The following is a 55,237-nucleotide window of genomic DNA, read 5'->3' on the forward strand; positions in this document are numbered from 1 at the left end:
GGGGTACGAAAGCTCGAACTCGGTTTCGAACAGGTCGGCGGCGCTCAAGAACGGGTCTGCCGGTGCGCCCCCGACGACTCGGAGGTCCATTCGACTTGAGAAATGTTATCAATCAACATGACTCTTACGCCGAGTGGGCGACGAGATCCGCGTCCGGCGGACAGTCTCGCCTATCGTGACAAAAATGCTCATACCCCGGCGGTAGGGCGGCTGAAAATGGGAAATCCGCTCGGCAAAAACACTACTCTTTTGACCCTCCTGCCGGTAGACCCCTGTATAATGGGCCGACGAAAGAAGATCGTCCAGGAATGTGAGAAACTGATGGACAAGCCGGAGCAGATCCGGAACATCGCCATCGCCGCTCACGTCGACCACGGTAAGACGACCCTCTCCGACAACCTCCTCGCGGGTGCGGGCATGATCTCTGACGAGACTGCCGGCCAGCAGCTCGCGATGGACACGAAGGAAGACGAACAGGAACGCGGCATCACCATCGACGCCGCAAACGTCTCGATGACCCACGAATGGGAAGGCGAGAACCACCTCATCAACCTCATCGACACGCCGGGCCACGTCGACTTCGGTGGCGACGTGACGCGCGCGATGCGCGCCGTCGACGGTGCGCTCGTCGTCGTCGACGCCGTCGAGGGTGCCATGCCGCAGACCGAGACGGTCCTGCGTCAGGCGCTCCGCGAGGGCGTCAAGCCGGCGCTTTTCATCAACAAGGTCGACCGCCTCATCAACGAGCTGCAGGAAGGTCCCGAGGAGATGCAGAAGCGCCTCGTCGACGTCATCTCTGACGTCAACGAGCTCATCCGCGGGATGACCGAGGAGAAGGACTACGACTGGACGGTCTCCGTCGAAGACGGGACTGTCGCCTTCGGGTCCGCCCTCTACAAGTGGGGTGTCTCCATGCCGTCGATGGAGGAGACCGGTATCTCCTTCGGCGACATCATGGAACTCGAGCGCGGTGGCGACCGTCAGGAACTCCACGAGCGCACGCCGCTTTCGGACGTCGTTCTCGACATGGTCGCGGAGCACTTCCCCGACCCCCTCGACGCCCAGCCCCGTCGTATCCCGACGGTCTGGCGCGGTGACTCCGAGTCCGACCTCGCGCGCCAGATGCGCGAAGTCGACGACGACGGCGAAGTCGTCTTCATGGCGACCGACATCTCGATGGACCCCCACGCGGGCGAAATCGCGACGGGTCGCCTCTTCTCCGGTACCATCCGCAAGGGTCAGGAGCTCTACGTCTCCGGGACCGCGGGCAAGAACCGCGTCCAGTCCGTCGGTGTCTTCATGGGCGGCGAGCGCGAGGAACTCGACCGCGGTGTCCCCGCAGGGAACATCGCGGCCGTCACGGGTCTCCGTGACGCCATCGCCGGTTCCACCGTCTCCTCCGTCGAGATGACGCCGTTCGAGTCCATCGAGCACATCTCCGAGCCTGTCATCACGAAGTCCGTCGAGGCAGAGCGCATGGACGACCTGCCGAAGCTCATCCAGACGCTCCAGCAGGTCGCGAAGGAAGACCCGACCATCCGCATCGAGATTAACGAGGACACGGGCGAGCACCTCATCTCCGGTCAGGGCGAGCTCCACCTCGAAGTCATCACCCAGCGCATCCGCGACAACCAGGGCATCCCGGTCCGCACCGGTGAGCCGATTGTCGTCTACCGCGAGCAGGTCCAGGGCAAGTCCCACGAGGTCGAGGGCGTCTCCCCGAACCGCCACAACAAGTTCTACATCACGGCGGAACCCCTCTCGCAGGACATCGTCGACTCCATCAAGCTCGGCGAAATCTCGATGGACATGCCCGAACTGGAGCGCCGCGAGGCCCTCCAGGAAGCCGGCATGGACAAGGACACGTCCCAGAACGTCGAACACATCCACGGGACGAACATCCTCATCGACGACACGAAGGGTATCCAGCACCTCAACGAGACGATGGAACTCGTCATCGAGGGTCTCGAAGAGGCGCTCGACGACGGTCCGCTCGCCGCGGAGCCCGTTCAGGGAACGCTCCTACGCCTCCACGACGCGCGACTCCACGAGGACACCATCCACCGCGGTCCCGCCCAGGTCATCCCTGCGACGCGTGACGCGGTCCACCGCTCGCTCATCGCGGGTCAGGTGAAGCTCCTCGAACCCATCCAGAACGTCCGCATCGACGTCGCCTCCGAATACATGGGCTCGGCCTCCGGCGAGATTCAGGGTCGCCGCGGCCGCGTCGACGACATGTACCAGGAAGGTGACCTCATGGTCATCGAGGGCATCGCGCCCGTCGAAGAGATGATCGGCTTCTCGTCGGACATCCGTTCGGCCACGGAAGGTCGCGCCTCCTGGAACACGGAGAACGCCGGCTTCCGCGTGCTCTCGGACAACCTCCAGCGCGAGAAGATCATGGAGATCCGCGAGCGCAAGGGCATGAAGCTCGAGCTCTCGCAGGCTATCGACTACATCTAAGCGCGAGCCTTCGCGCCTTCTTTCGTTTTTTCACCCGGGCAGCGATGGCCCCGGTCCGTCGGCCCGCCGCCGTGCCGCGCCCGACGGCCTTCCCGCGTCGTCCTCCGGTGGCCGAGACCGTCTCCGAGCGCTCTGTCGCGGTCGACCTCCCCGTGACACATGCCAGCACGCTGTCGACGTCGGCAAACCGTGTCGGCTGCGAAGGCTTATACCACGTGGCCGAATCACGGATACGTATGCGTAAGGGTACGTCTCTCGACTCCTGGCGCGACGACGCGAAACCACGACCGAACCGCGCGTCGCGGACAACAGCGTCGGGACGGCCCACGGGGGTGGGGCGATGAGCGCACAGGACCTCGACGGCGGGAGCGACGCCGAGACCGACGGGAGCGGCGAGATGCCGAAACCGCACACGATTCGGCTCGAACTCGTCGACGAGCCCGGACAGCTTTTGGCCGCGCTCAAGCCCATCTCCGACAACGGCGGTAACTTGCTTTCCATCTTCCACGAGCGCGGGAGCCTGACTCCTCGGGGGCACATCCCCGTGGAGGTCGACCTCGAGTGCCCGCCCGACCGCTTCGAGCGAATCGTCGAGGCGCTCCGCGACGCCGGCGTCAACGTCATCCGCGCCGGCGCGGAGCACTTCGGCGAGGAGGTAATGGTCATCCTCGTCGGCGACATCGTCGATTCCGACCTCTCGGACACGCTCCACCGCATCGAGTCCTCGGCGGACGCGACGTTACAGGACCTGTCGCTGTCCGCCCGCGAGGGGACTAACGAGGCGTCGAGCGCACGACTCCGGCTCGCGGTCCGCTCCGGCCGCGTCGACGAGACGCTGTCGGTCGTTCGCGACCTCGCCGCCGAGAAGGGACTGCACGTCGTCGAGCCGCTCGCGGAGGGGTCCCAATGAGCCTCAGACTCGCCGTGCTCGGTGCGGGCGCGGTCGGTGGCTCGGTTCTCGACCTCGCGGGCGACTACGGCCACGACGTCGTCGCGTTCGCGGACTCGTCTTCCTCCGCGGTCGACCCCGCCGGACTCGACCCGAGCGCGGTCCACGACCGCAAGGAACGCGACGGCGTGGTCGGGGAAGCGGACCCCGGTGCGGTGTTCGACGCCGACTACGACGTGTTGGTGGAGGCGACGCCGACGACGCTGGGCGACGCCGAGCCCGGGTTCTCGCACGTCGAGCGGGCGCTGGCCGACGACCGGCACGTCGTGCTCGCGAACAAAGGGCCCGTGGCTGAACGGTACGCCGACCTGCGCGCGCTCGAAGCCGAAAGCGAGGGAACCGTCCAGTTCGAGGCCGCCGTCGGCGGCGCGATTCCCGTCCTCTCGACCATCTCGGACCTCGGCGCGCCCCACGTGACCGCCGCTCGCGGCGTGCTGAACGGGACGGCGAACTTCATCCTCTCGCGGATGGCCGCCGAGGGACTCGACTACGAGCACGTGCTCGCGGAGGCCCAGGACCTCGGCGTCGCCGAGGCGGACCCGACGTTCGACGTCGACGGCATCGACGCCGCGCTGAAGTTCGTCATCCTCGCGAACGTCCTCTCCGACGGCGAGACCGAGTACGCGCTCGACGACGCCGAGGTCGAGGGCATCCGCAACGTTCCGGGGACGGCGCTCGACCTCGCCGCCGAGGACGGTCGGACAGTCCGCCTCATCGGCGAGGCGACCGCCGACGGGGTCCGCGTCGCCCCGCGGCTGATTCCGCAAGGCTCCGCGCTGTCGGTCACGGGCACGCAGAATATCGTCCAGTTGGAGACCAAACACGCGGGCCAACTGAATATCAGCGGCCGCGGGGCGGGCGGTCCGGAAACGGCGACCGCCGTCCTGTCCGACGTTTCACGCCTCGAATAGCGGCACAGGCGGCCCCTATCCCTGTTTCTTTCGACTGTCGGTATCTACCGGATACGCCGTTTCCGGGACCGTGGTATGGTTCCGCAAATCGCAGTACGGCGGTTAGACGGCTCGTAGCGCGTATCGAAATCGTTTTAGGGGTTTCAGCAAAAACATTCCCCACAGAGCGCCTTAGCGCGTGAACACACCAATGAGCGACAAACCCCACCAGAATCTGGCCATCATCGGCCACGTCGACCACGGTAAGAGTACGCTCGTCGGCCGACTCCTGTTCGAGACCGGCTCCGTCCCGGAGCACGTCATCGAGCAGCACCGAGAGGAAGCCGAGGAGAAGGGCAAGGGCGGATTCGAATTCGCCTACGTCATGGACAACCTCGCCGAAGAGCGCGAGCGCGGTGTCACCATCGACATCGCCCACCAGGAGTTCGACACGGACGAGTTCTACTTCACCATCGTCGACTGTCCTGGCCACCGCGACTTCGTCAAGAACATGATCACCGGTGCCTCGCAGGCTGACAACGCGGTCCTCGTCGTCGCCGCCGACGACGGTGTCGCGCCTCAGACCCGCGAGCACGTCTTCCTCGCCCGCACCCTGGGCATCGGCGAACTCATCATCGCGGTCAACAAGATGGACGTCGTCGACTACAGCGAAGACAAGTACAAGGACGTCAAGGAGCAGGTCAACAAGCTCCTCAAGCAGGTCCGCTTCAACTCCGACGACGCGACCTACGTCCCGATTTCGGCCTTCGAGGGCGACAACATCGCCGAGCGCTCCGACAACACGTCGTGGTACGACGGCGACATCCTCCTCGAAGCGCTCAACAACCTGCCGGCACCGCAGCCGCCGACGGACGCGCCGCTGCGCCTGCCCATCCAGGACGTCTACACCATCTCCGGCATCGGTACGGTCCCGGTCGGCCGTATCGAGACGGGTACCCTCAACCCCGGCGACAACGTGAGCTTCCAGCCCTCTGACGTCGGCGGCGAGGTCAAGACCGTCGAGATGCACCACGAGGAAGTCGACCAGGCCGGACCTGGCGACAACGTTGGTTTCAACGTTCGTGGCGTCGGCAAGGACGACATCCGCCGCGGCGACGTCTGTGGCCCGGCTGACGACCCGCCGAAGGTCGCCGAGACGTTCAAGGCGCAGGTCGTCGTCATGCAGCACCCCTCGGTCATCACCGCTGGCTACACGCCGGTCTTCCACGCCCACACGGCGCAGGTCGCGTGTACCATCGAGTCGATCGACCAGAAGCTCGACCCCGCGTCGGGCGAGGTTGCTGAGGAGAACCCGGACTTCATCAAGTCCGGCGACGCCGCCATCGTGACCGTCCGTCCGCAGAAGCCGCTCAGCATCGAGCCGTCCTCCGAGATTCCGGAGCTCGGCAGCTTCGCTGTCCGTGACATGGGTCAGACCATCGCGGCCGGCAAAGTGCTCGAAGTCAACGAGCGATAACGATGCAACAGGCACGCGTTCGGCTCGCCGGCACGAGTCCGGAAGACCTCGACGATATCTGCGACGACGTCCGCGAGATCGCGAACAAGACGGGCGTCAACCTCAGCGGGCCGATCCCGCTGCCCACGAAGACGCTCGAAGTCCCCGCCCGCAAATCGCCTGACGGCGAGGGGACGGCAACGTGGGAGCACTGGGAGATGCGCGTCCACAAGCGTCTCATCGACCTCGACGCTGACGAACGCGCTCTGCGCCAGCTGATGCGCGTTCAGGTTCCGAACGACGTCAGCATCGAGATCGTCCTCGAAGACTAACGACGGCGCTGTCCGGACTTCCGGACCGCCCGTTCGTGACGGCCCGCCCGTCACACTCGCGGCTGTCGAGGCGCGCGTCCGGAGGACTCTGCCTCCGAGCTGACTTTCAGCGCTAAGGCGCGTGTCATCTCACTTCCGTTCGACACGCGAGCAGACGCCCGTAGAATCACCCGACGGAACGGGATGCTATCGCATGCCCGGCCGCGGACAAAACATAGGGTATAAGTGTATCCCACGACTCCGTGGGAATGAGGGCTCGTAGATCAGTGGCAGATCGCTTCCTTCGCAAGGAAGAGGCCCGGGGTTCAAATCCCCGCGAGTCCATCCACGTTTTCACAACGTTTCTAAGGCCCGCAAGACGCCTCTCTTGCGGTCTCACGCTGTAACGTTCATCGGCCAGCGGCTGAACAAAACACCGGTTTCATCGAGAGTTCCTACTCACTCCGAATCCACCCCGTTCACGTCGGGCGATTTTCGGGAGGGAATCCCGGCATGATACCCCTCGTAATACAGCTACGAGGCCGAACCCCCCGAACCGACTCCCCGTCCGCTCTGACACAAGAGTTTCACTAACTACGCGTCAAAAGCGACCAATGTTCGAGACACCGGCGTCGGTACAGGGGTATGGTCCGGTCGTCGCACTCTTCTGGGCCTACGTTCTCATCGCACTCGGGGTTACGCTGGGGATTCGTCAGCTCGGGCTCCCGGATGAAACGACGCTGTACGTCTTTCTCGGAGTCGGACTTGTCCTCCTCAAACCGTTCGTCCCGCTGTTCAAGCGGTACTCTCCGTAGCTATCGACTACCGAACGTTCACTTCCGCCGAATCCTACACTTTCACCCCGCTCATGGCGGACCCTCTTATCGTCTCGCTCCGAGGCCGTCGGTATGGAAACACGACGAGGCGAACCCCCGTCGGACCCGACGGCCCTCTTTCGAGCCATCGTCTCGAAGCTCCGCGAGACGCGCCGCGGAGTCCACCAGCATCGGATGGCGCAGGCGCTCCTTCAGAAGGACGCCAACGGCTCGCGGCTGGTCGGACTCGACGAGGACACCGAGCGGGCGGTCTTTTTCAACCCCGCGTCGCGGACGCTCGAACTGATACCGTTCGACCGTGAGGGGACTCACGAGGAGCGCGCGGCGGTGCTGTCGCGTCGGTTGAGCGACCCGTCGTCGTGGGTCGAGGCTAACGCCGCGGGGCTGTCGTGGGTCCACCCGCACTTCCGGTGGGCCTGCGGGTTGGACGACGCCGGAGGAAGATGAGCCACCACTCGTGCGTCGCGTCCGACCGTGACCGGTGTCCGACCGTGAAGAATTATACGCACGCCGCGCGCACAACACGTCCATGAACGACGAGGAACTCGACGAACTCCGGTCGTCGCTCACGCCCTACGAGTCGAGCGGCGGCGTCACCACCTACCAGAACACCGTCTCTATCGCCTGTCCGGCCTGTGAGAAACCGTTCGACGACTTGGTCGTCTGCGAAAACGACTACAACAGTCTCGAACTGAGCATGATGCTCGACCTCTGTGTGACTCAGCACGACGGCGACGTGCTCCTGTTCACGCACAAACAAGAGGAGTAACGCAGCCGGCGGCGGTGAGCGCCTTTCGGTCGCTTCGGCACATCGCTGACTGAGCCTATGGTCTCGCGTTCGCCTCGCCGGCCGCGGGCGGCGGGGTCGTCCGCCCGGTTATTCGCGCGGCGGGAGGCCGTTTTCGTCGATGACCTCGCCGTCGTCGTCGACGGTAACGATGCCGCGGTTGTTGACCGCGTAGGGGTCCAAGCCGACTTCTTGGAGGAACTGCTTGTAGAGCCGCTCGGCCGTCTCGGCGTCCTTCTGACGGTCGGAGGCGCGGTCGCAGAGCTCGACGAGGTCTTCGGGCACGTCGTTTTCGTGGACGATCCAGTGGTTGATGAGGTCCGACAGCCGCCGGATGGGCGAGGTGAAGTGGCCGTAGATGTCGAAGTTGAGCGCGTAGTGGCCGCCGAAGGGGTCGTTCATGTACTTCGCGCGGGGCATGACCTTCAGCACGGCGCGCTGAATCTTGTTGAGCGTGCGGGAGTTCGCGCTCTCTAAGGCGTCGTTGACGGCCTTCCGCGGCTCGTCCCACGACGTGGACTTGATGCTCACGCCGTCGAGTTCGGTGATTTCGCGGAGCGCCTTGTCCCACTGGTCGGGAGTCGGCTGCGGGTGGACGCGGTACATCGCCTCGACGCCGCGGTTCCACATGAGTTCGTGCGTGACGGCCTTGTTCGCCTTCAGCATGCACTCCTCGATGATGGTGTGGGCGCGGTCGCGGCTCGGGTTGAGAACGAGCGAGCCGTCTTCCTTGCGCTGTTCGTGGAGTTGGTCCGCGAGGTCGAAGACCAGCGCGTTCTCGTCGTGGAGGGGGAGGTCGGGGTCTTCCAGCCGGTTTTCACACTGCGTGTAGGTGAGCCGTTCGTTGGAGTGGATAACGGACTTGTAGATGTCGATAGACTCGAACGAGAGCGTGTCCTTCTTGATCTCCATCTCGACGGTGTGGGCGAGGCGGTCCTCTTCGGGGACGAGAGAACAGACCGTCTCGGCCAGCGCCGGCGGGAGCATGTGGATGGTGTAGGCGGGGAGGTAGACGGTGTTCCCGCGCTTGACGGCCTCGGCCCACATCTCCGAACCGGGGTGGACGTAGTGGGTCACGTCGGCGATGTGGACCCACAGCGTGTACGTCTCCTCGTTCTCGCGGATGCTCAGGGCGTCGTCGAAGTCCTGGGCGTCGACGGGGTCTGTCGTCCACGTCGTGAGGTCTCGGAGGTCCTTGCGGTGTTCGAGCTCGTCTTCGATCTCCTCGTGGACGCCGTCGGTGCGCGCACGCGCCTCCGAGAGGACTTCCGGCGGGAACTTGTCTCGAATCTCGAACTCCTCGAACAGGTCCTCGCGCTTGTTCTGGAGGTGTCGCGCGAGTTCGGCGTCTATCTCCACCGGTCCTTGCCCTTCGGCGGTCCCGGCGTACGCCTGCGCGTCGTCTGACATAGCCCCGACTAGACGGGGCAGGGAGAAATGAGTGTCGGGCACGAGCCGCGACGAGAGGGAAACGACGTCGCTCGTGAGCACGCTCGCGCGCGCCCCGGCGGCGGGCCAAGGAAAGCGACCTCAGCGACCGCGCTCGCCGGGGGATTCGTACCGCTCTTTGACCGCGTCGAAGTAGCGAAGCAGGAACTCCTCGTTGGTGATGCCGTGTTCTTCGATGTCGATGAGGAGGCCTTCGAGCTCCCCGCGGGGCTGGTGACAGAGCCCTCGATAACAGGACTTACAGAGGTGTTCGAACCGCTTGCCGTGCCGTTCCCAGCGGTTCCCCTCTTTGTCGTACTCGCGCGCCGCCGACCGGAGGACCGCGTCACCGCATGCGATGCACACGACACGTTTCCGGTCCCGGTTCGTCCGGGAGCGCCACATATCGTTGGAGTGGACCCAATCGTACTTAGCAGTTTATCCTGTCACAGTCTGACGCGCGTCAGACGCCGACGTGGTTCGGGTTGCTTCGGATTGCTTCGGGTTGGTTTTGGGTTAGCTCGGGTCGACTCGCGTTCGACCGGCCGCCGGGGTCGTCGCCGACCACTCGATGCGGAGCGGTCGATTTATCGGCCGTGAGCGTCCACGACCCGGTATGAAGGTCAAGTCTCGCCACCACCTCCGAAGCGACGAAATCGACGCCCTGTGTGATTCCATCGAATCGTCCCTCGGCGTCGCCCTCGACGGCGACGCGTTCGAGGCGGTCGAGTTCGCCGACGCCGACTACGAGGTCGTCCTCGTCGACGGCGAGCCGGCGGTCATGTACGTCGACGACCAGCCGTTTCTCACGGTCAAGGGCGCGAACCAGCTCCCGCCGACGACGAACGTCGTCACGGTCGACGCGGGCGCGGTCTCGTTCGTCTCCAGCGGGGCCGACGTGATGCGCCCCGGCATCACCGAGGCGGACGACACCATCGAGGCTGGCGACCTCGTCGTCATCGCCGAGGAGACCCACGGCAAGGTGCTCGCCGTGGGTCGCGCGCTCGAAGACGGGGCGGACCTCGTCGGCGACTCCGGCAAGGTCGTCGAGTCAATCCACCACGTCGGCGACGACCTCTTCGAGTTCTCCGTCTGAGCCGACTGTTTCTTTGCCCCGGCGCGCGCGGCTCTCGGCCACGTCGGCTACTCTTCGGCGTACTTCTCCAGCGCCGCCTCGTATCCCTCTCGCGCCATCGAAAACGTCTCCCGAAGGTCGCGAAGCGGCGTCTCCGTCGCGTCGACCCGGAGGTCGTTGTAGTACGGCTCCATCTCGCGGTCCTCGGTCGTGGTCACGACGACGGCCGCGCTCTGGACGTCGAGGTCGTCGCGCTTGTCGCCGCCCGCGGCGTGTCCCGCGCCGAGCGCGTCGATGAGTCGCTTCGCGAGCGGCTCGTCGCCGTCGACGCTTCGCTCGTAGGCGTCGGCGGCGGCTTCGACGACTTCCGCGCCCGTGAGCAGGTTGCCAGCGACGGTGTAGTCGTCGCCTTCGCGGTGGCCCGCCCAGCCGAGACAGTCGTCGCCGGTGAAGGCGAACGTCCCCTCGGAGCCGACGCCGTGGAGCTGTCGCTCCGACCGGCCGTCGTCGGCGTTCAACAGCGCCTGTAGGGCGTCGTCGACGGCGAGGCCGTCTTCGAGGTAGTCCATGCCCTTCTCCCCGAGTTCGACGTTCGTCAGCGCCTGTGTCGCGACCGCGCCGTGTTCACTTGCAAACGGACAGAGGGCCCCGACGCCCGGCAGGCGGGTCGTCACGGCGACGCCGAAGCGGTGCTGGTCGTCGCCGCCGTCGTCGACGTACGACTCGCGGACGCAGATGCTGAAGGTCATCGTGTTCGTCTGCTCCCGCGCGCCGCGAGGTAAAAACACCCGGCGAAACGACGCGGACGGCGCGCGCGTCGGACGTCCGCCGGCGTCGTCGCCTCCCGCGGCACCACCCTCCTGTGGCCGTACTGCCGTCGATTCGTCCCGCCTCAGCGCTCAGACATGTCTGAAGAGAGACAATCGTCTGACGTAAGAACTAACCCCGTTGTGGCCTCTCTACGTCCTATGGGTATCATGAGTAAGATTCTCGGTGGTGGTGGTTCCCGAACGACCGAGGACTACGTCGAACTCGACCTCGACGACTTCGACACCGCTCGCGGCGACGCCGGCCTCTCGGTTCACATCGCCGAAATCGGCGGCCAGCAGGACGTTATCGCCATCAAAGACGCCGTCTACGACGGCAATCTGGTCATCGCGGACATCCCCCGCCACACGACCTCCGACAACACGATGGAACACATCATCGACGACCTCCGGCAGGTCGCGCGCGAGGTAGACGGCGACATCGTCCAGAAGGGCGACGACCAAATCGTCATCACGCCGACGGGCATCTCCATCTCGCGGCAGAAGCTCAACGGCTGACGCCGGCGGACGACACCGCGCACGCTCCGATTTCTCCCGAGTCGCCGACGCGAGCGATGCGGCTCGAACGGCCCGAACCGATGCCTATTCGGTCCTCTCGTTCCTAGAGTCGTCCGAATGAGCAAGGACTACATCGAGGTTCGCGGTGCCGAAGAGCACAACCTCAAGAACCTCGACGTTCGCATCCCCCGCGAGACGTTTACCGTCGTCACCGGCCTGTCGGGGTCAGGCAAGTCCTCCCTCGCGTTCGACACCGTCTACGCGGAGGGTCAGCGGCGGTACATCGAGTCGCTTTCGGCCTACGCGCGGAACTTCCTCGGCCAGATGGACAAGCCGAAAGTCGAGGCCGTCGAGGGCCTCTCGCCCGCCATCTCCATCGACCAGAAGAACGGGGCCAACAACCCCCGGTCGACCGTCGGGACCGTCACCGAACTCCACGACTACCTCCGCCTCCTGTACGCCCGCGTCGGCACCCAGTACGACCCCATCACGGGCGAGAAGGTCGGCGAGCAGTCCGCACAGGACATGGTCGACCAGATTCTCGAACTCCCCGAGGGCACCCGAGCGAAGGTCGTCGCGCCGGTCGTCCGCGACCAGAAAGGCGAGTTCAAGGACCTGTTTTCGGACCTCGTCTCCGAGGGCTACGCCCGCGTCGAGGTCGACGGCGAGGAGTTCGACCTCTCGTTCGAGACGCCCGAACTCGACAAGAACTACGACCACACCATCGACGTGGTCGTCGACCGCGTGAAGGTCGCGCCCGAGGCGCGCTCGCGCATCGCCGACTCCGTCGAGACCGCGCTCGACGAGGCCGGCGGCGTCCTCAAACTCATCGTCCCCGACCCGCCCGAGGACCTCCCCTTCGCCTCCAACACCCGTTCGACCGGGTCGCTCGCGGGCGAGGGCGACGACCGCCTCGTCGTCGAGTTCTCCGAGGAACTCGGTAACCCGAACTCGTCGTTCCGTTTTTCGGAAATCGAGACGCGGTCGTTCTCGTTCAACAGCCCCCACGGGGCCTGCCCGGAGTGCGAGGGCCTCGGCAAGGCGAAGGAGGTCGACCCCGACCTCGTCGTCACCGAGCCGTCGAAGCCGCTCAAGCACGTCTTCGAGCCGTGGAGCTACAACCGGACGTACTACCGCCGCCAGCTCGACAACGTCGCCGACCACTTCGGCGTCAGCGTGGACACCCCGTTCGAGGAGCTTTCGGACGAGGTGCAGGACGCCTTCCTGTTCGGCACCACCGAGGACGTGGTGTTCGAGTGGACGACGAAAAACGGCACGCGCCACAAGGAACACCCCTTCGAGGGCGTCGTCGGCAACCTCGAACGCCGCCACGTCGAGACCGACTCCGACCGGACGCGGGACCACATCGAGGAGTTCATGGCCGTCACGACCTGCCCCGACTGCGACGGCTCGCGGCTCAAAGAGCAATCCCGCCACGTCCGCGTCGGCGGCACGACGCTCCCCGAGGTCAACCGCATGACCATCGCGGGCGCGCTCGAACACTTCGAGGGCCTCGAAGCCGACCTCTCGGAGCGCGACCGCACCATCGCACAGGAGATTCTCAAGGAGATTCGCGCCCGCCTCGGCTTCATGACCGAGGTCGGCCTCGAATACCTCACCTTGGACCGCGAGGCCGCCACGCTCTCGGGCGGCGAGTCCCAGCGTATCCGCCTCGCCACGCAGGTCGGCTCCGGCCTCGTGGGCGTTCTCTACGTCCTCGACGAGCCGTCTATCGGCCTCCACCAGCGCGACAACGACAAACTGCTCAACACGCTCGAAGGCCTCCGCGACCTCGGTAACACGCTCATCGTCGTCGAACACGACGAGGAGACGATGCGCCGGGCCGACGAAATCATCGACATGGGGCCCGGCCCGGGCAAGCGCGGCGGCGAGGTCGTCGCGCAGGGCGATTTCGACGATATCGTCGCGGCCGACGACTCCATCACGGCCGACTACCTCTCGGGCCGCAAGGACATCGACGTGCCCGACGCGCGGCGCGAGGGCGACGGCGAACTCGTCGTCCGCGGCGCGCGCCAACACAACCTCGACGACCTCGACGTGCCGCTTCCCCTCGGGACGTTCACCGCCATCACCGGCGTCTCGGGGTCGGGTAAGTCCACCCTGATGCACGAGATTCTCTACAAGGGACTCGCCCGGCGGATGAACGACAACACCTCCGTCGACCCCGGCGAGCACGACGCCATCGAGGGCTACGACGAAATCGAGACCGTCCGGCTCATCGACCAGTCGCCCATCGGTCGCACCCCGCGGTCGAACCCGGCGACGTACACCGGCGTCTTCGACTACGTCCGCGAACTGTTCGCCGAGACGAAGCTCTCGAAACAGCGCGGCTACGAGAAGGGCCGGTTCTCCTTCAACGTCAAGGGCGGCCGCTGTGAGGCCTGCAAGGGACAGGGCAACGTCAAAATCGAGATGAACTTCCTCTCCGACGTGTACGTGCCCTGCGAGGAGTGTAACGGCGCGCGCTACAACGCCGAGACGCTCGACGTGACGTACAAGGACAAGACCATCGCCGACGTGCTCGACATGGAGGTCGACGAGGCGCTCGACTTTTTCGAGGCGAACTCGCAGATTCGCCGCCGCCTCCAACTGCTCCACGACGTGGGCCTCGGCTACATGCAACTCGGCCAGCCGTCGACCACGCTCTCCGGCGGCGAGGCACAGCGCGTCAAACTCGCCGAGGAACTCGGCAAGAAGCAGACCGGCGACACGCTCTACCTGCTCGACGAGCCGACGACCGGTCTCCACAAGGAAGACGAGCGGAAGCTCATCGAGGTGCTCCAGCGCCTCGTCGACAACGGCAACACCGTCCTCGTGGTCGAACACGAACTCGACCTCGTGAAGAACGCCGACCACATCGTCGACCTCGGCCCCGAGGGCGGCGCGGGCGGCGGCACGGTCGTCGCCAGCGGCACCCCCGAGGAGGTCGCCGAGAACCCCGACTCCCACACGGGTCGGTACCTCCGCGACTACCTCCCCGACGTGGACGAGGAGGGGCCGCGCTCGGACCGCCGCAACCCCGCGAAAGTGGCGAACGACGACTGAACGCGCGCCGACTTTTCTTCAGCGCCGACGGTGCTCTCAGCGACGCTGATACCACCAGTAGCCGACGCCCGCGAGCGCGAGGACCACGACGAGCGCCGGGAAGAAGGGGAACGTCGTCGCCGGTTCGACCACCTCGACGGCGACCCGCTGGGTGCCCGTCGAGAGCTGTCTGCCGGCGTCGTCCTCGTAGCTCACGTCGACGCCGACGACCTGCGTCTTCGGGACGGCGTCGCCGCTCACTTCGAGGTCGAAGACGACGAGGCGCGTCTCGCCGGCGTCGAGTCGCGGGACGAACGCGACGGCGTCCTCGCTCGAAAGCGGCTCCTCGGCGACGAGCCTGACCGTCACGTCGGTCTGCGGCGTCGCCTCGGTGTTCGTCACCGCGAGGACGAGCCGGCCGGTCGAATCCACCTCGAACGTCGCGTTCCGCGGTTCGACCGCGACGGCGGGGTCGCCGGTGCTCACCGCCGCGAGCACGTCGGTCCGGTCGGCCGCGCGCAGTTCGTCGCCCGGCGGCCGGTACTCGACGACGAATGGGAGTCGACGCGTCCCCGGCGTCGTGCCCGCGGCGAGGCCGATGGCGTACTCGAACTCGGCGACCTCGCCGGGCGCGAGCGTGCCGACGGTCACGTCGAGGTCCGTCGGCGTCAGCGCCGGGTCGTCGGATTCGAGGCGGAGCACCACGTCTCGGGCCTCGCCCTCGCCGACGTTCTCGACGGTGCCGACGACGCGGCCGACACCGCCGACTCTGAGCGTGCTCTCTTCGACCGTCACGGCGAACGCCGGGCCGGCTCCGGGGTCGAGACCGGCGACCAGTGACTGGACCTTCCGGTCGCCGCCGGGGTTGCGGAACGAGACGGCCACGTCGAGCGAGTAGGGCCGGTCGAGCGCGTCGTCGGCGACGCGGGCGCGGAAGCTCACGCGCCTCGTCTCGCCGGGTTCCCACGCGCCGACGTAGGCCTCCGCGGCGGGCGCGCCGGCCCCGAACGTCACTTCGGAGTCGGCGGACGCCACGCCGACGGTCGTCGCCGAGGCGGTCGCGTCGCCGACGTTCACGAGTTCGAGCGTCAGCGTGCCGGTGTCGCCGACGGCGACCGCGGCGTCCACGTCCGCGAGTTCGAAGTCGGCCCCGCGGGTCGGGCGCACCCCGGCGACGAACGACCGCGAAGTCCGCGTTTGGCCGTCCTCGTCGCGGTAGGTCACGGTCAGGTCCACCGAGTAGTTGCGGACGATGGCGTCGTCGGCGACGCGGGCGCGGAAGCTCACGCGCTCTGTCGCGCCTTCCTCCCACTCGCCGACGAACGTCTCCGCGGAGGCGACGCCGCTTCCGAACGTTATCTCCGGGTCGGTCGAGGTGACCGTCACCGTCGCGTCCGCGGCCCCGACGGGCCCGACGTTCTCGATGTCGACCGCGACGGTCCCGCTGTCACCGACCGCGAGGGCGGCGTCGACCGTCCGGACCGCGAACGCGGGTCTGCGCTCGACGACCACTTCGAGGTCCCGCTTGATGGTCCGACTCCGGTGGGTCGTCCGGACCGTCTCGCCGTCCACGTACACCGAGGCGGTGTAGTCGTAGGTGAACGTGACGGGGAGTTCGTAGGTACCGGGCCGCGCGCCCTCGGCGACGCGGAGGCGGAGCGACGCCGGCCCGGAGACGCCCTCGGGGACGGTCCCGACGGGAATCTCACCGCTGACGACGGTGATGGGGCCGTTCGACTCGCCGCGGATGGTCAGCGCGCGGGCCGTCTGGACGAGCGCCTCGTACTCCTCGGGGCCGTCGTTGGTGACCGTCCCGCTGTTGACGACGAACACCTCGACCGCGGCCTCGGTACCGGCGACGAGTCGGTTCTCCGGCGCGATAATCGAGAGGTCGGGACTTCCGGTCACTCGGCTGGCGGCCGCGGCGCTCCCGGTTGCGCCGGCGAGGGCGGACAGGACCAGTAGCGTGGCGAGGAGCGCCGCGCTCGCCCGCCGGGTACGACGAGTCATGGTGAAGGGACCGGCGGGCGAGCCCGCTTCAGTCGCGCTAGATACGCGGCATGTAAGCTTAACAACACGCTCGGCTCTCAATCGGTGGTAACGTCACGCAAGGGATACGTCCGGAGCGCGCCTACGTGTGGGTATGTCCGTCCCCGCCATCGACATCGACGGCCTCACCAAGTTCTACGGGGACGTTCGCGGGGTCGAGGAGCTCTCGATTTCCGTCTCGGAGGGCGAGCTGTTCGGCTTCCTCGGCCCCAACGGCGCGGGGAAGTCAACGACGATTCGCCTGCTTCTCGGCCTGCTCAAACCGACCGACGGTACGGCGAGCATCCTCGGGTTTCCGGTGGACGACCGCGCGGCCTTCCTCGACGTGCTCTCGCGCGTCGGCCACATCCCCGGCGACCCGCGGTTCTACGACGACGTGACCGGCCGCAAGACCCTCGACTACTTCGCCGGACTCTCCGGCGACGCCCGCCGCGACGAACTCCTCGACCGCTTTCCGGTGCCGCTCGACCGGCCGGTCCGGGCCTACTCCCGCGGCAACCGGCAGAAACTCGCCATCGTGCAGGCGTTCATGCACGACCCGCGGGTGGTCGTGATGGACGAGCCGACCTCGGGGTTGGACCCGCTCGTCCAACAGGAGTTCTACGAGTTCCTCCGCGAGGAGCGCGCCCGCGGGGGGACGGTGTTCTTGTCGACGCACATCCTCGGGGAGGTCCGCGAGGTCTGCGACCGCGTCGCCATCATCCGAAACGGTCGGCTCGTCGCCGTCGAGGACATCGACGACCTGCTCGCCCGGAGCGGGAAGGTCGTCACGGTCCAGTCGCCCGACTCCATCGACCTCGCCGACTTCGACTTTCCGGAGACCATCGACGCCCGCATCGAGCCCGACGGCTCCCTCCGACTCGTCACCTCGGGCAACTACGACGCGCTCGTGGACGCCCTCGACGGCTACCGAATCGACGACCTCGAAGTCCGCGAGACGGCCATCGAGGACGTGTTCATGCACTTCTACGACGAGGGTGACGGCGGAGAAGACGGCGTTGACGTCGGCGACAGCGCCGCCACCGACGACGGGGGCGACGCCGAGGACCCGTCGCCCGCCGACGCCGAGGAGTCCGCGAATGCGTGAACTCGACATCGCGTCCTTCGAATTCGCCCGGCGACGGCGCGGGCTCGTCATCGTCTGCGTGCTCCTCGTAGCGACCGCGGGGCTCACCATCGCCGTCTTCCCGTCGTTCGGCGAGTCCGACATCGACTTCGCCGAACTGCTGGAGTCGTACCCCGAGGAGTTTCAGGCGGCCTTCGTCGGGAGCGTCACCGACTTCTCGTCGCTCGAAGGCTACCTCGTGGTCGAACTCTACCAACTCGTCTGGCTCCTCATCGTCGGGAGTTACTTCGCCTACGCCGCGGGGTCGCTCGTCGCCGGCGAGGTCGACCGACAGTCGGTCGAACTCGTCCTCGTCCGGCCCGTCTCGCGCACCCGGTTCGTCGTCGGTAAGTTCCTCGCGATGCTCCCGGCGGTCGCCGTCGTCGACCTCGCACTCCTCGCGGCCGTCGTCGTCGGCGCGGGCCTCATCGACGAGGAGATTCACCTCACTCGCCTCCTCGCGGTCCACGCCGTCGGCGGCCTCTACCTCGTCGCCTGCGTCGCGGTCGGCCTCCTCGCGTCGGCGTTCTTCGGGCGCGTCCGCCGGGCGCAGGGTGCGGCCATCGGCGTCGTCTTCGGGACGTTCCTCCTCGACTCCCTGACCGTCGACACCGACTACGAGTTCCTCGGAGCCCTGTCGCTCACGCGCTACCTCGACCCCGGCGAACTCCTCGTCGCCGGCGACGTGGACTGGGGTGGCATCGCCGTGCTCGTCGCCGTGACGTGCGTCCTCGTCGTCCTCGCGGCCGAGGTGTTCGAGCGTCGCGACCTGTCGTAATCGTCGTTCTGCTCTCGGTCACCCGCGGCCCGCGCGACCGGCGCGAGCCACGCCCCGCGCCCGCTTTTTCACCGTCGAGCCCCTCTGTCCCCCATGCACCTCTACGCCGCCGCGAACGGCGCGGTCCTCTCGGTCTCGGGGTCGCCCGACGACTCGACCGCCCGTCGGAGACTCGCCGACCACCGCATCGAGTGCGTCGCGGCCGACCCGCGCGCGCCGGACCGGGCGTTCTGCGGGACCTTCGACGCCGGCGTCTTCCGAACGACCGACGGCGGGGCGTCGTGGCACGCGGTCGGCACCGACGCGCTCCCCGAGTCGGTGACGAGCCTCGCCGTCTCGCCGGCCGACCCGGACGTGGTCTACGCCGGTACCGAGCCCTCGGCAGTCTTCCGTTCTCCCGACGGCGGCGACACGTGGGCCGAACTCGCGTCGCTTTCGGACCTCGATTCGGCGTCGTCGTGGGCGTTTCCGCCCCGCCCGCACACCCACCACGTCCGCTGGATAGAACCGGACCCGACCGACCCCGACCGGCTGTTCGTCGCGGTCGAAGCCGGGGCGCTCGTCCGCTCGCTCGACGGCGGGGAGACGTGGCAAGACCGCGTGCCGTCGAGCAAGCGAGACACGCACTCGATGGCGACGCACCCCGACCGACCGGGTCGCGTCTGGGTCGCCGCGGGCGACGGCTACGCCGAGACCGACGACGCGGGCGAGACGTGGACGACGCCGACCGCGGGGCTGGGCCACGGCTACTGCTGGAGCGTCGTCGTCGACCCCGCGGACCCGGACTCGGTGCTTCTGACGGCCGCCTCCGGGCCGATGCGCGCCCACCGGGTCGAGTCGGCGGCGGCGTACCTCTACCGCCGGGCGGACTCGTCGGAGGGCGGTGGTGAGTCGTGGGAACGCCTCGACGAGACCGGACTGCCGACCGGGCCGGGCGCGACGCGAGGGATTCTTGCCGCCGGTCTGTCCGGCGGCGAGTGCTACGCCGCGAACGACCGCGGCCTCTACCGGACGACCGACTTCGGCGACTCGTGGGACCGAATCGAGGTCCCGTGGGACGGGACACGACGGACTGCGGCGGGGCTGGCGGTCGTCGAGTAGCCGGGCGGTTTTTCCTCCGAGACGTCCCCTCGTCCGAAGCGAGAAGATTCATGGGTCGGCGCGGCAACGGCCAAGCATGTACGATTTCGCCGTCGTCGGCGTCGGTCCCGCCGGCGCGCGGTTCGCCCGCCGCGCGGCCGACGCGGGCTACGACGTGCTCGCGCTGGAGAAAGGCGAGGTCGGGACGCCCCTCGCGTGCTCCGGGCACGTCAGCACCGACATCTGGGAGTACGTCCCCGACGAGGCGCGCGACCGCCTGTTTCAGAACCGTATCTACGGGGCGAACTTCCGCGTCGGCGGCCCGAACTCCAAGGCATACCCGTTCTACAAGCAAAGCGAGGTCTCGAACGTCATCGACCGCGTCGAACTCGACCGCACCCTCGCCGACTGCGCCCGCGACGCCGGCGCTGACGTGCGCGAGGGCCACACCGTCACCGCCGTCGAGGAACTCGACGACCGGGTCCGACTGACCGTGAGCGTGGCCGGTGAGGCCGGTACCGTCCGGTTCGAGGCGAAGATGGTCGCCGGGTGCGACGGCCCGACCTCGCGGGTCCGCCGAGCGCTCGACCTCCCCGAACCGTCGGAGACGCTCCACGGCGTCCTCGCGTTCGACCCTGACCCGGACGACGGCGACTTCGTCGACGTGCACCTCACGGTCCCGCGCTTTTTCGCGTGGCGCATCCCCCGCGGCGACGCCGGCGTCGAGTACGGCCTCGCGGCCCCGCCGGGCGCTGAGGTCAACGAAATGTTCGACGCGCTCACGAACACCTACGACGTGGAGACGGAGCACTTCTGTTCGGGTGCCATCCCCATCGGCCCGCCGGACCGGACGACCACTCGTCGGGCGTTCCTCGTCGGGGACGCGGCCGCCCAGACCAAACCGTTCACCGGCGGCGGCATCCTCTACGGGATGACCGCGGCCGACATCGCCGCCGCGACCATCGACCCCGACGACCCCGAGACGCTGTCGGCCTACGAGGACACGTGGCGCGACGAACTCTCCCGGGAGATTCGGCTGGGCCACCTCGTGCGCCGGTGTTACTCTTTCCCCGAGTGGCTCCAGCGGGTCGGTCTCCGGTCGCTGTCGGGGGAAATCGGCGTCCACATGGACAAGCCGAGCTCGTTCTTCTCGCGCGAACACCTGAAGAAACTGCTCTGAAAGGGCCGGGAGCGCCGAAACGCTCCGCTCCTATTTCTCGCCCGGATACGTCGGGAGCCGCGCCGACACCGCGCTCCCCTCGACGAACGGGAGCGACTCGCGGGTCGCGCCGACGCGGTCGTCACCGACCGCGACTTCGAGGTCGTCGGCGTCGAGGCCGTAGTCCACGAGCGCGAAGCCGATGGGTGATTCGAGCATCGGGCTCTCGACGGCGCGGGTGACGGTCCCGACCGGGTCGCCGTCCGCGGAGACCTCGGCGCCCGCGTCGGGGAGGTCGTCGGCGCGGAAGCCGACGAGTCGGCGCGAGGGCCGCCCGCGGTTTTCGACCTTCGAGACGACCTCTTGGCCGACGAAACAGCCCTTGTCGAAGTCGAGCGCGTTGCGGACGCCGACGACGTTCGGGAGGTTGCCGCGGAGTTCCGACTCGAAGAGCGGCGTGCCGGCCTCGGCGGTGAGGCTGTCCCACGTCTGGTAGCCGACGGGGACCGAGGGGTTGCCGTAGAACAGCAGCGCGTCGAGCACGTCTTCGGCGTCCTTCGCGCGGCAGATGACGTCGTAGCCCTCCTCACCGGTCGGGTTGTCGGAGGCGACGACCGTGACGCCGAGTTCGCCGCCGATAGAGCCGCGGACGAAGGAGAGCTCCGGTTCGGGCGCGCCCGCCCCCGAGAGGATGCTCGCCACCTTCTCGGTGGACTGCGGGCCGTGGACGCCGAAGACGCCGAACTCGTCGGACGCGTCGCGGAGTTTGACGCGCTGGAGGAACGTCTTCGAGCGCCACTCTTCGACGAGCGGTTCGGCGCGGTCCCGCGGGGTGAAAATCAGCAGTCGCTCGCCCGCGTTGTAGACGTACATCTCCGTCTCGATGCGGCCGTCGGGGTCTAAAAGTAGGGCGTAGACGCCCTCGCCGTCCTCGTCCGGGACGGTGTTGGTCACCGCGTTGTCGACGTAATCGACCCGGTCTTCGCCCTCGACGACGACGACGCCGTAGCCGTGTTCGATGACGCCGACGCCGTTTCTGACGGCGCGGTGGGTCCGCTCGGGGCGGCCGTAGTGGCTCACGACCTCGATTCCGCCGCGCGTCTCGAACGTCGCACCGTGTGCCTCGTGGATGTCGGCGACGAGTGTCATTACCCCCCGTTTCGCCTTCGGCGCGTAAAACCCTCCCACTCCCGGACGACTCGCCCGGCTTTCGGTCGGCGGTCCGCCGGCGACGGCCGCGGGCGGACCGGACAGTCAAAACGAGTCCGTTCTCCGCGCTGGCTCGCTCAGAGCCCGAACCGCTCGCGGAGTCTCTCGAACAACGACGCGTCCTCTTCGACGGCTTCGCTCGGGTCCGGAACGACGCGCTCGTCGGCGTGGATGAGCACCCCCGTGTCGGCCTCCTCGACCACGATGAGGCCCTCGTCTTTCAGCGCCGACAGCGCCTCTTCGATGGTGTCGATGTCGGCGTCCACGGCGGCACGGAGTTCGAACACCGTCATCCCCTCGTCGTGGCGGTCGACGAGCGCGTCGAGCACCGCGACCTCGATGTCGCGGCGGTTCCGGAACTCCCGCCTCGCTCTCATAGCGGGTACATCGTTCGCCTCCTGTTTACTTGTACCGCCCGTCTGACGGACGTCCGACAGGCAGGGGGTACCTTTTTGTTTCCGAACCCCGGAATCCTCGCGTAATGGGACTTACTTGCCGTCTTCTCGGGCACTCCTACGGAGACCCCGAGACGGAACGGGAGCGAGAGGAACGCGGCGACGAGGTGGTCGTCTCGATTCGGGAGATACAGGTCTGTTCGCGGTGCGGACACGAACAGGTCATGAGCGAGAACAAGGAGGTCACGGCCATCCGAACGCCCGAGGAGGTCGGGATGACGGAGGGCGAAGTCGAGACCGCGGCCGCGGGGTTCGAACCGGCGAACCCGCAGCCCGGCGTCTCCGACAGCGAGGACGCCGCCATCGAGACGGCTCCGGACGCGGAGACGCAGGCCGAGGTCGACGACGCCGCTGCGGACGCCGACGCCGGCGCGGACCCCGCGGCGCAACAGCCGGCCGAGACCGCGAACGCCGCCGACGCCCAGCCCGCAGACGGGCCGGACGCGGCTGACGACGCCGGGAGCGTCGACGCCCCACCGGTGACCGACGACGGCATCATCCTCGACGACGACGAGGAGCAGTCGGCCACCCGCGACCGGACGCAGTGGCCCGACGAGGTCGACGAGGTCGAGACCGACGACCCGACGCCGCCGGCCGACGGCGACGACGCGGAGTTCATCGACGCGGACGCCGAGGCGGGCGTCGGAGCCGACGCCGAAGCGGAGCCCGAACAGGCACAGACCCGCGAACGCGGGGCGTGGCCCGACGCGCCGGGCGACGACGAGGGATGGAACGCTCAGCCCGACGACGGCGAGCCCGTCTCGGTCTCGTTCGGCGGCGGACTGGCCCCGGAGGGCAACAGCTCGCCGAGCCAGCAGTCGAACGGTCAGTACGTCGAGGCGGAGGAAGACGACTTCGTCCGCGCCGACGAGTCGAACGTCGGAAACGAGGCCCCCGACGACGCCGTCGAGTACTACTGTCCGAACTGCGGTCACGCCCGCGGCGCGTCCTCGTCGTCGATGCGGGCCGGCGACATCTGCCCCGAGTGTAAAAAGGGCTACATCGCCGAGCGGGAATCCTGACCGCGGCACGCCCTCGCAGGCGTCGCAGAGTCGCGAAACAGGTAAACCATCCCCTGTCGAAAAGGCGTCCATGAAGGAGTACAAGATGCGTCGTGGGGAGACGCTCGAAGAGCGAATTCCGGACATGAAAGCGACGGTCGAAGACTACTTCGGCCCCATCACGGACACCGAGGAGTTCAAAGGAAGCGACCTCTACGTCGTCGGCGAGCCCAAGAACCCCGTGTTCACCCGCATCGTCGCCGGTGCGGTCAAGTACTGCGGCAAAAAGGACAAGCTCGCGGTCAACTTCGAGGAGGCCGACCCGGCCGACCTCGCTCCCGAAGACCTCGAAGCCGCGGGCGAGGCCGTCAGCGCGAAGAACGACTTCCTCCTCGAGGCGACGGGCCGCGACGCGAAGTCCCGCCGCGACTCGATGAAGCGCGCGGTCGAAGACGACGCGCCCGACGTCTGAGCCGTCCGACGCGGTCTGGTTTTTCTCGCACACTCACCCGCCGAGCGGTGGTGCCGCCAGCGAAACGTACATATTGCTACCGCGTGACACTCCCGCTGTCAGCGACTGCGAAACCGCCGAACACGAATTTTTATTTCGATTCTGAGTAAAAATCCCCGGCACGATTAAGTGACGTCGGGGCGAACGGGCTGGTATGGCTATCGAAACTATCTTGCTCGCGGTCGGCGCGGGCGACGCCGATCGAATCGACAGACTCGCCGAGGAGACAATCGACGTGGCCGGACCGACCGGCGCGACGGTCGTCATCGGACACGTTTTCACGAGAGACGAGTACGACGAGGCGCTCGACAACCTCGATTTCGACATCACGGCCGAGGAGGTCTCTGCGGACGACGTGGCCCGACGACACGCCATCGTCCGAGAGCTCACGCGGCGCTTCGACGACGCGGACATCGACTACGTCGTCCACGGCCGAGTCGGCCGCCACGGCGAGAAGCTCGTCGAACTCGCGGGCGAGGTCGACGCCGACCGCCTCGTCGTCGGCGGTCGAAAGCGCTCGCCGACCGGCAAGGCCGTCTTCGGCAGCGTCGCACAGGAGGTCATGCTCGAATCGCCGTGTCCCGTGACGTTCGTCCGCGCGGACACCAAGTGACGACTCGCGGCGGCACGGTCGCCGGAACGACCGGTTTCGCAGGCAACTACATATCTTAGCGCGCCGTCAGCTCCCGCATGGACCACTCCATCGATTACCGCCCGTCGTTCGCCCTCCTCACCGTCTCGCTCGACGAGGGCGAGTCGCTCCGGTCGGAGGCCGGCGCGATGGTCAGCTACTCCGACGGCATCGACATCGAGACGAACGCGAAAGGCGGCCTCTTCGGGTCGCTCAAACGGAGCGTCCTCGGCGGCGAGTCGTTCTTCCAGAACACGTTCAGCGCGCGGCAGGCGGGCGAGGTATCCTTTGCGCCCCCGCTTCCGGGCGACATCGTCCACCACCGCCTCGAAGACGAGACGCTCTACGTGCAGTCCGGGTCGTACATCGCCTCGGACCCCGCGCTCGACCTCGACACCTCCTTCGGCGGCGCGAAGACTTTCTTCGGGAGCGAGGGGCTGTTCCTGCTCAAACTGACCGGCACCGGCGACAGTTTCCTGTCGAGCTACGGGGCCATCCACGAGGTCGAACTCGGCGAGGGCGAGCGTTACACGGTCGATACCGGCCACATCGTCGCCTTCGACGAGACGACGAGCTTCTCGGTCGAGCGCGTCGGCGGCCTGAAGTCCACGCTGTTCAGCGGCGAGGGGCTCGTCTGTACGTTCACCGGCCCGGGAACCGTCTGGATGCAGTCGCGCAGCATGGAGTCGTTCCTCTCGTGGCTCATCCCCAAACTCCCGACCAACAACTCCGCGTAGGCGGTGGCCGCCGACTTACATCGCGGCGAGTAAATCTACCGAGAATCCCGCTTAGTTAAGTGGAGGGCGCATCGCTATGGGAACGATGGCGTACTACGTGGGCGTCGACCTGGGGGCGACGAACGTCCGTTCCGTGGTGGGCGACGACGATGGAACTATCCTCGGAGAGGCCCGTGACAACACTCCGCGCGGCCCGACCGGAATCGCGATCACCGAGGCGGTCCTCGGCGTCGTCCGCGAGGCGTGTGCCGAGGCGGGTATCGACCCGAGCGACGCGGTCGCGGCCGGCATCGGTGCTATCGGCCCGCTCGACCTGGCCGAGGGCGCGGTCGAGAACCCGGCGAACCTACCGGACACCATCGACCGCATCCCGCTGACCGGTCCCCTCTCGGTGCTCTTGGAGACGGACGAGGTGTACCTGCACAACGACACGAACGCCGGGGTCATCGGCGAGCGGTTCCACTCCGACCGCAACCCCGACGACATGGTGTATCTCACTATCTCCTCGGGTATCGGCGCGGGCGTCTGCGTCGATGGGCACGTCCTCGCCGGGTGGGACGGAAACGCCGGCGAGGTCGGTCACCTGACGCTCGACCCGAACGGCTTCATGACGTGCGGGTGCGGACACAACGGTCACTGGGAGGGCTACTGCTCGGGGAACAACATCCCGAAGTACGCCCGCGAACTCCACGAGGAGGACCCGGTCGACACCGAACTTCCCGTGTCGGACCCCGATTTCTCCGCGGTCGACGTGTTCGAACACGCCGGCGAGGACGAGTTCGCCGACCACATCATCAACCAACTGGGCCACTGGAACGCGATGGGCGTCGCCAACATCGTCCACGCGTACGCGCCGCTCATCATCTACGTCGGCGGCGCGGTCGCGCTCAACAATCCGGACCTCGTGTTAGAGCCCATCCGCGAGCAGATGAGCGAGATGGTCATGTCGAACATCCCCGAGATTCAGCTGACGACGCTCGGCGACGAGGTCGTGGTCGAGGGGGCGTTGGCGAGCGCGATGACCGGCGGAACTGGCGACCGCTCGCGGCTGTGAGGCCGCGAGGATTCGCGGGTTTCGGCGCAGGTGGCACCGGTGACAGGTCTCGACTGTAACGCGGTGCTTAGTTTCCCACCCCGAGTTATCTCGATTGATACTCGGTGGCGCAATGTTATAACCCCGGTCGAGAAACGCGATGGTGTGCACCCGACGACGCCGAGTCGCTCGGCGCGCCGGTCGGCGCGTTCCCGTTCTCGTCGAACCGAACGGTGCACGGGCGTTCCACCGGAAGCCTAGAACGGGACTGGTCGACAACCCCCACCACCATCGTCGACCGACCGACGCCGAGGGGGTATCCACACCCACCCACCCACCCATCCCCATCGGCGTCGCTTCAGTTCTCACGCAACCCAGTGCAGACTGAGCGGTCCCCGCTTTCCCCCGGTCCCCAGGCCTTCCCGCTACCCAAGGACCTCCGTCCGATTTTTCTCCTCGGCACTCTCAGACTCACCGTGGACCGCCGCCAGTTCCTCCGCTCCATCGGCGTGAGCGCGGTCGCCGCCACGACCGTCTCCGTCGCCGGTTCCCGCCCCATCACCGCCCATCCCGGTCCCTTCGAGCCGCTGGGTCGCATCGATATCGACGGCGCGAAAGAGGCCGTGGTCTCCGCCGACGGCCAGACCGTCTTCGTCGCCGCGACCAGCGGCTACGCTGTCGTCGACATCGCCGCGCCCGACCACCCCGAACTCCTCGCCGAGCGCCGCGACCCGCTTTCCGACCGCGAGGACGGTCCCTTCCGCGGCATCTACGACGTGAAGCTCGACGGGGACACGCTCCTCGTCGTCGGCCCGGCCAACCCGATTCCGGGCGCGCCGGCGGGCGTCCTCGTCGTCGACGTGTCCGACCCCGCGACCCCCGAGGAAATCGCGTTCCACGAGACGGAGTTCCCCATTCACAACTGCTTCGCCGCCGACGGGCGGGCGTACCTCACCGCCAACGACGGCGACCGGAACCCGCTGGTCGTTCTCGACACCGACACCGGCGACGAACTCGGCCGCTGGTCGGTCGTCTCCGCGGACGACCGCTGGGCCGACGTACCCGCCTCGGTCCGGTCCGTCCACGACGTGTGGGTCCGCGAGGGCGTCGCGCACGTCGCCCTCTGGGACGCCGGGACGTGGCTCGTCGACCTCTCGGACCCCGCGTCGCCGTCGGTCCTCGGGTCGGTCTCGCCCGGCGACCCCGAGGAGCTGTCGGGGTTGGGTGCCCGCGACCGCCGCCGCGAGGGGCGGACGCCGCCCGGCAACCACCACTACGTCGCCACCGACGACTCCGGCGACCTCCTCGGCGTCGGCATTGAGTCGTGGGCCGTCGAAGTCGAACGCGACGACGGGACGACCGACCTCGTCGGCGGGCCGAGCGGCGTCGAACTCTGGGACGTGTCGGACCCCGCGACCCCGGAACGGCTCTCGACTATCGAGCCGCCGGCCAGTCCGGACCCGACGGTCGGCGGCGTCTGGACCACGGCGCACAACTTCGACTTCCGCGACGACCGGCTCTACACCTCGTGGTACCGCGGCGGCGTCAAACGCCACGACGTGTCGGACCCGACCGACCCCGTCGAACTCGCGTGGTGGCGCGACCCCGAGCGCGCGAGCTTCTGGACCGCGCGGTACGCCTACCCCTTCGCCGACGAGGGCGTGTTCGTCGCGTCGAGTTGGGGCGTCGGCGACGCGTCGCCCGCGCTCTACACGTTCCCCGACCACGCCGGCGACCAGCGCGACCCGCCGACGCTCGGTCCCGAGACGACCACCGAATCGCTCGTCAACACGCCGACGCCGACGCCGACCGAGACGACTGCGCCCGAAGCCGGAGGCGAGTCGTCGGAATCGACATCGACGACCGACGCGCCGGGGTTCGGACTCGGTGTCGGCGCGGCGGCCCTCGGCGTCGCCGGCTGGCTGGCCCGTCGTCACCGGCGGCGCGACTGAGGGCGGCGCGACCGCGGGCGACCGGCTCCGACGCCCGATGCGCCGATTCACTGGCTTCCGTGGTTCCCCCGCCGAATCTATCACGAACGACCGAGACAGCCTTTCTCTCGCCGGCCGGCGCGTTGGGAGAACCGTTTCATTCTAATCCGTGGGGCTCGAAGCGTCGGGGTATGAGCGACGAGTCGGAGAGCCTCAAAGAGCGCGTCGAGACGTGGATGGTCGGCCAGATGCCCATCATCCAGATGCACGGCGGCAACAGCGTCGTGCGCAAGGCCGATGCGGAATCGGGGGAAGTCGTCGTCGAACTCGGGGGCGCGTGCGCCGGGTGCGGCATCTCGAACATCACCGCCCAGAACATCCAGTCGGACCTCATCATGACGTTCGACGAGATTACCGACGTGCAGGTCAAGGTCCCCAGTTCCGGCGACCACGGCAGCAGCACCGTCGAGGGCGGCCGCGGCGGCGAACTGCAGTACGGCGACGAGGGGCCGGGTCACTTCTAACCCACCTTTTTTCACGGGGTCCTCGGCAACTTCGTTGCCTCGAACCCCGCCAAAAAATCTGGACCAAAAAAGGCGGCTACTCCCTCCGGTCGTAGCCGTACGGTTCCCTCCAACACTCGCACCCTGTTCCGCGGTTCTCAGTACGTATTTTCGACGACTCCCGCCACCACGACGTCTGAGTCCTCCCCGGCAACGACGACTGACCGTCTTCCGGAGTTGCGACGCCTACCCCGACAGCGCCGACTCCAGACTCGACGCCACCGACCGCGCCTTCTCGGCCAGTTCCTCGGAGATGTGGCCGGCCTCGACGGCCTCGTCGAGTTCGTCGTCGTCGACCCGCTCGACCGTCCCGTCGGCGTGTTTCACCACGTCCACGTGGAGGTCGACGTACCGAATCTGGTCGGGGAAGCACTCGACGGGCGTGCAGATGTTGACGTAGGTCCCCTTGACACCGCCGTCGGCGTCGCGATACACCGTCGGGTACCACCAGCGCCCCTCGCGGAACTTCGTGACCGCCACGTCCCCGGACTCGCGGTCGACGCCGAGGGCGTCGTAGGTACCGCCGCCGGTCATGCCGCGCCGGAGCTCCACCGTTCCCTCGGCGTCGCGGTCCGTCACCTCGCCGGAGCCGAGCGTGATGAGCCGACCGTCCGGCTTCCCGTGGCCGATTTCCACGTCGTCGCCTTCCAGCGGGCCGAACTGCGCGGTCACCACGTCGAAGGGGAACTCGCCGTCGCCGACCGACTCGCAGAGCGACTCCGCGAGGTCGACGCCGGCGGAGGCCTTCGGCGAGGCGGCCTTCGTCCGGTGGTGGCCGGGCATCGTCGTCTCGACGGCCCGGCGCTGGGCGTCGAGTTCGAACCGGGTCTCGCGGCCGAACCAGACCCACGTCGTCGCGGTGGGAGCCGCGACCGCCCGCGGGGCGTCGACGGGTTCGGAGAGCGCGTCGTCGAGTTCCGCGGCCACCTCGGCGGCCCGGTCGAGCGCGTCGTTCAGGGCGCTCATGTCGGCGTCGACGGCGTCGCGGTGCCAGCGGATTCCCCAGCCCTCGGGCGGGTCACCGCCGAGCAGGTCCGCCATTCCCGCCAGTTCGCGGGCGGCGGCCTCGTCGCGGGTGTCGACGCGGACGCCCTCCGAATCGGGGTCGAGCGTCGCCAGCCCCGCGACGGCGCGGATGTCGCCGGTCAGTTCGGCGCGGCGGGAGGTCCACGGCGGGGCCGACTCGGCGACCTGCACGCGAACCTCGTCGCCGACGTCCACGCGGCCGTCGATGTCGCCGTACGACAGGTAGCCCTCGGTCTCGCCGAGGTCGCAGACCGCGCCGCCGCCGAGGGTGTCGGTCACGCGGGCGTCGAACACCGCGCCGGTCGGCGCGGGGTCGTCCCACGCGAAGGTGTCGATGCCGAGCTCGGTGAGTCGCTCTGTGGCCGTCGCGACCGCCTCGGTCGCGCCGCTCGCGCCGACGCCCTGTCGGTTCCGCGTCGTCTCGACCGACACGTCGTGGTCCGACGAGTCGAACTCGGCGTCGAAGCGCTCCCGAATCGGGCCGGACGCCTGCACCACGTCGTGACCGTCGTCGAGGAAGATGCCCGTGAGCGCGGTGGCGTAGATGCCGCGGACGCGGACTCTCATAGCTCGTCGGCGTCGCGGGCGAAGGTGACGCGAGCGTCGACCGTCGGGCCGAGCGTCAGTTCGATTTTCTCCTCGGTGAGCACGCGGCCGCCCTCGATGGGGACGCCCCACGAGTCGAACTTGAGGTAGCCGCGGAGGTCTGCACCGTGGGTGTAGAGGTCGACGTGGTCGACGGCGTGTTCCTGCACGTCACTCGCGCTGTGGGCCATCTCCATGTCCGAGTAGACCGTGCCGCCGTCGCCGAAGAACGCGGCGATGGCGTCTGCGTCCGATTCGACTGCGTCGCTCACGAGGTCCGACGCGGCCCGGAGATCGTCGGTGTCGAGGCCGACCTCGCGGAGCGCCGCCTGTTCGCGGGGGTCGAAGTGCATACCCGCCCTTCGGAGCGGAGGCATTAACGTCGTACGGTCGGCAGTCGGTCGCTGGGCCGGACGAACGGTCGTCGGCCAGTCGGTCATCGGTTACTCGGTCGCCGGTCACCCGACTATTGACCGTTCGGCCGGTCGGTCGCGGGATGCCGTGGCCGAAGCTATTACCAGATGCGATACCCTTTATCCCACGTGATGGACCAGCAGGACCCAGTCGAGCAGGCGTCCGACGGCTCGGACGACCTCTACGACATCGCCACGTGGGAGGAACGAACCTCGGTTGACGGGCTCGCGGTCGCGCTCTACCGGGTGCTGGTCGCGTCGACCCGCGCGGTGGTCGTCCTCGCCGCGCTGCTCATCCTCGTCGGTATCGGCGGTCTCTCGGCGCTCACGGACCCGCAGGTCGGCGCGCTCACCCTGCTTTCGGCACTTCCGGCGCTCGCGCTCGCGGGCTACGTCTACTACTCCGACGTGACCCAAAACGAGCCGCTATCGATGCTCGTGGTGACGTTCCTCCTCGGCGTCCTCACGGCCACGTTCGCCGCGATTCTCAACTCGCTTCTGAGCAACGTCGGTCAGACTATCGCGGCCGAGTTCCAGCTGTCTATCGGCTTCCTCGGCAGTATCGTGTTCTACTTCCTCGTGGTCGGTCCGGTCGAAGAGACCGTCAAGCTCCTCGCGGTCAGGTTGTACGCCTACTCCCACGACAGTTTCAACGCCGTCATCGACGGCGCGGTCTACGGCGCGATGGCCGGTCTCGGCTTCGCAACCATCGAAAACGCCCTGTACATCACTCGGAACCTCACCTCGTCGGGACTCGATGTCGGGTCCGGCGGCGTCGGTATCATCGCCGCCGGCGGGACGATTACCGCGGTCCGAGCGCTCGCCGGTCCGGGTCACGTCATCTACTCGGCCATCGCCGGCTACTACCTCGGTCTCGCCAAGTTCAACAAGGAACACGCCGGGCCCATCGTCATCAAGGGCCTCATCCTCGCGGCGCTCGTCCACGCGACGTACAACTCGACGGTCGGCCTCGGCTCGTCCGTCATCGCGGGGATAACCGGCATCGGCGGTCTCGCGGCCTTCCTCGTCTACGTCATCATCTACGACGGCATCTTCGGGCTCTACCTCATCGGGAAGCTCCGCAGCTACAGTCAGGCCTACCACAGCGCTCACGCGCCCGGGCCGAGCGCGGCGTCGTTCGCGTCGGAGCAGACCGAGTTCGAGGACTGAGTCGGCGACGGCGCGGGAACGTACGAAACGAAAGAACCGGCCGCCCTACTCGGCGACCAACCGCTCGGCGTAGCCGTCGAGCATCGACTCGACGTACTTCGCCACCACATCGACCTCGACGTGAATCGGGTCGCCGACCTCCTTTTCGGAGAGCGTCGTCAGGTCGTAGGTCGTCGGGATGATGGCCACGGCGAAGGAGTCCTCGCGGCGGTCGGCCACGGTGAGGCTGATGCCGTCGAGACACACCGAGCCCTTCTGGACGACGTAGCTTGCCAGCGGCTCTGGGAGGTCGAACTCGAAGAACCAGTCGTCGCCGACGCGCTCGACGTTCGTGACCGTCGTCGTGCCGTCGACGTGGCCCTGGACGATGTGGCCGTCGAAGCGGTCGTCGGCCGCGAGGGCGCGTTCGAGATTGACGCGGTCGCCCTCGCCCACGTCGCCGAGGTAGGTCTTCTCGACGGTCTCCGCCGCGAGGAACACCTCGAACCAGTCGTCGCCGAACGCCTCGACGGTCAGACAGACGCCCGAGACCGCGATTGACTGGCCGTGGTGGAGGTCGTCGAACGCGAGATCGGTGCGGATGCGGAGGCGGCGACCGCCGTCGGTGTCGGCCACGTCGACGATTTCGCCCGGCCCCTCCACGATTCCCGTGAACATACCCGCGGCTTCGGACGGGTGAACTTAATGCCTATCGTTTCCGTTCTCTATCACGTTTCTGTGACACTCTCGCCCATACAATTTTACGCTCGTCGTCCGGAGAGTCGGTATGGACGTTCTGGCCCGACTGCGGAGCAGTTTCGTCACCGGTCTCATTCTCGTCACCCCGCTGGCCGTGACCGTGTTCGTCCTCCAGTTCGCGTTCAATCGAATCACTGCCGCGCTCCGTCCGGTCGTCCGTCAGGTGTCGCCATTCCTCGCCGAGGCGCTCAACTACTCCGGCGACATCGTCTTCATCTCGCAGGTGCTGTCGGCGCTCATCATCGCGGTGGCCGTCTCACTTCTCGGCTACCTCGCGTCGATGAGTCTCGGACAGCGGCTCTTCGGGAGCTTCGAGCGCGGTGTTCGGCTCCTCCCGCTCGTCCGCACCATCTACTTCGGCGTCCGGCAGGTCTCCGAATCGCTCACGGAACCGACCGCCGGCTACGACCGCGTGGTGTTGGTCGAGTACCCGCGCGAGGGGCTGTTCTCCATCGGCTTCGTCACCAACGAGGCTCCCCCGTCGGTCTCGGCGGTGTCCGACGACGAACTCTTTACCGTGTTCGTCCCGCACAGCCCGAACCCGACCGCCGGGGCGCTCATCATGGTCTCGCCCGACGAGATTCGCGAACTCGACATGCCGGTCCGCCGGGGTCTCCGACTGCTCGTCACCACGGGCCTGAGCGTCGACGACCCCGAGACGCTCCCGTCGGGTCCCGCGGGCTACGACCCGTCGAACGGTGACGGCGTCCGCGACGGCGTCCGGTCGGAGTCGGAGCAGCGACGGAACGCGGGCGAGACGCAAAAGCGAGCCGAGTGAGTCGCCGCGGCGGCCTCACAGTCCCCAGATGAGGACGATTCCGGCAGTCGTGACGACCGTGAGTAACAGTTGGAGCGGCGCGCCGACGCGGAGGTAGTCGGTAAAGCGGTAGCCGCCGGGGCCGTACACCATCAGGTTCGTCTGGTAGCCGATGGGCGTCATGAACGCCGTGCTTCCGCCGAAGGTGACCGCGATGGCGAAGCCGAAGGGGTCGGCGCCGAGGCCGAACGCGGTGTCGACGGCGACCGGCAACAGGAGGACGACGCTCGCGACCGGCGTGATGACGTTCGCCAACAGGCCCGTGAGCAGGTAGAACGCGGCGAGCACGACGATGACGGGGAGGTAGGTCGCCGCGACGCCAACGTACTCCGAGAGCAGCGTGACGCCGCCGGTCAGTTGGAGCGCCCGACCGAGCGGGATGACGCCCGCGAGCAGGAAGATGACGTTCCAGCTCACCGCGTCGTAGGCGTCGCTCGCCGACAGACAGCCGAGCGAGACCATCGCGGCGACCCCGCCGAGCGCGGCGATGGCGATGGGGACGACGCCGATCGCGGCCAGTCCGATGACCGCCGCGACGACGGCGAACGCGCGGAGCGCCGTGGGTGACGGTTCGCCGTTGTCCTCGATGAGTTCGTCGGCGACCTCGCTCGTCACGACGAAGTCGCCGCTGTCCCGGAGGTACCGCGCCGTCTCGTTCGTCGTCTGGAGGAGCAGCGAGTCGCCGACCTGGAGGTCCACGTCTCGGAAGTGCTCGCGGATGAGGTCGCCGCCGCGCCGCCGGACCGCGAGCACGGCCGCGTCGTACCGCTCGCGGAGCTGCGCCCCGCCGATGGTCTCGCCGACGAGTCCGGACTCGCGGGGGACGACGAGTTCGACGAGCGCCACGCGGTCGGGGCGGTCGAGTTCGGCGTCGGTGACCGACGCGCGCGGGAGGAACCGCAGGTCCGCGAGGTCGCAGAAGCGCCGAATCGTCGCCGGGTCGCCCCGGATGGTCAGGATGTCCCGCGACTCGACCTCGCGGTCGGAGTCGGCGGCGATGAAGTGCTCGCCGCCGCGGAGCACGTCGAGGATGTCGACGTTGAGGTCGCGGTAGGTGTCGTCGGAAACCTCGCCCGCCGGGATGCCGACGAGCGGCGACCGCGCGGGGACGAGCACGCGGGCGAGAAACGGCTCGACGCCGTAGTTGCCGGTTCGGTTCCCGGGCTCGATTCGCTCGGGCAGGAGCCGCGGCGCGACCGTCAGCAGGTAGCCCGCGCCGACGACGAACACCACCGCGCCGAGGGGGGTGAACGTGAACATCGAAAACGGCGGCAACCCGGTCGCCTCGGCGTAGGCCTCGCTGGCGACGAGGTTCGTCGCCGTCCCGACGAGCGTGAGCGTGCCGCCGAGCATCGAGGCGTAGGAAAGCGGGATGAGGAGCTTCGACGGCGAGATGTTCGCCTGGTCGGCGAGGTCCGAAACCATCGGGACGAACACGGCCACGACCGGCGTGTTGTTGACGACGCCCGCGATGGGACCCGTGAGCCCGACGACCGCGGCGAGCAGTCGGCCCTCGCTCCCGTTCGTAAAGGAGGCGACCGCGTCGCCGAGGACGCGAATCGCGCCGGTCTGTCGAATCCCCTCGCTGAGGGCGTACATCGAGAGGATGGTGATGGTCGCGGCGCTCGAAAACCCCGACAGCCCCGTCTGGAGGTCGACCCCGGTCCACGGTTCGAGCACGACGAGCGCGACGATGACGCCGATTGCCGTCACGTCCGGCGGGGCCGCCTCCGTCACGAAAAGCGCCATCGTGACGACGACGAGACCGAAGACGACGAGCATCCCGGACGTGATGGCGACCATGCGGGCAGTCGATTCGGAGGCGGCTTAATGCTACCCCGCGAGAGTGTCGGCCGCAGCGACGGGTCGTTTGGCTCCGACCGTCGCCCGACGCCCCCGTTCGCTGCCGGTCGCGACGCTTTTAGTTGCCCGCGGAGTACCCTCGGGCGATGCGACTCGGAATCTTGGAGATGGTCGGTCTCGCGGCGACCCTCATCTTCGCCATCCCCGTCGGCGGCTTCGGACTCACGCTCCTCGCCGACGGCCAGACCGTCTTCGGCGGCGCGATGCTCCTTCTCGCGGTGCTGATGGTCGCGCTCCCGAAGTTCCTCACCATGCCGCAGGACATCCCCTCGCTCGCGGCCGAGAAAGTCATCGGCGGCGTGGCAAAAGACCCGGACGAAGAGGAGTAACTACCAGCGACTCGGGTCGAGACCGGTCGGCGCGTCGCCGAGCAGTCGCGGCCCGTCTTCGCCGACGACCAGCACGTCCGTCAGTTCGACTCGCCCGTGGTCCGGGTGCGTGACCGCGGACCGGACCCGCAGGACGTTGCCGGCGACGAGCTCTCTGTCGCCGTCGAGCGGCGGGTCCTCGCGGGCCGCGAGTCCGATGCCGCCGCCCACGTCTCTCGTCACCTCGTCGGCCATCGAGAAGCCGAACGCGGCGGTCTCCGCGCGGAGTTCGCTCCCGAGGAAGCCGGCGTCGTCGCCGGGGTCGGCCTCGACCAGACTGACCTTTCTGGCGGCGTCGCAGGCGACGTGCGCCCGGCGCTCCCACCCGCCGTCGGGGTCGACGACGAACGTTCGGGCCAGCGCGCCGCGGTAGCCCGTCGGGCCGCGCGGGCCGACCGAGACGACTATCGGCTCGCCCGGTCGGAGTTCCACCGGTTCGTTCCCGCCGCCTCGGGTTCCCGCCCGGACCGTCGTCGCGCCCGTGTAATCGACGCCCTCGGCCGCGAGCGTCGCGTTCACCTGTCGGCGGAGTCGCTCGCTCGACAGCGGCGCATCGTCCCAAGAGAGGACGGCTTCGCCATCGTCGCCGCGGTCGTTGCCCACGGAGCCGCCGTCGCGGTCGTCGGCCGCTTCGACCGTCGCCGCCGACAGTATCGCGGCCGCGCGACCGACGCCGCGGGTCGCCGCGCGCTGGGCGGCCTCGATGGCGTCGCGCTCGGCGTCGTCTTTCACCGCACGGGCGTCTTCGACCGCCGCGGTCGACGCGAGGTCGTAGCCCGCCGCTTCGAGGTGGAGCGCGGCGTCGTGCGGAATCGTCCGGGGTGCGAGGACGGTCCCTTCGGAAGCGGCGTGTTCCGCGAGGACGGCCGCGGCGGCCCTCCCTGGGAGCCTGTCGTCGACGCGGACCGAGGCGACCGGGAGCGACGGCGGTTCGACGGTCGAGGGGACTCGGAGATGCGTCTCGCCGTCGACGCGGACGAACACGAGGTCGCAGTCGAAGGCCCGACCCGTGAGGTAGCGACTCGTCGGGTCGGGGGCGCGGCAGACGGCGACGAAGCCGACGGTGTCTCGCTCGTCGACGGCAGCGTCGATGGCGTCGCCGCCGCGAGGTCTCCCTCGCACGGGACGTTACGCCTCGGGTTCGGGCGCGGGCGGTTCCTGCGCGTCGTCGACGAGCTCCTGTGCGGGGTCCTCGCGAATCTCGTTGTGGAGGAGGACGCTGATGGGGAGCGTCGGCGCGCCGGTGACGAGGTTTTCGAGGACGATGAGGCGCTCTCGGGCGCGGGACATCCCGACGTAGAAGACGCGGCGCTCGTTGTCGGTGATGAGCGGGACGGGGCTCGTCGTCGCGGTGAACTCCTCGATACCGCGGGCTTCGAGCTCCTCGTCGGAGACGGAGGCGGCCATCTGCTCGACGACCTTCTCGGTCAGGTCGGTCGCCATGAACACGTGGTCGGCCTCGCGACCCTTCGCGGAGTGGATGGTGCCGACGCGGACGCGGCTGGGGTCCATCCCCTCGTAGTCGCCGCCGAAGTACGCGTTGACGGACTTGCGCTGGAAGCTCGTCACCTTGCGCACCATGTCGCTTGCGGACGCGCTGTCGGGGGCGAACGGCGCGAAGTTCTTGATCTCCTTCGGCGTGAACTCGATGTTCGTGATGTCGTCGACGCCGGCTTCCTCCTGTCTGTCGTCGATGGCGTCGAAGAGGTCGTCGCGGTCGTTGGTGCCGAACGCGGAGTCCTGAAGCATGTCGGCGAGCCGGCGGGCCTCCAGCCCGTCGACGGGCTCTTCGGCCTCCAGCGCCTCGACCGCGCGGACGTACTGCGTGAGCCGGTCGGTCCACATGCGCTGGTCGGTCAGCGTCGAGAAGGGGATGCCCGACGGTAGGAACTCGTCGATGAACTGGAACATCTGGTAGCGCGCGCGGAACAGCACCATCACGGTGCCCTCGTCTTTCTCGACGGTGTAGCGGACGTTCCGGGCGAGTTCGAGCATCGACGGGCTCTCGACGGCCTCGACCGCGCCGCCTTCCTTGCGGGGCTTGAGGTCTTTTTCCTGTCGCTTGTCGATGTGGCGAATCTCCCGGTTGACGACGTTGAGGACGTTCGACGGGAGGCGGTAGGAGTTCGGGAGAATCTCGTCGTTGTCGCGTTCGGCGTCGAGAAGCAGGTTCGGGTCCGCACCCTGCCACGCGTAGACGACCTGGTCGTCGTCGCCGGCGATGAGGACGCCCCGCATGTGGGGCTTCCACTCCTCGTACACGTCGTACTGGAGGGTCGTGATGTCCTGGAACTCGTCGATGACGAGGTAGTCGACGTTGGGGACGAGCGCGCGCTGCTTGACGCGTTCGAGCATGTCAGCGAATCCGACCAGCCCGTTTTCGCCCTTGTAGGCGCGCCACGCGCGGATGGCCTCGGGGATGTCGATGCGGTCGTCGTCGGAGGGCCACGTCGGCGTGTACTTGTTTCCTTCCTGCGCGTTCGGGTCGACCTCAGGCGGGAGGCGGACCTCTTCGACGTTCCACTGGAACGGCACGTCGTACCAGTCGGAGACGTCGCGGCGGGTGCGCTGGAGCCACTGGCTCGTGGCGATGACCTTGTTCCCGATGGTGGTCGAGCGGGCGGTCCGACGGCCCGCGCCGCCGTACTCGTCTTCGAACTCGACGCCGTACTCCTCGCAGAACTCCTGTTTGTCGTTCTCGCCGACCACGTCGTTCCGCGAGAGGCTCAAGAGTTCGTACGCCTTCGCGTGCATCGTCGAGACGTTCCCCTTCAGCGACCGCGGGTTGATGTCGAGTCGCTCCGCGAGCCGGTCGCGGACCTCGGCCGCCGCGGCTCGGGTGTAAGAGACAACGAGAATGTCGCGGATGGTGACGCCGTCTTGTTCGAGAATCTCCTCGACCTTGTCGAGCAAGGCCGTGGTCTTCCCGCTTCCCGGGCCGCCGAACAGCCGGGTGACGGTCACGTCGGATTCGCTCATTGTGCACGTTCACGGCCTTATCGGTGATAAGCGACGTGCTTCTGACGAGGGCGAACGCGCCCGGAGCAGTCGTACTCGCCGGGCGTTCGCGGACGGCTCACCGAACGGGTGAGAAACCGTCGAGAACAGGTGCTTGTGGCTTGGTCAGTTCGGACGCGTCAGGCCTCCGGCACCCACCCGCAGACGGAGCAGGTCGCCGCGCCCATGTCGTGCAGAGCCCCGCAGTCGGGACACTGCAGCTTGTTATAGGATCGGTCCCAGCGTACCGGTTCTGTCTCGTGACCGCGGTCGGTCAAGAACTGGTCGAACAAGTCGTCACTGGGTGCTGAGGCCATACGTGGTATGATATGGCATACCCCTATTTAGTTCCTGCGACGACTCCGAAGCGTCGAAAATCGGGGGACTGCGGCGGACTGTCAGTCTCGCCTACAGGTCGTACAGCGACCCGTACTTCGACTCCACGTAGTCGAGGAACGCGTCGGCGGCGAAATCTTCACCGGTGGCCCGTTTCACGAGGTCGTTGGTCTCGTAGCGGCGGCCGTGCTGGTGGACGTTCTCGCGGAGCCACTCGCGGAGGTCGCCGAACTCGCCGTCGGCCAGTTTCCCGTCGAGGTCGTCGATGTCCTCCTCGGCGGCCGAAAACAGCTGGGCGGCCATGATGGAGCCGAGCGAGTAGGTCGGGAAGTAGCCGAAGTTCCCGTACGCCCAGTGGATGTCCTGCAGACAGCCCTCGGAATCGGTGTCCGGGCGGATGCCGAGGTACTCCTCGTACTTGTCGTTCCACGCCTCCGGCACGTCCTCGACGGCGAGGTCGCCGGCGATGAGTTCGCGTTCGAGTTCGAACCGGATGACGATGTGCAGGTGGTAGGTCAGTTCGTCCGCCTCGACGCGGATGAGGTTGTCGTCGTACACCTGATTGGCGGCCTCGTAGGCCTCCTCGACCGTCGCGTCGACCTCCGGGAACCGGTCTTCGAGCGTGGGCAGGAAGTGCCGCCAGAAGGCCCGCGAGCGCCCGACGTGGTTCTCCCAGAGCCGCGACTGCGACTCGTGGACTGAGAGGTTGCGGTTCTCACCGAGCGGCGTCGCGTAGTGTTCGTCCGGCAGGCCGAGCGTGTACAGCGCGTGGCCGAACTCGTGGACGGTCGAGAACAGCGACCCGAGCACGTCGGACTCGTCGTAGCGGGTCGTCACGCGGGCGTCGAACTGCGTCCCCGACGAGAACGGGTGCGGGGCGGTGTCGAGGCGGCCGCGCTCCCACGGGTAGCCGAGCGTCGAGAGCGCGTCGCGGACGAGCGTCTCCTGGTCTTCCTCGGGGAACTCGCCCTCGAAGGCGTCCACCGCGAGGTCGACGTCGGACTCGCGGATGTCCTCTATCATCGGGACGAGCACCTCGCGCACCTCGGCGAGAATCTCCTCGGCCTGTTCGAGGGGCAGACACGGCTCGTAGTCCTCGAACAGCACCTCGTAGGGGTCGCGGTCGGGGTCGATGTGCTCGGCGTACTGCCGCTTCAGTTCGACGTGCTTCTCCAGATGCGGCGCGAACGTCTCGAAGTCGTCTTCGGCCTTCGCCTGCTTCCACGCCGGGATGGCCTCCGAGGACGCCGCGGAAATCTTCTCGACGAGGTCGTTCGGCACGCGGGCCGCCCGCTCGTAGTCGCGGCGGAGTTCGCGCAGCACGTCGGCCTGCTCGTCGGTCGGGTCGTCGGCCTCGGCCGAGTCGAGGAGTTCTCCGAACTCGTCGTCGGTCAGGAGTTCGTGGCTCAGCGCCGACAGCGCCGACATCTGCTGGGAGCGCGCGGGCGTCCCCTCGTCGGGCATCATGACCTGCTGGTCCCACGAGAGGATGCCGCCGGCGTTCTCGACGTTGGCGATTCGCTTGTACTTCTGGAGAAGCTGGTCGTACGCCGACTCCGAGTCGGACTCTGCGGAGGATTGCGCCATAGTACGAATGGTGGTCTCGGAGGCGTATTAAATCGCAGGAGCCGGTTATCCGTGGTGGGCTTTTGATACGCGGTTGTCGCTTGTCGCTCCGTCCCCGAGGATACCGGAATCGCCCCCGCCGCCGTAACAGCCGCGGTCGATACCACCGCGAAAGCCCCCGCGAGCGACGACTCCCGCGGCGACGCGCGCTCCTCGGCCTCCGGCCTGCGGTGCTCACGCCGCCGGGGTTCGCCCTCGCTCGCGGCCCCTTTCAGTCCCGCCCGGTGGTTTGTCGGGAGTCGTCGCGGGTGGTGTGTTCAGGCGTCGTCGCGGGGGGTTTTGACCGCTCTCACCAGTCTTCCACGAGGCCACGGTACGTCTCGTAACACCGCGCCAGCACGTCGAGCGACACGCTCTCGTTTTTCGTGTGCGCCTCGCCCGGCTCCGAGGGGCCGTAGACGACGCAGGTCGTCCCGGCCTGCGCCAGCCATCCGGCGTCGGTCGCGTGGGGCTTCGTCGTCTGCTCCGGCTCCGCGTCGCTGCGGGCCTCGTGAACCGACCGGGCGGCGTCGAGGACGCGCTCGGCGAAGTCGGCGTCGTCGCACGCCATCGGCGGGAGGTCCTGTTCGACGACCCACTCGACGCCCTCGAGTTCCGCCGTCCGCGCGAGGTCGGCGAAGCCGCCGGGGACGGTCCGCTCGTCGATGGTCACTTCACAGCGGTCCGGGATGACGTTCCACGCGCTCCCGCCGTCGATTTCGGTGACGGCGATGCTCCCCGAGACGGGGTGGCCGAGGACCTCGGCGTCCGGCACCGAGAGGTCGCGGACCACGTCCACGGCGTCGGTCGCGCGGTAGACGGCGTTCTCGCCGCGCTCGGGTTCGCTGGCGTGGCAGGCGGTCCCCGACGCGACGAGGGTGCTCGCCCGGCGGCCGCGGTGGGCGACCACCACGTCGGTCCGGTCGGGACCGGTGTAGTTCGTCGACCCCTCGGCGACGACGGCGTAGTCGAGTTCGAAGCCGTCGTCGAGGGCGGCGCGGACGCCTTCCCCGCCGATTTCCTCGCCGACGAACGAGGCGAAGACGACCTCAGAATCGACCTCGGCGGTGGCGTCGCGGAAGGCGAGCATCGAGGCCGCGACGGCCCCTTTCATGTCCGCCGAGCCGCGGCCGTAGAGTCGGCCGTCGCGGGTCTCGACCACGTAGTCGCCGTCGTCCGTCGTCTGTCGGTCGGCCGGCGGGACCACGTCGTGGTGGCCGACGAGCGCGAGCGATTCGCCGACGCCGGGGTTGACGCGGGCGACGACGTTCCCCGCGTCGTCTCTGGTCACGTCGGCGTCGGTCTCCTCGCGGAGCCACGATTCGATGCGGTCGCCGACGGCGGTCTCGTCTTCGTGGCTCGGCACCGACACGAGGGCCGCCGTGAGGTCGCGGAGTTCGTCCATGCGGGCCCGTCGAGGGGTCGCTCCAAAAGCGTGTGGCGTCCGGCAGTCCGCGCGTGGGCCCGCCGCAGCCGAGGACGACTGTCGCCACGCGGCACCCGCCGTTATCAATATTCGAGAATGCACGGCCCGGCTTATTGTGCGTTCCCTGCACGTCCGAGTATGCGACTCGTCTCGACGTACGAACGGTTGCTCTGGGGAAGCATGGACGCGCTTGGAATCTCGGACTCGGTCGAGAGAAAGGTCGTCGCAGCCGTTGCCATCCAGTTTGCGGTCTCTCTCGCACAGGCCGCGCTCCCGTGGGTCGCGACCGGCGCGCTCCGACTCGAACTCTCGGCGCTCTTCCTGTTCGGTGCCGGCCTCGCGTTCGTCAACACGATTATCATCACGCGAAAAGACATCGTCTCGCCTATCGAGTCCATCTCGTCGGCGGCCGCGGGCGTCGCGGCGGGCGACCTCTCGGCCCGGCCCCCAGACGTGACCGGGAACGACGAGGTGGCTCGGCTTGCCGACGACTTCGCCGCGATGCACGACCACCTCTGTATCGTCGCCTCGCAGGCGGGCGCGCTCGCCGACCAGCGGTTCGACGACCCGGCGCTCGACGAGGACTTACCGGGCGAGTTCGGCGACGCGCTCGACCGGATGCAGCGCGACCTCGCCGACTACACGCGTAACCTCCAGCACCTCGTGGAAGCGTTCGCCGAGGCGACCTCGCGGGCGCAGGCGGGAGACCTCACCGTCACCATCGACACCGACGACTGGGGCGTCGACGACGAGCGATACGAGGAGGTCGCGGCGACCTACAACGACCTCGTCCGCACCCTCTCGTCGACCATCGGCGAGGTGCAGTCGTTCGCGCAGGCGGTGTCGGAGATGAGTTCGACCGCCCGCGAGCACGTCCGCCGGGCCGACGCCGCCAGCGAGGAAGTCGCCGCTTCGGTCACCGAAATCTCCGACGGCGCGGGGGCGCAGACCGAGCACCTCCAGACCGTCTCCGACGAACTCAACACGCTCTCGGCGACCGTCGAGGAGATAGCCGCCTCCGCGGACGAGGTCGCCACCACCGCCGAGACGGCCTCCGAGCGCGGCGAGGTCGGCCGGGACGCGGCGACCGAGGCGATGCGGGAGCTGGACACCGTGGAGGCTCGCATCGACCGCACCGCCGACGCCGTCGCCGAACTCACGGAGAGTATCGAGGAGATAGACGAAATCGCGGCGTTCATCGAGCACGTGGGGTCCCAGACCGACCTGCTCGCCATCAACGCGGCCATCGAGGCCGCCCACGCGGGCGAGGCCGGCGACGGCTTCGGCGTCGTCGCTCAGGAGGTCAAGTCGCTCGCCGAGGAGACTCGCGACTCGGCCGACGAGGTGTCCGGCCTCATCGCCGACATCACCGACCACTCCGAGGAGACGCTCGCCGACGTGCGGGAGATGAACCGGCAGGTCGCCGACAGCCTGGAGACCGTCACCGAGGCCATCGGCGAGTTCGAGAGCATCGTGGACATGGTGACGGACATCGACGCCAGCGTGGCCGAGGTGAGCGCCGCGACCGACCAGCAGGCCACGTCGGCGGCGGATATCGCCGCCCGCGTCGACGACGTTGCCAACATCTCCGAGGAGACTTCCGGTCAGTCGCGGACCGTCGTCGAGACGGCACAGGAACAGTCCACGTCCATCGGTGACCTCGCGGACCAGACCGAGGTGCTGTCGTCGCGGGCGGCCGACCTCGACGGCCTCGTCGGGTCGTTCGAAGTCATCGGCGGGAAGCGAGCGGTCGCGCCCGGCGACGACTGAATCGAAGTCGAGAGCCGCGGTCCCACCCGCCGCCCCGTCGGCGGTGTCACCGCTTTTATCTACAACCTTATCCGTCACCCGCCCAAACCCACGCGCATGAAGATAGTGCCGGACACGAGCGCGGTCATCGACGGTCGCGTGTCCGAGCGAGTCGACGACGGCACCTACGAGGGTGCCGACGTACTCGTCCCCGAGGCGGTCGTCAGCGAACTCGAATCGCAGGCCAACGACGGCCGTGACACGGGCTGGGAGGGCCTCTCCGAACTCCAGCGTCTCGCGGAATTCGCCGACGACGGCGTCATCGACCTCAAGTACGTCGGTCGCCGCCCGAGTTCCGGCGAGACGAAGGGTGCCGGCGAGGGCGACATCGACGCGCTCATCCGCGACATCGCCACCGAGCGGTCGGCGACGCTCCTGACGAGCGACGTGGTGCAGGCCGAAGTGGCGAAGGCGAAGGGCGTCTCGGTCGAGTACGTCGAGGCCGCGGTCCGCGGCTCCGGCGGGCTCATCATCGAGCGCTTCTTCGACGACCAGACGATGTCGGTCCACCTCAAGACCGGCACCCGCCCGAAGGCCAAACGCGGCGCGGTCGGCGAGATGCACTACCAGCCCATCGCCGACGAGCCGACCGACGAGGCGACGATGAAGGAGTGGGCGGACGACATCATCAACTCCGCCCGCGCCGCCACCGACGGCTTCGTCGAACTCTCCGAGCCGGGCATGGACATCGTCCAGTTCCGCGACTACCGCATCGCGGTCGCTCGCCCGCCGTTCGCCGACGGCATCGAAATCACCGCCGTCCGGCCCATCGTCAAGACGGAACTCGACGACTACGAGTTCGCCGACGAACTCCGCGACCGACTCGCCGAGCGCCAGCGCGGCGTCCTCATCGCGGGGGCGCCCGGTGCCGGGAAGTCCACGTTCGCGCAGGCGGTCGCCGAGTTCCTCAACGACAGCGACTACGCGGTCAAGACGATGGAAAAGCCCCGCGACCTGCAGGTCGGCCCGGACATCACCCAGTACACCGCCCTCGGCGGCGACATGGCGAAGACGGCCGACTCCCTGCTGCTCGTGCGCCCGGACTACACCATCTACGACGAGGTCAGAAAGACCGAGGACTTCTCGGTGTTCTCCGACATGCGCCTCGCGGGCGTCGGCATGGTCGGCGTCGTCCACGCCACCCGCGCCATCGACGCGCTCCAGCGCCTCGTCGGCCGGGTCGAACTCGGCATGATTCCGCAGGTCGTCGACACCGTCGTCTACATCGAGGACGGCGAGGTCCACACGGTGTACGACGTGAGCACCGAGGTCAAGGTGCCCGAGGGCCTCTTCGCGGAGGACCTCGCCCGCCCGGTCATCCAGATTCGGGACTTCGAGACCGGCACGCCGAAGTACGAGATTTACACGTTCAACCGGCAGGTCGTCACCGTCCCGCTCGGCGAGGGCGGAGAAGAGAAAGAAAGCGGCGTCTCCCGGCTGGCGAAACAGGAGATCGAACGCGAGATTCGCTCTATCGCCCGCGGCCACGTCGACGTCGACCTGAAGGGCCAGAACCGCGCGGTCGTCTACGTCGAGGAAGACGACATCTCCTACGTCATCGGGAAGGGCGGCGGCCGCATCTCGGACGTCGAAGACCGCCTCGGTATCGATATCGACGTGCGGACCCACGACGAAAAGCCCTCGTCGTCGGGACAGCGCGCGGGCGCGAACGCCGGCGGTCAGTCCGGTGCGTCCGGTTCCGGCGGCGGGACCGGCGAGGGCGTCGTCGTGACGCCCGAGGTCACCTCGCGGCACGTCATCGTCCGGATGGACGGCCACGTCGGCGAGACCGTCGAGGTCCGCGCGGACGACGAATACCTGTTCACGGCGACGGTCGGCCGCGGCGGGGACATTCAGGTCTCGCGCGGTAGCGCCATCGCCGAGGAACTGGAGAACGCTATCGATAGAAAACAGCAGATTACGGTCGTTCCGGCCTAGGAGAACGGCCGAATCGTCGTTTTCGTCGTCTGTCGGTCGTTTTCGACCGGGGCGACGCGTCGCAACTGGTCTCTTCCGACACCGACTGCGAAGCGTGCGGTGGTTCCGCGGCGGTTCTAGTTACTCGGCGCAGCAGGCCTTTTCCTTGCCGCCGTCGGCTTTGGCCTGCGCCTGCTGCGGCGCGAGATCGGTCAACTGATAGAGGTTCTGTCGGGCGTCGGCGAAGTAGACGTCCTCGTCGACGATACCGATTCCCTCCAGTCGTTCGAGCGCGTAGCGAACGGTTCGCGCCGAGAGCATCGACTCTTCGACGATGCCTTTCTGGGTGAGCGGACCGTTGTATTCGAGCACTTTGAAAACGAGCTTCGCACTCGGTGGGAGGTCGTCGAGACTCTCCTCTTCTGTTCCAGCCATCGTTACGAATCGAAACGCGCTACCAGCATAAACCTTGTTGGCCCGCGACCGGCCGACAACGCTTTATCCGCGCGGCGGCCGCAGGAACGAACGCCTTTTGACGCCGGATATCGCAGAGGAACACATGGCCACGGAAACGCAGACCGGTCTCTCCAGTCATATTCGTGGAGTGACGGTCACGACACTCGCCTGCCTCGCCGGCATCGCCGCCGCGGTGCTCTCCGGGGCTGTGGTGGGGACGAGTCCCGAGGCCGCGACCAATCAGTTGGCCGTGGGTATCCTCGGGGCGTTCGTCCTCGTCCAGTTCCCGGTGCTTCGCGTCGTCGGCATCGATGTCAACGGGTTCGGCGTGAAGGACTACCTCTACGTGGTGTTCATGACCTTCGCGCTCTGGTTCATCACGTTCGCCATCCTCCTGACTTCGGGTGTTCAGATCTAACGATGGCCGACGATAGTATCGCCGTCGTCGACTTAGACCGGTGTTCCCCCGACCGCTGTAGCTACGAGTGCTCGAACTTCTGTCCGCCGAACCGGACGGGTAAAGAGTGCATCACGCTCCGCGGCGAGGACGCCGAGCAGGGCGGTCCCGACCAGGTGCGCATCTCCGAGGAGATCTGCCTCGGTGAGACCTGCGGTATCTGCGTCGAGAAGTGCCCCTTCGATGCAATCGAAATCATCAACCTCCCCTCGGAACTCGACGAGGACCCGACCCACCGCTACGGCGAGAACGCCTTCTCGCTGTACGGCCTTCCGGTCCCCGAGTCCGGCTCGGTCACGGGTATCCTCGGACCGAACGGTATCGGGAAGACCACGGCCGTCCGCGCCCTCGCGGGCGAAATGGTCCCCAACCTCGGCAACTACGACGAGGAACCGACGTGGGAGGCCGTCCTCGACCGCTTCCGCGGGACCGAACTCCAGAACTACGTCGAACAGGTTCGAGACGGCGAGGTCTCCATCGCGCGCAAGCCGCAGTACGTCGACCAGATTCCCAAGCAGTTCGACGGCTCTGCCCGCGACCTCTTGGAGGCGACCGACGAGCGCGGCGCGCTCGACTCCTACATCGACCGCCTCGACATCGGCCCGGTCGTCGACAACGACATCGAGACGCTCTCCGGCGGCGAGCTTCAGCGGGTCGCCCTCGCGGCGACGCTCGCCCGCGACCGCGACTTCTACTTCCTCGACGAGATTTCGCCGTACCTCGACATCGGCCAGCGCGTCACCGCCGCGCGGCTCATCCGCGAACTCGCGGAGGAAGAAGACCGCGCGGTGCTCGTGGTCGAACACGACCTCGCCATCCTCGACCTGCTCGCCGACACGCTCCACGTCGCCTACGGTGAGCCCGGCGCGTACGGTGTCATCACCGACCCCAAGTCGGTCAGAAACGGCATCAACGAGTACCTGAAGGGGTATCTCTCGAACGAGAACATGCGCATCCGTCCGGAGGCAATCACCTTCGAGGAGCACGCGCCGCGCGAGACGACGAAGGCCGAACCCCTCGTCGAGTACCCCGAACTCGCCAAGTCCTACGGCGACGGCGAGTTCTCCCTCGACGTCGAGGCCGGCACCATCTACAACGGCGAAGTGCTCGGCATCGTCGGCCCCAACGGCATCGGGAAGTCGACGCTCGCACAGCTCTTTACGGGCGACCTGACGCCCGACGTGGGCGAACTCGACTTCGCGCTCGACATCTCGTACAAGCCGCAGTACATCGAAATCGACCAGCCGATGCGGGTCGACGCGTTCCTCTCGTCCATCACCGACCAGTTCGGTTCGTCGTACTGGAACACCGAAATCGCGAACCCGCTCCAGCTCAACCGCATCATGGAGCGCAACCTCACCGACCTCTCCGGCGGCGAGCGCCAGCGCGTCGCCATCGCGGCGTGTCTCTCACAGAACGCCGACCTCTACCTGCTTGACGAGCCGTCGGCCCACCTCGACGTGGAACAGCGCGTGCAGGCCACCTCGGCCATCCGCCGCTACGCCGAGAACCACGACGCGACGGTCATGGTCATCGACCACGACATCTACATGATGGACCTGCTCGCCGACCGCCTGATGGTGTTCGACGGCGAGCCGTCCATCGAGGGCCACGCCTCGAAGCCCCAGGAGATGCGCGACGGCATGAACGACTTCCTGTCGGACCTCGACATCACGTTCCGCCGCGACGAGCGCACCCAGCGCCCGCGCATCAACAAGCCCGACTCGCAACTCGACCGCGAGCAGAAGCGCGCCGGCGAGTACTACTACGCCGAATAGCGACCCGTTCGCTCGCGTTTCCACCCCCCGTTTCTCCGTTCTTCGCTCCCTCCCCCTCGGTTACACCTCGCGCCGCGAGTGACTCCGATGTTACTACGGGCGTTTTCACGGTCACGCTCGAAGACGGAGATATGACGACTCAACCTTCATCAGATGGCTCGCTCACGGACGACACCCACCTCGGCCGGGTCGCGCTCCGCGTCGGCTCGCTCGACCGCGTCGTCCCGTTCTACCGCGACGTGGTCGGCCTCGCGGTCGAGCGCGAACGCGACGGTTCGCGGGCGGTCCTCTCGGCCGGCGAGATTCCCGTCGTCGTCCTCGACGAGGACTCCGACGCCCCGGAGCGCGGTCGCCGGGAGGCCGGGCTGTTCCACCTCGCGGTTCGCGTGCCCGACCGAGGCGCGCTCGGCGACGTGCTCTCCCGCGCCAGAACCCGCGCAACCGAGGCCGGCGCGACCTTCTCCGGCGCGTCCGACCACCTCGTCAGCGAGGCGCTGTACTTCCGCGACCCGGAGGGCAACGGCGTCGAGGTCTACTACGACCGGCCCCGCGAGGAGTGGCCGTGGACCGACGACCGCCGAGTGTCGATGGACACGCTCGCGCTCGACCTCGGGTCGCTCGCCGACGACGCCGCCGGCGAGGACCGCGCGCCCGACGGCACCGACCTCGGACACGTCCACCTCGAAGTCACGAACGTCTCCCGTTCGCGGGACTTCTACGTCGACGCGCTCGGCATGCGCGTCCGCGACGAGGGTTACCCCAGCGCGTCGTTCGTCGCCGCCGGCGAGTACCACCACCACGTCGGCCTGAACAGTTGGAACACCCGAAGCGCCCCCGCCGGTGAGGGCCGCGGCATCGAGTGGTTCGAAGTCGTCGTCCCCGACGCCGCGACACTCGACGCGGTCCGGGAGTCGCTGGCCGACGGTGGCCACGGGTTCGACGACGGCGGGTTCGACGGGGACGAATCCGGGGACGGCGACGCGGCCGGCGCGACCGACTCGCTCGTCGTCTCCGACCCCGATGAAATCCAAATCCGCGTCGTTCACGGCGGCTGACGGGTCGATTCGGCCGAACGAATCGTTTTGTCGCTAGTCGCCCAACGGGCGGGTAATGATATCGAGTGATTCGAGCGAGCGCCGCCGCGGGCTCACCCTCCGAAGCCCGGCGTTCGACGACGGAAGCCCGATACCCCGCACCCACGGCTACGCGACCGAAAACGAGAGCCCACCGCTCCGAATCGGCGGCGTTCCCCCCGGGACCGCCTCGCTCGCCCTCGTGATGGACGACCCCGACGCGGTGAAACCCGCGGGCAAGGTGTGGGACCACTGGCTGGTCTGGAACATCGACCCCGAGACCGACGCCATCGAGGCGGGCGAGACGCCGCCGGGCGCGGTCGAGGGAACCAACAGCTACGGCGAACGGGACTACGGCGGCCCGAACCCGCCGGACGGCGAGCACACTTATCGGTTCCTGTTGTACGCGCTCGACACCTCCCTCGACCTCGACGCCGGTGCGACGAAAGCCGACCTGAAACGCGCCATCGCGGGACACGTCACCGCCGAGACGCAACTGACCGGGAAATACGCGCCCTGAGGCTGCCGAAGCCGGTTCTTCCGGTCAGCGGCCGCCGTCTGACTCGACGACCGCGCCCGTCCCCGTCCCCGTCCCCGTCCCCGGACCTGCGCCAGCGCCCGACCCCGCGCCGCGGTCGCCGTCTTCGCCCGCCCGAAGCGACACGTCGTAGCCGAAGGCACGAATCACGCCGAGGTTCGTCCGCACGTGGTCCGTGACGGCGGGAATCCGTACGCGACCCCCGGCGAGCGCGACCCAGACGAGCAGTTGGTCGGCCATGTGGCGGTCAACCGGCGCGTCGCCGCCGAGCCAGTCGAGAAGCGAGTCGGCCGCCCGCGACCCGACCGTCTCGGCCGGCGTGCCGCGCTCGCCGTAGGCGTCGAAGCCGGCGACGAGCGACGCGGAGCCGTCGCCGCCTCTCTCGTCTTCTCCGCCCCGAGCGACGACGACCACGGCCGAACCGGGCGAGTCGCTCTCGACCGACGAGACCGACGACCGAATCGGGAGGTCGACGCCCGCCTCGGCGAGCGCGTCGCGGACGCCCTCGACCTGTCGCTCGGCCACCGCGGCGTCAGCGAGCGACTCGCTCGCGACCGAGTAGACTCGAAGTTCGTCGGGCTCCGCGCGGCGAGTCAGTTCGACCGGTGTCGGCTCGGCCGGTTCGATGCGGAGCGAAAGCGTGCCCCCGCCGGCCGGGTAGAAGCCGCGACGAGGCACCGAGACGCCGAACTCGACGCCGAACGCCGAACACAGCGGACGCTTCGCGTACCGGAGGTAGTCCGCAGGCGGCGACCACCGAACGTCGGTGCCGCCGGTGACGGTGAGCGAGAGCGGGTCGTCGAGAGCGACGGCCGCGGGGAGCAGCGTCTCGCAGACGAGCGTCGCGCTCCCGGCGGTGCCGACGGCCGCCTCGACCGGGTCGGCTCGGACGTTGCGGGGGGAAAAGCGGAGCGTCGACGACCCGACCTCGTCGCCGGCGACGTCGGCGTTCGAGACGGCCGCGGCGACGGAGACGCAGGCGACGTGCTGGGCCTTCAGCCCGGGCGTCGAGCGGTTCCCGCGGACGTTCGTCATCTCGAACGGCTCGCCGGTCACGACCGAGAGGGCGAGGGCGGTCCTGAGGGGCTGTCCGCCGCCCTCCCGCCCGTCGAGTCGGCGCATTCAGCGGACGACGGTGACGGGGCAGGACGCCCGCTCGACCAGTTCCTTGGCGACGCTCCCGACCAGCCCCTCGTAGCGTTTCGAGAGGCCGCGGTGGCCGACGAAGATGCCCTCGGCACCTGACTCGTCGGCGTAGGTCGGAATCGCCTCGACGGGGTCGCCGTAGAGGAGTTCCGTGGTCGCTTCGACGCCCGCGTCGGCGGCGCGTTCGGCGGCCGCTTGTATGACGTGTTCGGCGCGCGATTCCGCGTCTTCGAGGCTCTCGGCGACGATTCGGTCGCCGGTTCTGGCGACCCCCGCGACGGGTTCCTCGCCGCCTTCGACGAGGACCTGCGGTTCGACCGCGTGGACGATGGTGACCGTCGCACCCAGCGGTTCGAGCATCGTGAGCGCGTGGTCGAGCGCTCTATCGGCGGCCGCAGAGCCGTCTACTGCAACGACGAAGTTCATACCTGAATACAGGTGCCGAGACGAGAAAAAGGGTGAGACGGCGCTCGCGTTCGGAGAACTAGTGGACGAGCCGACTGCAGGTGCCGCAGAGGTTCTCTTCTTTCACGTCCACCTCGCGGACCGTCGGCGAGAAGGACATGACGCACTTGTTGTTGTCGCAGTGCTCGAGGCCGAGGGTGTGGCCGATTTCGTGGACGACCTCCTTTCGCACGCGGTCGGACAGCACCTCGTCGGCGGGCTTGTTCGTGATGCCGCCGTCCGTGGAGGTCTGGAGGCGGTACGTGGAGATGACGGAGCCGTTGCCGTTGAGGTACGCGAGGCCGAAGACGTAGTTTCGGCGGCGGTAGTAGAGGTCCTTTTCCGTGATGCCGATGTTCTTCTCGCCGCGACCGATGCGGCTCGCCAGCTCGATGAACTGCTCGGCCCGGTACTGGTTTCGGCTCCGGTCGAACGCGCCCTCGGGAATCGCCTGATTCGAGTGCACGGTCACGTCGCAGTCGTAGACGGAGCGGAGTCCGGCGGATGCCTCCCGCTTGACGGCCGCAGAAATATCCCCGATAGGCACGATATCGACGAGCATGCGAGGGATTAAGCGGGGACGCTTCATAAATATCCCGACGTGAAAAAATCGCTGCGCGACGCGCTCGTCGCACGGTTGTCGGGGTACGACCGCGCGGTCGAAGTCGGGGTCGGCCGGGAGCCGTCGGTGGCGGCTGCCCTCGCCGACCGCGGGGTCGACGTGGTCGCCGTCGACGTACACGAGTTCCCCGTCCCCGAGGGTGTCTCGTTCGTCCGCGACGACGTGTTCGCCCGCGCCGACGCCCCCGACCTCGGTCCCTACGCCGACGCCGGCGTCGTCTACGCTCTGAACGTCCCCGTCGAACTTCACCGGCCCGCCGCGGAGGTCGCCCGCCGCGCCGACGCCGACTTCCTGTTCACCACGCTCGGCTACGACGAACCCTCAATTCCGGTCGCCCGCGAGACGCTTCCGGGCGACACGCTGTACGTCGCCGAGCGCGGACGGCGGGGCCAGCGCGCCCGGGGGGACTAGCCCGCCCGGCCCCAAGAGTAAGGCACTTGCCCGCTCGCCGCGCGGTTCCGGTATGCACGCGGACGCTGTCGTCTTCGATATCGACGGAGTGCTCGTCGACGTCGCCGACTCCTACCGGCGCGCCATCGTCGAATCAGTGGACCGACACTACGGCACGACCATCTCCCGCGACGAGGTCCAACTGTTCAAGGACGCCGGCGGCTTCAACAACGACTGGGAACTGACGTACGCGGCGGCGCTGTACGTCCTCGCCGCCCGCGAGACCGACCTGTCGGTCGCCGAGTTCACCGACGACATCGAGGCCCGCGGCGGCGGCCTCGACGCCGCCGAGGCGACCGTCGAAGCCCTGTTTTCCGACCCGAGCGTCGTCTTCGACGAGTGGGACCCCGAGGCGCTCCGCGAGACGTTTCAGGCGCTCTATCTCGGAAGCGACCGCTACCGCGACCTCGAAGGCGGCGACCCGCCGTTCGAGGCCCCGGGCTACATCCACGACGAACCCGTGCTCCTCCGTCAGGAGACGCTCGACGCCCTCGGCGACCGCGAACTCGGCGTCGTCACCGGCCGGCCCAGCGCGGAGGCCGACATCGCGCTCGACCGCGTCGCCCTCGATGTGGCCGACGACCACCGGTTCACGATGGACGACTGGGAGGAGGGAAAGCCCCACCCGGCCGCGCTCGTGACGGTCGCGGAGCGCCTCGGAGCCGAGTCGGTCGTCTTCGTCGGCGACACCCTCGACGACGTGAAGACGGCGCTGAACGCCGACGCCGCTGACCCCGACCGCGTCTACTACGGCGTCGGCGTCCTCTCGGGCGGCCTGACCGGCGACGACGGCCGACAGAAGTTCTCCGAAATCGGCGCGGCCGCCGTCGTCGAGGACGTGAACGAAGTTCCGGACCTCCTCGACTGATGGCTCCGACGCTGACTCCGACTCCCGTTTCGCCGCCGGAGGGCCGCTGATGGGACACCTCCGCGCCTTCGTCGTCACGCTGCTCGCGCTCGACGCGCTCGTGGTCGTCGTCGGGACGTACCTCCTCCCGCCGGACCCGTTCACGCAGTTGTTCCTCGTCGGGCCGCTGTTGCTGTTGGCTCCGGTGGTCGCGTGGTGGCTCGTCTACCGCGACGGCTTCGAGCGGGTACAGGCGCTCGTCGAGTCCGACGACGACGCCTGACGCCTCAGCCGGACCGGCTCCCGAACCGCGCGCCGAGGTCGTCGACCAGCCTGACGGCGATGTACACCGGAAGCACCCATACCAGCGCGATACAGAAGACACCGAGCGCGGTTCCGAGAACCCCGTCGATACCCGGCGCAGTCTGCATGAAAATCAGCACGACGAACCACAGCGTCAGCGCCTGAACGTACCTCGGTTCGTTCACGCTTTCGTGGCAGTTTTTTGAACTCATAGCGCTTTCTCCTCGCGGACACAGGCAGAACCGACCGGTCGCACAACCCTTTAGGTCGGCTCGGTCCGGAGGTGTGAGTATGCGAATCGCACTCCTCGGTGGGACCGGCGACATCGGCGAGGGCCTCGCCCTCCGCTGGGCCTACCACACCGACCACGAGGTCATCGTCGGGTCGCGCGACCCCGACAAGGCCCGCGCGAAGGCCGACGAGTACGAGACCGAACTCTCAAGCCGCGGCCGCGACGTGAAGGTAAACGGCTTTACGAACGAGATGGCCGCCGACCGCGCCTCCGTGGTCGTCCTCGCCGTGCCGCCGTACCACGTCTCCGACACCGTCGAGGCCGTCGCCGACTCCCTGTCCGAGGGAGACGTGCTCGTCACGCCCGCCGCGGGCATCAAGCGCGACGACGACGGCTTCCACTACCACCCGCCGAAAGCAGGGAGCGTGACGGCGCTCGTCGCCGACGCGGCCCCCGACGACGTGCCGGTGGTCGGCGCGTTCCACAACCTCGCGGCCGGTCGACTGGCCGACCTCGACGCCGACCTCGGCATCGACACGCTGCTCGTCGCCGACGACGAGGACGCAAAGGAGACCGTGCGCCTGCTCGCCGAGGGCATCGACGGCCTCCGCGCGCTCGACGGCGGCGGCCTCGCCAACGCCGCCGAAATCGAAGCGGTGACGCCGCTTCTCATCAACGTCGCACAGAACAACGACGGGATGCACGACCTCGGCATCGAGTTCAAGTAGCGGCGTCCGACCCGCACCCGGCGCGATTTCTCACGACAGTTCAGACCGCGGCACCGTCGCCGCCTCCCCGTAGAGCGTCCGCGCCACGAGCAGTCCGACGACGACGACGAGCGCGACGCAGGCGAGGTACTCGACGCGGAAGCCGACCACTTCGGCCAGCGGGACGGCCACGAGCGGGCCGAGCGTCGACCCCGAGTCGCCGAAGACGTTGTAGACGCCGCCGAGTTTGCCCACGTCGTCGGCCGGGCTGAGGTCGCCGAGATAGGCTAACAGCGGCGGGTTCGAC

56 protein-coding genes, 1 tRNA gene and 1 pseudogene (2 of these 58 running past the window's edge) are annotated in these 55,237 nt (G+C 67.9%); 36 read left to right on the forward strand and 22 right to left on the reverse strand.

Features of this window, described 5'->3' with window-relative positions; genetic code table 11:
* A protein-coding gene (locus C457_RS02050) for a DUF5781 family protein (RefSeq protein ID WP_008091509.1) crosses the window boundary here: on the reverse strand, nt 1–90 show its start. The gene continues 666 nt to the left of window position 1, outside the view; 90 of the gene's 756 nt are visible here — the first part of the coding sequence; the start codon lies at nt 88–90; its stop codon lies off the left edge, out of view.
* A gap of 189 nt (nt 91–279) precedes the next feature.
* On the opposite strand from C457_RS02050, the gene C457_RS02055 reads away from it, so the two are divergent.
* The 9 genes from C457_RS02055 (at nt 280) to C457_RS02095 (ending at nt 7,674) form a co-directional block, all read left to right on the forward strand.
* Nucleotides 280–2,463: an elongation factor EF-2 gene (locus C457_RS02055; protein WP_008091511.1), complete on the forward strand. Its 2,184-nt coding sequence runs from the start codon at nt 280–282 to the stop codon at nt 2,461–2,463.
* 340 nt (nt 2,464–2,803) lie between these two features.
* The gene (locus C457_RS02060; protein WP_008091513.1) at nt 2,804–3,373 is read left to right on the forward strand and encodes an amino acid-binding protein; all 570 of its coding nucleotides are present in this window, start codon (nt 2,804–2,806) and stop codon (nt 3,371–3,373) included.
* Nucleotides 3,370–4,323 carry a homoserine dehydrogenase gene (locus tag C457_RS02065; protein WP_008091515.1) on the forward strand — a complete coding sequence of 318 codons (954 nt, stop codon included), beginning with the start codon at nt 3,370–3,372 and terminating at the stop codon, nt 4,321–4,323. The genes C457_RS02060 and C457_RS02065 overlap by 4 nt, the downstream gene beginning before the upstream one ends.
* Nucleotides 4,324–4,513: 190 nt before the next feature.
* Nucleotides 4,514–5,779: a translation elongation factor EF-1 subunit alpha gene (gene tuf / locus C457_RS02070; protein WP_004044564.1), complete on the forward strand. Its 1,266-nt coding sequence runs from the start codon at nt 4,514–4,516 to the stop codon at nt 5,777–5,779.
* A gap of 2 nt (nt 5,780–5,781) precedes the next feature.
* On the forward strand, nt 5,782–6,090 hold the full coding sequence (gene rpsJ, locus C457_RS02075) for a 30S ribosomal protein S10 (protein ID WP_004044563.1): 309 nt from the start codon (nt 5,782–5,784) through the stop codon (nt 6,088–6,090).
* Nucleotides 6,091–6,342: 252 nt separating this feature from the next.
* Nucleotides 6,343–6,414 (forward strand) — tRNA-Ala (locus tag C457_RS02080).
* Between the two features lie 269 nt (nt 6,415–6,683).
* Nucleotides 6,684–6,884: a hypothetical protein gene (locus C457_RS02085; protein ID WP_008091522.1), complete on the forward strand. Its 201-nt coding sequence runs from the start codon at nt 6,684–6,686 to the stop codon at nt 6,882–6,884.
* 93 nt (nt 6,885–6,977) lie between these two features.
* Nucleotides 6,978–7,352 carry a hypothetical protein gene (locus C457_RS02090; protein ID WP_008091523.1) on the forward strand — a complete coding sequence of 125 codons (375 nt, stop codon included), beginning with the start codon at nt 6,978–6,980 and terminating at the stop codon, nt 7,350–7,352.
* Between the two features lie 82 nt (nt 7,353–7,434).
* Nucleotides 7,435–7,674, forward strand: coding sequence for a DUF7385 family protein (locus C457_RS02095; RefSeq protein WP_004065334.1), 240 nt, complete (start codon nt 7,435–7,437; stop codon nt 7,672–7,674).
* Nucleotides 7,675–7,782: 108 nt separating this feature from the next.
* On the opposite strand, the gene C457_RS02100 is transcribed toward C457_RS02095, so the two are convergent.
* Both C457_RS02100 and C457_RS02105 read right to left on the reverse strand, forming a co-directional pair.
* A complete protein-coding gene (locus C457_RS02100) occupies nt 7,783–9,102 on the reverse strand; it encodes an RNB domain-containing ribonuclease (protein ID WP_008091527.1) in 1,320 nt (439 codons plus the stop codon).
* 120 nt (nt 9,103–9,222) lie between these two features.
* Entirely contained in the window at nt 9,223–9,525 is a 303-nt protein-coding gene (locus tag C457_RS02105) for a DUF7562 family protein (RefSeq protein ID WP_008091528.1), read from the reverse strand.
* A gap of 211 nt (nt 9,526–9,736) precedes the next feature.
* Here C457_RS02105 and C457_RS02110 point away from each other — a divergent pair, with 211 nt between their 5' ends.
* The gene (locus C457_RS02110) at nt 9,737–10,216 is read left to right on the forward strand and encodes an RNA-binding protein (RefSeq protein ID WP_008091529.1); all 480 of its coding nucleotides are present in this window, start codon (nt 9,737–9,739) and stop codon (nt 10,214–10,216) included.
* Between the two features lie 47 nt (nt 10,217–10,263).
* Here C457_RS02110 and C457_RS02115 read toward each other — a convergent pair whose 3' ends face one another.
* Nucleotides 10,264–10,944, reverse strand: coding sequence for a DUF1028 domain-containing protein (locus C457_RS02115; RefSeq protein ID WP_008091530.1), 681 nt, complete (start codon nt 10,942–10,944; stop codon nt 10,264–10,266).
* 219 nt (nt 10,945–11,163) lie between these two features.
* On the opposite strand from C457_RS02115, the gene C457_RS02120 reads away from it, so the two are divergent.
* Both C457_RS02120 and uvrA read left to right on the forward strand, forming a co-directional pair.
* Entirely contained in the window at nt 11,164–11,520 is a 357-nt protein-coding gene (locus C457_RS02120; RefSeq protein WP_008091531.1) for a cell division protein SepF, read from the forward strand.
* A 117-nt stretch (nt 11,521–11,637) separates the two neighbouring features.
* Nucleotides 11,638–14,586 (forward strand): excinuclease ABC subunit UvrA, encoded by a 2,949-nt coding sequence (gene uvrA / locus C457_RS02125; RefSeq protein ID WP_008091532.1) that lies wholly within the window; start codon nt 11,638–11,640, stop codon nt 14,584–14,586.
* A 36-nt stretch (nt 14,587–14,622) separates the two neighbouring features.
* Here the strand turns inward: uvrA and C457_RS02130 are convergent, their stop codons facing one another.
* The gene (locus C457_RS02130; RefSeq protein ID WP_008091533.1) at nt 14,623–16,575 is read right to left on the reverse strand and encodes a COG1361 S-layer family protein; all 1,953 of its coding nucleotides are present in this window, start codon (nt 16,573–16,575) and stop codon (nt 14,623–14,625) included.
* Between the two features lie 133 nt (nt 16,576–16,708).
* Between C457_RS02130 and C457_RS02135 the strand changes: the two genes are divergently transcribed.
* From C457_RS02135 to C457_RS02150, 4 genes are all read left to right on the forward strand, one after another.
* A complete protein-coding gene (locus C457_RS02135; protein ID WP_008091534.1) occupies nt 16,709–17,701 on the forward strand; it encodes an ABC transporter ATP-binding protein in 993 nt (330 codons plus the stop codon).
* Complete coding sequence (locus C457_RS02140; RefSeq protein ID WP_008091536.1) at nt 17,694–18,497, forward strand: ABC transporter permease subunit; 804 nt, start codon at nt 17,694–17,696, stop codon at nt 18,495–18,497. Before C457_RS02135 ends, C457_RS02140 begins: the two co-directional genes overlap by 8 nt.
* A 93-nt stretch (nt 18,498–18,590) precedes the next feature.
* Nucleotides 18,591–19,598, forward strand: a complete 1,008-nt coding sequence (locus C457_RS02145; protein WP_008091538.1) for a WD40/YVTN/BNR-like repeat-containing protein — start codon at nt 18,591–18,593, stop codon at nt 19,596–19,598.
* Nucleotides 19,599–19,674: 76 nt separating this feature from the next.
* The gene (locus C457_RS02150; protein WP_008091540.1) at nt 19,675–20,757 is read left to right on the forward strand and encodes a geranylgeranyl reductase family protein; all 1,083 of its coding nucleotides are present in this window, start codon (nt 19,675–19,677) and stop codon (nt 20,755–20,757) included.
* A 30-nt stretch (nt 20,758–20,787) separates the two neighbouring features.
* On the opposite strand, the gene ygfZ is transcribed toward C457_RS02150, so the two are convergent.
* Both ygfZ and C457_RS02160 read right to left on the reverse strand, forming a co-directional pair.
* The gene (gene ygfZ / locus C457_RS02155) at nt 20,788–21,885 is read right to left on the reverse strand and encodes a CAF17-like 4Fe-4S cluster assembly/insertion protein YgfZ (protein WP_008091542.1); all 1,098 of its coding nucleotides are present in this window, start codon (nt 21,883–21,885) and stop codon (nt 20,788–20,790) included.
* A gap of 137 nt (nt 21,886–22,022) precedes the next feature.
* Nucleotides 22,023–22,406 (reverse strand): annotated as a pseudogene (locus tag C457_RS02160) (DUF6432 family protein); the annotation flags it as partial.
* Nucleotides 22,407–22,426: 20 nt separating this feature from the next.
* Here C457_RS02160 and C457_RS02165 point away from each other — a divergent pair.
* The 7 genes from C457_RS02165 to C457_RS02195 all read left to right on the forward strand — a co-directional run bounded on the left by C457_RS02165 (nt 22,427) and on the right by C457_RS02195 (nt 28,768).
* The gene (locus C457_RS02165; RefSeq protein WP_008091546.1) at nt 22,427–23,422 is read left to right on the forward strand and encodes a DUF7093 family protein; all 996 of its coding nucleotides are present in this window, start codon (nt 22,427–22,429) and stop codon (nt 23,420–23,422) included.
* A 70-nt stretch (nt 23,423–23,492) separates the two neighbouring features.
* Nucleotides 23,493–23,873, forward strand: coding sequence for a DUF5611 family protein (locus C457_RS02170; RefSeq protein ID WP_008091548.1), 381 nt, complete (start codon nt 23,493–23,495; stop codon nt 23,871–23,873).
* Nucleotides 23,874–24,066: 193 nt separating this feature from the next.
* Complete coding sequence (locus tag C457_RS02175) at nt 24,067–24,525, forward strand: universal stress protein (RefSeq protein WP_008091550.1); 459 nt, start codon at nt 24,067–24,069, stop codon at nt 24,523–24,525.
* Between the two features lie 77 nt (nt 24,526–24,602).
* Nucleotides 24,603–25,280, forward strand: a complete 678-nt coding sequence (locus C457_RS02180) for a TIGR00266 family protein (RefSeq protein WP_008091554.1) — start codon at nt 24,603–24,605, stop codon at nt 25,278–25,280.
* A gap of 85 nt (nt 25,281–25,365) precedes the next feature.
* Complete coding sequence (locus C457_RS02185) at nt 25,366–26,334, forward strand: ROK family protein (protein WP_008091555.1); 969 nt, start codon at nt 25,366–25,368, stop codon at nt 26,332–26,334.
* Nucleotides 26,335–26,789: 455 nt separating this feature from the next.
* Nucleotides 26,790–28,265, forward strand: coding sequence for an LVIVD repeat-containing protein (locus C457_RS02190; protein WP_008091558.1), 1,476 nt, complete (start codon nt 26,790–26,792; stop codon nt 28,263–28,265).
* A gap of 170 nt (nt 28,266–28,435) precedes the next feature.
* A complete protein-coding gene (locus C457_RS02195; protein WP_004058105.1) occupies nt 28,436–28,768 on the forward strand; it encodes a NifU family protein in 333 nt (110 codons plus the stop codon).
* Between the two features lie 225 nt (nt 28,769–28,993).
* Here C457_RS02195 and C457_RS02200 read toward each other — a convergent pair whose 3' ends face one another.
* Entirely contained in the window at nt 28,994–30,400 is a 1,407-nt protein-coding gene (locus C457_RS02200) for a DUF402 domain-containing protein (protein ID WP_008091565.1), read from the reverse strand.
* Nucleotides 30,397–30,771: a DUF7532 family protein gene (locus C457_RS02205; protein WP_008091567.1), complete on the reverse strand. Its 375-nt coding sequence runs from the start codon at nt 30,769–30,771 to the stop codon at nt 30,397–30,399. The genes C457_RS02200 and C457_RS02205 overlap by 4 nt, the downstream gene beginning before the upstream one ends.
* 192 nt (nt 30,772–30,963) lie before the next feature.
* Between C457_RS02205 and C457_RS02210 the strand changes: the two genes are divergently transcribed.
* Nucleotides 30,964–32,001, forward strand: coding sequence for a PrsW family intramembrane metalloprotease (locus tag C457_RS02210; protein ID WP_008091568.1), 1,038 nt, complete (start codon nt 30,964–30,966; stop codon nt 31,999–32,001).
* Between the two features lie 45 nt (nt 32,002–32,046).
* Here C457_RS02210 and C457_RS02215 read toward each other — a convergent pair whose 3' ends face one another.
* On the reverse strand, nt 32,047–32,658 hold the full coding sequence (locus C457_RS02215; protein ID WP_008091570.1) for a riboflavin synthase: 612 nt from the start codon (nt 32,656–32,658) through the stop codon (nt 32,047–32,049).
* 109 nt (nt 32,659–32,767) lie between these two features.
* Between C457_RS02215 and C457_RS02220 the strand changes: the two genes are divergently transcribed.
* Nucleotides 32,768–33,517, forward strand: a complete 750-nt coding sequence (locus tag C457_RS02220) for a DUF502 domain-containing protein (RefSeq protein ID WP_008091573.1) — start codon at nt 32,768–32,770, stop codon at nt 33,515–33,517.
* Between the two features lie 15 nt (nt 33,518–33,532).
* Here C457_RS02220 and C457_RS02225 read toward each other — a convergent pair whose 3' ends face one another.
* Complete coding sequence (locus tag C457_RS02225) at nt 33,533–35,359, reverse strand: SLC13 family permease (RefSeq protein ID WP_008091575.1); 1,827 nt, start codon at nt 35,357–35,359, stop codon at nt 33,533–33,535.
* 146 nt (nt 35,360–35,505) lie between these two features.
* Here C457_RS02225 and C457_RS02230 point away from each other — a divergent pair, with 146 nt between their 5' ends.
* Nucleotides 35,506–35,748: a DUF7533 family protein gene (locus C457_RS02230; protein WP_008091577.1), complete on the forward strand. Its 243-nt coding sequence runs from the start codon at nt 35,506–35,508 to the stop codon at nt 35,746–35,748.
* Here C457_RS02230 and C457_RS02235 read toward each other — a convergent pair whose 3' ends face one another.
* The 5 genes from C457_RS02235 to C457_RS02250 all read right to left on the reverse strand — a co-directional run bounded on the left by C457_RS02235 (nt 35,749) and on the right by C457_RS02250 (nt 42,130).
* Entirely contained in the window at nt 35,749–36,909 is a 1,161-nt protein-coding gene (locus tag C457_RS02235) for a M24 family metallopeptidase (RefSeq protein ID WP_008091579.1), read from the reverse strand.
* Between the two features lie 6 nt (nt 36,910–36,915).
* Complete coding sequence (locus C457_RS02240; protein ID WP_008091581.1) at nt 36,916–38,766, reverse strand: UvrD-helicase domain-containing protein; 1,851 nt, start codon at nt 38,764–38,766, stop codon at nt 36,916–36,918.
* A 158-nt stretch (nt 38,767–38,924) separates the two neighbouring features.
* On the reverse strand, nt 38,925–39,101 hold the full coding sequence (locus C457_RS21085) for an HVO_0416 family zinc finger protein (protein ID WP_004973500.1): 177 nt from the start codon (nt 39,099–39,101) through the stop codon (nt 38,925–38,927).
* Between the two features lie 91 nt (nt 39,102–39,192).
* The gene (locus C457_RS02245) at nt 39,193–40,707 is read right to left on the reverse strand and encodes a carboxypeptidase M32 (protein ID WP_008091584.1); all 1,515 of its coding nucleotides are present in this window, start codon (nt 40,705–40,707) and stop codon (nt 39,193–39,195) included.
* 328 nt (nt 40,708–41,035) lie between these two features.
* Nucleotides 41,036–42,130, reverse strand: a complete 1,095-nt coding sequence (locus tag C457_RS02250) for a M20 family metallopeptidase (protein ID WP_008091586.1) — start codon at nt 42,128–42,130, stop codon at nt 41,036–41,038.
* A 159-nt stretch (nt 42,131–42,289) separates the two neighbouring features.
* On the opposite strand from C457_RS02250, the gene C457_RS02255 reads away from it, so the two are divergent.
* The gene (locus C457_RS02255; RefSeq protein WP_008091589.1) at nt 42,290–43,921 is read left to right on the forward strand and encodes a methyl-accepting chemotaxis protein; all 1,632 of its coding nucleotides are present in this window, start codon (nt 42,290–42,292) and stop codon (nt 43,919–43,921) included.
* A gap of 96 nt (nt 43,922–44,017) precedes the next feature.
* Nucleotides 44,018–45,898 (forward strand): PINc/VapC family ATPase, encoded by a 1,881-nt coding sequence (locus C457_RS02260; protein ID WP_008091591.1) that lies wholly within the window; start codon nt 44,018–44,020, stop codon nt 45,896–45,898.
* A gap of 120 nt (nt 45,899–46,018) precedes the next feature.
* Here the strand turns inward: C457_RS02260 and C457_RS02265 are convergent, their stop codons facing one another.
* Nucleotides 46,019–46,312, reverse strand: coding sequence for a MarR family transcriptional regulator (locus C457_RS02265; protein WP_004044502.1), 294 nt, complete (start codon nt 46,310–46,312; stop codon nt 46,019–46,021).
* 124 nt (nt 46,313–46,436) lie between these two features.
* On the opposite strand from C457_RS02265, the gene C457_RS02270 reads away from it, so the two are divergent.
* The 4 genes from C457_RS02270 (at nt 46,437) to C457_RS02285 (ending at nt 50,161) form a co-directional block, all read left to right on the forward strand.
* Nucleotides 46,437–46,751 (forward strand): EMC6-like membrane protein, encoded by a 315-nt coding sequence (locus C457_RS02270; RefSeq protein WP_008091597.1) that lies wholly within the window; start codon nt 46,437–46,439, stop codon nt 46,749–46,751.
* Between the two features lie 2 nt (nt 46,752–46,753).
* Nucleotides 46,754–48,568, forward strand: a complete 1,815-nt coding sequence (locus tag C457_RS02275) for a ribosome biogenesis/translation initiation ATPase RLI (RefSeq protein ID WP_008091598.1) — start codon at nt 46,754–46,756, stop codon at nt 48,566–48,568.
* A 131-nt stretch (nt 48,569–48,699) separates the two neighbouring features.
* Nucleotides 48,700–49,623 (forward strand): VOC family protein, encoded by a 924-nt coding sequence (locus C457_RS02280; protein ID WP_008091599.1) that lies wholly within the window; start codon nt 48,700–48,702, stop codon nt 49,621–49,623.
* A 55-nt stretch (nt 49,624–49,678) separates the two neighbouring features.
* Entirely contained in the window at nt 49,679–50,161 is a 483-nt protein-coding gene (locus C457_RS02285; RefSeq protein WP_008091600.1) for a YbhB/YbcL family Raf kinase inhibitor-like protein, read from the forward strand.
* Between the two features lie 24 nt (nt 50,162–50,185).
* Here the strand turns inward: C457_RS02285 and rtcA are convergent, their stop codons facing one another.
* Genes rtcA through C457_RS02300 form a run of 3 tightly spaced genes read right to left on the reverse strand, consistent with a single transcriptional unit; the run spans nt 50,186 to nt 52,331 of the window.
* Nucleotides 50,186–51,301: an RNA 3'-terminal phosphate cyclase gene (gene rtcA / locus C457_RS02290; RefSeq protein WP_008091602.1), complete on the reverse strand. Its 1,116-nt coding sequence runs from the start codon at nt 51,299–51,301 to the stop codon at nt 50,186–50,188.
* Entirely contained in the window at nt 51,302–51,751 is a 450-nt protein-coding gene (locus C457_RS02295; protein ID WP_008091603.1) for a universal stress protein, read from the reverse strand.
* A 58-nt stretch (nt 51,752–51,809) separates the two neighbouring features.
* Nucleotides 51,810–52,331: an archaemetzincin family Zn-dependent metalloprotease gene (locus tag C457_RS02300; RefSeq protein ID WP_004969113.1), complete on the reverse strand. Its 522-nt coding sequence runs from the start codon at nt 52,329–52,331 to the stop codon at nt 51,810–51,812.
* 39 nt (nt 52,332–52,370) lie between these two features.
* Between C457_RS02300 and C457_RS02305 the strand changes: the two genes are divergently transcribed.
* From C457_RS02305 to C457_RS02315, 3 genes are read left to right on the forward strand one after another with little or no spacing between them, the layout of a single operon-like run.
* The gene (locus C457_RS02305) at nt 52,371–52,802 is read left to right on the forward strand and encodes a UPF0146 family protein (protein ID WP_008091607.1); all 432 of its coding nucleotides are present in this window, start codon (nt 52,371–52,373) and stop codon (nt 52,800–52,802) included.
* Between the two features lie 52 nt (nt 52,803–52,854).
* The gene (locus C457_RS02310; RefSeq protein WP_008091609.1) at nt 52,855–53,709 is read left to right on the forward strand and encodes a TIGR01548 family HAD-type hydrolase; all 855 of its coding nucleotides are present in this window, start codon (nt 52,855–52,857) and stop codon (nt 53,707–53,709) included.
* A gap of 49 nt (nt 53,710–53,758) precedes the next feature.
* Nucleotides 53,759–53,971 (forward strand): DUF7534 family protein, encoded by a 213-nt coding sequence (locus C457_RS02315; protein ID WP_008091611.1) that lies wholly within the window; start codon nt 53,759–53,761, stop codon nt 53,969–53,971.
* A gap of 4 nt (nt 53,972–53,975) precedes the next feature.
* Here the strand turns inward: C457_RS02315 and C457_RS02320 are convergent, their stop codons facing one another.
* Nucleotides 53,976–54,176, reverse strand: coding sequence for a hypothetical protein (locus tag C457_RS02320; protein ID WP_008091612.1), 201 nt, complete (start codon nt 54,174–54,176; stop codon nt 53,976–53,978).
* 106 nt (nt 54,177–54,282) lie between these two features.
* Between C457_RS02320 and npdG the strand changes: the two genes are divergently transcribed.
* Nucleotides 54,283–54,951, forward strand: a complete 669-nt coding sequence (gene npdG, locus C457_RS02325; RefSeq protein ID WP_008091614.1) for an NADPH-dependent F420 reductase — start codon at nt 54,283–54,285, stop codon at nt 54,949–54,951.
* A gap of 30 nt (nt 54,952–54,981) precedes the next feature.
* On the opposite strand, the gene C457_RS02330 is transcribed toward npdG, so the two are convergent.
* Nucleotides 54,982–55,237, reverse strand: the end of a protein-coding gene (locus C457_RS02330) for an MFS transporter (protein WP_008091616.1). The gene runs 998 nt beyond the window's last position; 256 of the gene's 1,254 nt are visible here — the last part of the coding sequence; the start codon falls outside the window, past its right edge — the gene reads right to left on this strand; the stop codon is at nt 54,982–54,984.

The organism is Haloferax prahovense DSM 18310 (assembly GCF_000336815.1).
In the GTDB taxonomy this organism is placed as follows: Archaea; Halobacteriota; Halobacteria; order Halobacteriales; family Haloferacaceae; genus Haloferax; species Haloferax prahovense.

What these genes read in the sequence shown, in the direction of transcription:
- C457_RS02095 (WP_004065334.1), top strand. Translation starts at nt 7,435, where the DNA reads ATGAACGACGAGGAACTCGACGAACTCCGGTCGTCGCTCACGCCCTAC.
- C457_RS02285 (WP_008091600.1), top strand. Translation starts at nt 49,679, where the DNA reads ATGATATCGAGTGATTCGAGCGAGCGCCGCCGCGGGCTCACCCTCCGA.
- uvrA (WP_008091532.1), top strand. Translation starts at nt 11,638, where the DNA reads ATGAGCAAGGACTACATCGAGGTTCGCGGTGCCGAAGAGCACAACCTC.
- rtcA (WP_008091602.1), bottom strand. Translation starts at nt 51,301, where the DNA reads ATGCGCCGACTCGACGGGCGGGAGGGCGGCGGACAGCCCCTCAGGACC.
- C457_RS02315 (WP_008091611.1), top strand. Translation starts at nt 53,759, where the DNA reads ATGGGACACCTCCGCGCCTTCGTCGTCACGCTGCTCGCGCTCGACGCG.
- npdG (WP_008091614.1), top strand. Translation starts at nt 54,283, where the DNA reads ATGCGAATCGCACTCCTCGGTGGGACCGGCGACATCGGCGAGGGCCTC.
- C457_RS02300 (WP_004969113.1), bottom strand. Translation starts at nt 52,331, where the DNA reads ATGCTCGTCGATATCGTGCCTATCGGGGATATTTCTGCGGCCGTCAAG.
- C457_RS02090 (WP_008091523.1), top strand. Translation starts at nt 6,978, where the DNA reads ATGGAAACACGACGAGGCGAACCCCCGTCGGACCCGACGGCCCTCTTT.
- C457_RS02295 (WP_008091603.1), bottom strand. Translation starts at nt 51,751, where the DNA reads ATGAACTTCGTCGTTGCAGTAGACGGCTCTGCGGCCGCCGATAGAGCG.
- C457_RS02265 (WP_004044502.1), bottom strand. Translation starts at nt 46,312, where the DNA reads ATGGCTGGAACAGAAGAGGAGAGTCTCGACGACCTCCCACCGAGTGCG.
- C457_RS02135 (WP_008091534.1), top strand. Translation starts at nt 16,709, where the DNA reads ATGTCCGTCCCCGCCATCGACATCGACGGCCTCACCAAGTTCTACGGG.
- C457_RS02150 (WP_008091540.1), top strand. Translation starts at nt 19,675, where the DNA reads ATGTACGATTTCGCCGTCGTCGGCGTCGGTCCCGCCGGCGCGCGGTTC.
- C457_RS02240 (WP_008091581.1), bottom strand. Translation starts at nt 38,766, where the DNA reads ATGAGCGAATCCGACGTGACCGTCACCCGGCTGTTCGGCGGCCCGGGA.
- C457_RS02145 (WP_008091538.1), top strand. Translation starts at nt 18,591, where the DNA reads ATGCACCTCTACGCCGCCGCGAACGGCGCGGTCCTCTCGGTCTCGGGG.
- C457_RS02085 (WP_008091522.1), top strand. Translation starts at nt 6,684, where the DNA reads ATGTTCGAGACACCGGCGTCGGTACAGGGGTATGGTCCGGTCGTCGCA.
- rpsJ (WP_004044563.1), top strand. Translation starts at nt 5,782, where the DNA reads ATGCAACAGGCACGCGTTCGGCTCGCCGGCACGAGTCCGGAAGACCTC.
- C457_RS02120 (WP_008091531.1), top strand. Translation starts at nt 11,164, where the DNA reads ATGGGTATCATGAGTAAGATTCTCGGTGGTGGTGGTTCCCGAACGACC.
- C457_RS02245 (WP_008091584.1), bottom strand. Translation starts at nt 40,707, where the DNA reads ATGGCGCAATCCTCCGCAGAGTCCGACTCGGAGTCGGCGTACGACCAG.
- C457_RS02195 (WP_004058105.1), top strand. Translation starts at nt 28,436, where the DNA reads ATGAGCGACGAGTCGGAGAGCCTCAAAGAGCGCGTCGAGACGTGGATG.
- C457_RS02200 (WP_008091565.1), bottom strand. Translation starts at nt 30,400, where the DNA reads ATGAGAGTCCGCGTCCGCGGCATCTACGCCACCGCGCTCACGGGCATC.
- C457_RS02175 (WP_008091550.1), top strand. Translation starts at nt 24,067, where the DNA reads ATGGCTATCGAAACTATCTTGCTCGCGGTCGGCGCGGGCGACGCCGAT.
- C457_RS02165 (WP_008091546.1), top strand. Translation starts at nt 22,427, where the DNA reads ATGGGACTTACTTGCCGTCTTCTCGGGCACTCCTACGGAGACCCCGAG.
- C457_RS02220 (WP_008091573.1), top strand. Translation starts at nt 32,768, where the DNA reads ATGGACGTTCTGGCCCGACTGCGGAGCAGTTTCGTCACCGGTCTCATT.
- C457_RS02115 (WP_008091530.1), bottom strand. Translation starts at nt 10,944, where the DNA reads ATGACCTTCAGCATCTGCGTCCGCGAGTCGTACGTCGACGACGGCGGC.
- C457_RS02275 (WP_008091598.1), top strand. Translation starts at nt 46,754, where the DNA reads ATGGCCGACGATAGTATCGCCGTCGTCGACTTAGACCGGTGTTCCCCC.
- C457_RS02060 (WP_008091513.1), top strand. Translation starts at nt 2,804, where the DNA reads ATGAGCGCACAGGACCTCGACGGCGGGAGCGACGCCGAGACCGACGGG.
- C457_RS02110 (WP_008091529.1), top strand. Translation starts at nt 9,737, where the DNA reads ATGAAGGTCAAGTCTCGCCACCACCTCCGAAGCGACGAAATCGACGCC.
- C457_RS02170 (WP_008091548.1), top strand. Translation starts at nt 23,493, where the DNA reads ATGAAGGAGTACAAGATGCGTCGTGGGGAGACGCTCGAAGAGCGAATT.
- C457_RS02100 (WP_008091527.1), bottom strand. Translation starts at nt 9,102, where the DNA reads ATGTCAGACGACGCGCAGGCGTACGCCGGGACCGCCGAAGGGCAAGGA.
- C457_RS02210 (WP_008091568.1), top strand. Translation starts at nt 30,964, where the DNA reads ATGGACCAGCAGGACCCAGTCGAGCAGGCGTCCGACGGCTCGGACGAC.
- C457_RS02250 (WP_008091586.1), bottom strand. Translation starts at nt 42,130, where the DNA reads ATGGACGAACTCCGCGACCTCACGGCGGCCCTCGTGTCGGTGCCGAGC.
- C457_RS02185 (WP_008091555.1), top strand. Translation starts at nt 25,366, where the DNA reads ATGGCGTACTACGTGGGCGTCGACCTGGGGGCGACGAACGTCCGTTCC.
- C457_RS02065 (WP_008091515.1), top strand. Translation starts at nt 3,370, where the DNA reads ATGAGCCTCAGACTCGCCGTGCTCGGTGCGGGCGCGGTCGGTGGCTCG.
- C457_RS02280 (WP_008091599.1), top strand. Translation starts at nt 48,700, where the DNA reads ATGACGACTCAACCTTCATCAGATGGCTCGCTCACGGACGACACCCAC.
- C457_RS02105 (WP_008091528.1), bottom strand. Translation starts at nt 9,525, where the DNA reads ATGTGGCGCTCCCGGACGAACCGGGACCGGAAACGTGTCGTGTGCATC.
- C457_RS02130 (WP_008091533.1), bottom strand. Translation starts at nt 16,575, where the DNA reads ATGACTCGTCGTACCCGGCGGGCGAGCGCGGCGCTCCTCGCCACGCTA.
- tuf (WP_004044564.1), top strand. Translation starts at nt 4,514, where the DNA reads ATGAGCGACAAACCCCACCAGAATCTGGCCATCATCGGCCACGTCGAC.
- C457_RS21085 (WP_004973500.1), bottom strand. Translation starts at nt 39,101, where the DNA reads ATGGCCTCAGCACCCAGTGACGACTTGTTCGACCAGTTCTTGACCGAC.
- C457_RS02205 (WP_008091567.1), bottom strand. Translation starts at nt 30,771, where the DNA reads ATGCACTTCGACCCCCGCGAACAGGCGGCGCTCCGCGAGGTCGGCCTC.
- C457_RS02225 (WP_008091575.1), bottom strand. Translation starts at nt 35,359, where the DNA reads ATGGTCGCCATCACGTCCGGGATGCTCGTCGTCTTCGGTCTCGTCGTC.
- C457_RS02055 (WP_008091511.1), top strand. Translation starts at nt 280, where the DNA reads ATGGGCCGACGAAAGAAGATCGTCCAGGAATGTGAGAAACTGATGGAC.
- C457_RS02230 (WP_008091577.1), top strand. Translation starts at nt 35,506, where the DNA reads ATGCGACTCGGAATCTTGGAGATGGTCGGTCTCGCGGCGACCCTCATC.
- ygfZ (WP_008091542.1), bottom strand. Translation starts at nt 21,885, where the DNA reads ATGACACTCGTCGCCGACATCCACGAGGCACACGGTGCGACGTTCGAG.
- C457_RS02215 (WP_008091570.1), bottom strand. Translation starts at nt 32,658, where the DNA reads ATGTTCACGGGAATCGTGGAGGGGCCGGGCGAAATCGTCGACGTGGCC.
- C457_RS02310 (WP_008091609.1), top strand. Translation starts at nt 52,855, where the DNA reads ATGCACGCGGACGCTGTCGTCTTCGATATCGACGGAGTGCTCGTCGAC.
- C457_RS02255 (WP_008091589.1), top strand. Translation starts at nt 42,290, where the DNA reads ATGCGACTCGTCTCGACGTACGAACGGTTGCTCTGGGGAAGCATGGAC.
- C457_RS02180 (WP_008091554.1), top strand. Translation starts at nt 24,603, where the DNA reads ATGGACCACTCCATCGATTACCGCCCGTCGTTCGCCCTCCTCACCGTC.
- C457_RS02140 (WP_008091536.1), top strand. Translation starts at nt 17,694, where the DNA reads ATGCGTGAACTCGACATCGCGTCCTTCGAATTCGCCCGGCGACGGCGC.
- C457_RS02260 (WP_008091591.1), top strand. Translation starts at nt 44,018, where the DNA reads ATGAAGATAGTGCCGGACACGAGCGCGGTCATCGACGGTCGCGTGTCC.
- C457_RS02270 (WP_008091597.1), top strand. Translation starts at nt 46,437, where the DNA reads ATGGCCACGGAAACGCAGACCGGTCTCTCCAGTCATATTCGTGGAGTG.